Genomic DNA, 57,671 nt, shown 5'->3' with positions numbered 1-57,671 from the left:
GATTGACCGAAATCTCGTGCTTCAACTTCCACGAATCGGTATCCCAAATCCGGATTGTTCCCGCTTCGTCCGTCGTCGCGATGACTCGCCCATCTGGCGAAAAAACTGCCGCTCGGCAGAGCTTGCTGTCCGCGTGCCAATTCGCTTGCAGCCGGAAATCCGGTATCGAGTAAACCCTGCAAGTCCCATCGCCGACGCCAAGCGCGAGGCGGTCACCCTTCGGACTCCATCGCACACTCGCGATCCGCCCCGTCGTCACATCGATCTTGTACACGATTGACCATGCCTTGGTCTCATAGACGACCGCACTCCCGCCATCGGTGCTCGCCGCGAGGTAACGACCATCCGGACTGAACCGAACGCTCCTCACCGAGACTCCGGACTGAACCGTCAACCTCGGGGCGATCTCTTCGCCGCTTCGCAGGAGCACGATCTCGCCGGTCAAGCCTGCCGCGGCGGTCACGTCGAACTCTGGTGAATACGCAACCGTGTACACCCCTTTCGGATCAACCCGATCGATCGAAGGCGGACCCGGCGCGGTCGCCGACCAGGTTTCAATCGTGCCTTGGTTGAATGCGCACGTGATCGCCTCTCGCTTCGGATCGAGCGCCAAATCGTGTGCCCCGACGGGAGAATCCGGAAGACTTCGACGCCAGCCCGCATCGGGCCCGGCCCACAGCCTCATCACCCGGGCGTTGTCCACGCTCAGGATGTACCGCTCGTCGGGAGAAACAAAGACGCATGAAGTTCCCCCCGCATGGCCCGGCAGAGTCGCCTGTTCCTGCCAATCTTTCGTGCTCCAGACCTGGACCCGCGAGTCCTGATTGGACTGCATCAAAAGCCAGCGACCCGATTCTGTAAACACTCCTTCAACGAGGTTTCCGATCGTTGTCAGAATCGGCGGGCGCACCTGTCCGCTCAATGTGTTGACGAGCCAAACCCGACGCCTGCGTCCGACCGCCATCATTTCTCCGGAACCGATTCCGGTCACTCTCCACTGGTCGTCGGGTCCGTGCGGATCTTTCTTTATTTGCCCCTGCGATACGACGAGCAGCTCCTTCTCCAGCTTTCCCGAAGCCAAGCCGAAGATCATCAAGCGACCATCCTCTTTGACAACCGCAACGCGGTCGCCCTTCGCACCGATCCACGGGCGCTGGCGGATGCTGACATCGCGAACTTCGAGAAGTTCGTTGAAGTCCGGCAGCGAGAAAACCACGACGCCCCGCTCGCGAGAACAGACGGCCAATGAATCGCCCGTTGGAGCGAGCGTCATGCTCGTTCGAAGATCCGACTCGTAGCGCGTCTCACCAAGCACCGTCCCGGTTTTCGACTCGATGCACTGAATCTTGTCGGCGAAGCGCACGAGCAGCCGGTCCGTTCCGGGAGAACAGAGGAGATCCAACGCCGGACGATCGATCAATTTTCGCTCAGACAACAACCGCAAGTCCGGAAGCGACCGCTCCCGTTCGATACCATCGGCGGACACGACGCAGACGCGATCGTGCTCCCACCAGGCGTCCGTCGCCCATTCGGCGGGCAGCATGACCGTCGCGAGGCAAGGCTGTGAAGCCTGCAATTCGGCCCCGGTCCAGAGCACGCTCCGCTGCTCCGGAGTGCCCCGAAACATCAGCTCCTGGGGCCGCTCGATCGCGTCTCCGATTCGCAACAATTCAGATGCAAGCATCGCCTGCGCCGCCGGCCGGTTTCCAGCGGCGCCCATCGCACGAGCCTGTTCGTTATTGCTTTCGCGCAGTGCCGCCACGAGGCGAGTGTTCTGAGCCTGAATCCGCGCGCCCAGCGCAAGCAGCCCGACGAGCGCCAGCAACACTCCCGACGCGGCGTATCGGTGGCCCCAAATCGCCTTCCGCAACACATAGAAACGGCTGTCTTGCCGCGCTTCGATCGATTCGCCCCGCAAATACCTCCGCAAATCCGTCGCCATCGCCGCGCCCGACTGATACCGCCGCTCCGCGTCCTTGGAAAGAGCCTTATTGAGAATGACCCACAAATCCTCGTCCAATTTCGGCCGCGGCAACCGGGCGGGCGGGGCGTTCGTGATGTTCCGTATCACCGTTTCGAGCGAACCGCGAACCTGGTACGGCAGCTTCCCGACGCAAGCCTGATACAGAATCACACCGAGTGCATACAGGTCGCTCCGCAAGTCAGGAGGTCCGCGTTCGCCCGCCACCTGCTCCGGTGCCGCGTACGCCAGGGTTCCGGCAAACTCGCCCGTCAGCGTAACGCCCGAGCGATCGGTTGCGGATGCGCCGAACCAGCGCGCAACTCCAAAGTCGAGAATCCGCGGCGAGCCCGCGGCGTCCAGCAGGATGTTCAAGGGCTTGAGATCCCGGTGAATCACGCCGCGCTGATGGGCGTAGTGAACCGCGTCGCAAACCCGTGCCACCAATTCGACTTCTGCTCGGACGTCCAGCGGACCGTGCGAACGCGCATCAAAGTGACTCTCGAGCGAAATCCCGTTCACGAATTCCAGGACGAGTGCATGGCCGCCCGCCGGCAGCGCCATGCTGTCGTACACCGTCACGATGCCCGGGTGATGGAGAGCTGCGGCGATCTCGATCTCCCGTTCGAAACGCGCACGCTGTGCACGCCCGATTCCATGATCCCGGCGCAGGACTTTGATCGCCACCCGCCGCCGAGTACGAGACTGCACCGCTTCGTAGACAATCCCTTGCCCGCCCTTCGAGATTTCGCGGACGATTTCGTACCCCGGCATCTCCGGCCGAGAAAACTCGATTGAATCATCCTCGAGCGCCCGTGTACTTGCTGCCGCGCCGAATTCGCGCGCAAACCTGGCATTGCGCACCCACTCCGCGCACGCGCCGCAAGTCTCGATATGGGCAGCAATCGCTCGGTCGGGCTCCCCGTCGCATGATGCGGACTCGGCAATCGCGAAAGCGTCGAGCTCGGATGCAGCCGGGCAAGGTTCGGACGCCTTGCTCATAGCCCGTCCTCATACGCCTTGGTCATCTCTTCCACAATCTCGCGAAGCTTCCCCGACACGCGATTCTTCGCCAAATAGACCTGGTCAACAGTTAATCCGCACTCCTGCGCGACCGCTTGCGTCGGCACGCCGCGGATCACCGCGAGCTCGAACGCCTTGATCGTCGCCGGATTCTGCCCGCTTTCGGCCTGGAGACGCTCCCAGGAGCGGCGAAAGAGGTCGTCGCGCAGTGCCTCATTCCAGGCGGCGGATACCGCGTCTACCGCCGGCAGAGCCACCAGAGACGTGTCGCCCACATCCTGGTTCGCACGCTGCTTTCGACGCAGGACATCGGATATTCGATTGTGTGCGATCGCGATGATCCACCCGCTGAGCCTGCCACGGGCCCGATCGTAACCCCCGGCCCGGAAATCCCGAAGGCACTGAACCATGGTTTCCTGTGCGACGTCCGCGGCATCGGCTTCATCTAGCCCGACCCTTCGAGCGGCACCAAAAACGATTCCCCTGAATCGTTCGTCTACCCGCTGCCACGCCTCCTGATTGCCCTCCGATTTCAGCTGCTCCAGGAGCAACGTGGTCGTCGTTTGACCGGTTCTTTCGCCCAGAAAGCACCCCCTTGTTGACCCCGCCTTTTTTCGCCAAAAAGTCTCGGTTCGGTGAAAGATTTACCCCCTTGCTCCGCAAACTTCTTGGAAAAAGGCAGCGCGCTCTCACCTTCGAATAGCCGTCTCAGTCACCCTGGACCGGCTGGTTCATGAGTCTATTCGAAACCGGTGGAAGGGCGAAGAAAAATGGTCCGGTGGGGCGGTTCGCACAGCTCGCCGATGGCTCCCTCAATCGAGCCGTCGAGCGAAACTGAGCGAATGTTGATCCTGACATCGCGACGGCACCGGGGTGGGTGTCGTCGCGATGTCAGGGTTTTTTTTACGTCAGCGTCGGGCGTCCCTTTGAGCTTGCACGACGCATGGGGTAAACGCCCTACTTCGCGGTTCCGAAATGGGCAAGGTTCGCCCGTCGCCCGATTTGGCTGCGGACTACAAGAAGCAATGTCCAGGTCCCGCGGCAGGCCCTCGCGCTTGCGTCGATAATGAGTGGCGCGGGCTCGGAACGACTCCCGGCCCAAGTCTGTTGTGCCGCCCAGACAGCAATCAAACTGGCCGGTGGCCACGGCGAGACCCCTTCTACGTCACTCTCTCACAGTTCGGCGCGAACTTGCTCGCTTGATCGGTGCCGCACTCGACAAGAGTTCATCCCCAACCGGCGGTATTCGCCCGAATCAGTCCGTCTCACAAAACAACCGGCGGCCCTTTCGGGGCCGCCGGCGCTACGTTCTGTTTTACGTAGGAGTAGGGCCGCGCATTGCGCGACTCCGTCGAGTCCGCGCTTAGCCGCGCAGCCCCTGCGTACATGAATCAATCACTGGATCACCTCCTTTTGAGAAAGCCCTTGCAGCCGACACGCGCTGTACAGCACGCCGCCGCACTTTCCCTCCGCGGGCCGTCACCCGCGGCACATCGCCCGACAAGCGTCCGCTCGGCGGTCGTCGGAACCCGCACTCGTTCGATGCGCCAGTGGCGTCCGTTGCGAGAGCGAGCACTCCAATACAACGATTATCGCCGATTTCCGGTTCGGATGCAACAAATTTTGTTTGAAGCAGATCTTGCTCCTGAACCACCCGCCGTCTTGACGAGCACAGATACTCCCGAGTGGGACCGCCCGAGAACGCTGGTCAGTTCATAAGCTGGCAACACTGTCCATAGATCTCTTGGGCGATCTCCATCCTCTGCGCGTAAATAGCCCAAGCCTCCAGTATGCACCAGGGATCATTCCCGCAGGCCGTGGCACTCCGTTCGTATTCCTCTAAAGCGTATTGAGCCAGCGAATTAAAAAGATCCATGCAAATCTCGGGACACGGAAGCGTCGTGTCATCGGCGCGCGCCGGCGTGCCCGAACACAACAACACCGCGGCACACAATACCCCCGTTGCCTTCATCAGTTTCTTCATGTCCAGCGCTCCTTCACGATTGCAGCGATACACCAAATCCGATGAGCAACCACTTTGCTCGTCACAACCTCGGCCGCTCGCGGCAAACGAGATCCGCGAACAGATTCTCGGTGGCCCTGAGTCTCGCCGAAATCCCGCCGGCACGCAACCCGCTTTCGAGTGACCCGCGCTAATTCCACCCGCTCTCAAGAGTTACATCTCATCACAAGTGGAGCAAATGGGGGTCATTGATGCATAGTTGCATCGATCCCACATCCCACATCTCGATTCACCCCTCATACTCACGAAACGCCCCCGCCTTGTCCTGCTCTTCCACGTACTTCTGAAACTCGCTCATCTTGTAACTGATGAAGCAGAACGCGTGATGCACCGCGAGCCACTCGAGGTCGCTCTTGTCTTCCCCGATGTCTTTGCGAAGCCGGTTGAGTTCCGCCAGAAGATTTTCCGCCTTCATTCTTGCCTCCAGTGCCGCGCTCTCACGCCGCGATCCGGCTCTTTCCCCAGCCGATTCCGAACAGCGCCGCAAGCACCAGCACGATACTCGCCCCGGTCGGCCAATCAAACTCAAAGCTCAACACCATCCCGCAAGCCACCGCGCAAAGGGCAAACAGAACGCTCAGAACCGTCACCGTCCCCGCGCGCTGGCTGAACTGCACCGCCGCCGCCGCGGGCAAAACCAGCATCGCCGTCGCCAGCACAACACCCGCAAGTTTCATCGCGGTCACCGTCGCGAGCGCGAGCATCACGAGCAGCACAAAGCGCATGAGTCCGGCGTTCACCCCGAACGCCGCCGCCGCCGGCTCATCAAACGTCCAGAAAGTCAGCGGCCGGCGCACCAGGAAAAGCCCGCCGACGATCAGCAGCGCAACCACCCCCGCCGCCCACGCATCCGCTTCGCTCACGCTCACGATCGAACCAAAGAGCAAACTCTCCCACGAAACCGTCGCCACGCGCTGCTGCTTCTCCGCGATGTGCAGCAAAAGCGAACCAAGCCCCATCGAGGCAACCAGCACGATGCCGATCGCGGTGTCCGCCTGCGCTCGCCCGCGTCCTCCGCGCCTTCCCGAATCTCCGCTCGTCAAGAACCCGATCTGCAGCGCCGCGAACAGGCAAAACAAAAACACAATCCCGAGTTGCGCGCTGAACGCGGCCCCACTCCCGCCCGCACCGCCCACCGCGGCAGCCCCAAACCCCAGCACATACGCGACGCCGATCCCGCCAAACGCCGCGTGGCTGATCCCCTGCCCGATGAACGCGAGCCTCTTCATCACGACAAACACACTCAGCAAGCCGCCGAAGAGCGCGATCGCGAGACCGGCCAGAACCCCGGGAAGAAAAATCGACCGCAGCGCCGGATCCGAGAGGTATTCGAGCGTCTTCACGCCCCACCTCCTGTGCGTTCTTCATGGGACCTATGAGTCCCTTGGGACCCATAGGTCCCATGTCCCTCGTGTCCATGATCATCCGAGTGATCGTGCCCGCACTCCGACGCCCGATGTGCATCGACGTGCAGATCCCCAAAGATCGCCGCGGCATCGTGCCGGAACACTTCCGCCAACACGTGGGGCGTCAACCCCTCCGGTGAATCGTGGTAATGCAAAGTCCGGGCAAGGCACGCGACCCGATCGCTCGTCGCCGCCACCGTCCGCAGATCATGGCTCACGACGATCGTCGTCAACTTCAATTCATCGTGCAAGCGCTGGATGAGCTCCGAGAACTGCTTCTGCCCCGCCGGGTCGATGCCGACGGTCGGCTCATCGAGCAGCAGGATCTTCGCCTCGCTGGCGAGAGCGCGCGCGATCATCACCCGCTGGAGTTGCCCGCCGGACAGCGTCCCCACCGGTTTTTCGGCAAACGAAGAAGCGCCCACCATCGAAAGCGCGCGATCCGCCTTCTCCCGCGCCCCCCGTCCGCTCGCGAAAAACCCGAGCCCGGCGCTCGCCGCCATCGATGCCGCGTGGCGCGCCGTAATCGGGAAAGCCAGTTCCGCTTCCACTCTCTGCGGCACATACCCAATGAGCCGCCTCTTCGCGGATTCTGACGGGGCCAAACCCTCGATCTCGATCGTTCCCGAATAGCCCCGCAAGATCCCGAGCGTGAGTTTCAGCAGCGTCGATTTTCCGCCTCCGTTTGGCCCGAGGATTCCCAGCCGCTCGCCTCTCCGCACATCGAGCGAGACGCGATCGAGCGCCGGCGCTTCGCCGGCGCCGTCGTACGAAAACGTCACGCCGCTGTAGCGGATGGCGATTTCGCTCGTTCTTGCCACTTGATGATTCATCCGGTGGATCGCCCGCAAGACTCGATGAGTCTATTTGTTCTTTGCTTTGGAAAGCCCGGCCACGAGCCCGTTCAGGTTCTCTTGCATCATCGCGATCCAGTCGCCGTTGCCCAGCGGATCGAGCTTCACAACCCGCACACCCGCGGCACTGGCAATGCGCTCGGCCGTCGCGCTGCTGAACTGCGGTTCGACGTAGATTGCTGTCACGCCTTCCTTCCGAACTGCCTGCACGATCGCCGCGATGCGCCCGGGGGTCGGCTCCTCGCCCTCGTTCACTCGAATAACCTCCGCAACCACCAGCCCGTACCGGTTCGCGAGCCGTCCGAACGCCGCGTGATGCGTGACGATCTTGTCGCCCTTGAACTTTGCCAGCGCTTCCTGAAACGCGAGGTTGAGTTTCGCGACTTCAGCCTGCTCCGATGCAAGAGCGTCTTCGAGATGCTTCTTCGCATCGTCGTTCCAGATTCCGGTCGCTTTCATCGCGTCGCGCACGCCATCCGCAAGCCGCGGCAGCGCCGCCTCGACCAGAACCGGATCGAGCCACACGTGCGGATCGACCGCGCCGTGATGATGCTCCGATTCGCCTTCGCTTGCTTGGTCGTCCGAATCAGCCGCTTGCTCGACGCCGGCGGCCGCGCCGAGGCTGAGATCGACTCGTTTCGGGGAAGTGTGAGACTCAAGAAACTGTTGCAGCTGTTGCTCCAGACCCAAGCCGACACAAACGACCAGATTCGCCCCTCCCACTCTCGCCATGTCGGACGGCGTGAATTCATAATTGTGCTCGCTCCGGCCCGGCGTCATCAGAACCGCGACCGATGATCCTTCGGGCAAGAGCGGTTCGATGATTCCCTTGAGGGGCGGAATGGTGACCACGACGCGCAGACCCGCGCCATCGCAAGGAGCAGCCAGGCACCACACGCAAAGCGCCAGCGCACGCAACACCCAATTCAACCGCGTCTGATTCATCCTGTTTTCTCATCGACCGCCAACGGAGCGGGCGTCATCCAATTTGAGAATTGATTCTCAATAGAATAGCCCTCCGAGGCCCGGAATGTTCGCGCCGAATTGGGCCGGGTTCAGCGTGCGGGATTGAGGCCTGTGCCCGATCCGAGCCCCCTTGTCGGGCACCGATGCGCCCGACCCGTCGGCGCGGCTGGAAGATTCTCGTCTCCGCGCTACACTCCCCACCCCGCGGAGTTTGTGGTCTTCGTGGGCACAATCCGGGGCGGTAGCTCAGTTGGTAGAGCGCATCGTTCGCAATGATGAGGTCGGGAGTTCGACTCTCCTCCGCTCCATTCCCCAGTGTCCTCTTCGTCCCTTTCCCTTTCCGTCAATCCCTCTCCCCGATTCCCCAAGCTCTTCAACGACACAAACTCCGACGTCTCAACCAGTTGCCACACCCCACGCCGATCCCACGCGAGCCGCTGATCCCTCAGGGTCAGGTTCGAGCCGAGGTTTCTGGTAAAATCGGCCTTCGGCCGTAACTCTTTGGCTCTTGCGATCGAACTCGCGTCACGTGAGGCATTTACGAATCTCCGCATGGGTTCGAGCCAAAGCGAGCCGTTCCCGGCTTCGAGCTTGGCTAGTTCCTCGCTTCTTGCTTTGTTTTCCAGAAGCAGGCGATTCTTTAGAGCCCGGAACTCCTGCAGGCTGAGGTCGCTGGACGCGAAGGCCAGGGTCAGGCGAGCTATCTGCTCATCGGCCAACCGGATCTCTTCTCGCAGTTTGATTCGCTCAGCTTTCCCGGCCTCGTGCTCGGAAGCCTGGATTCCGTCCAGCTTGGCGAGCAGCCGCTCCGCGGTCCGCGGGTGCATCGAGCATGCCTCCAGCAAGGCGTCGAGCTGGCGCGTCGCCTCTTCCTCCCGCAGGAACCGCTGGCGACACCGGCCTTTCTTCTTGGTGCACCGCAGATACTGGTGGCCCTTCTGAACCTCCATCGAAATCGTGCATCCGCACTCGCCGCAGCGGAACAGCCGCCGGTAGGCGAACCCCCTGTAGCGGCGCCCGCAAGCCATCTTTGCCCAGCTGCCGCCGCATTTTTTGGCACCGCTCGAACAATTCCTGCGAAATCAGTGGCTGGTGGGCCCCATCGACTGGTGGGCCCCATCGAACAGCTCTCCGCCATACCGCATGACCCCGCAATAGAACGGGTTCTGAAGGGCGTAATGGACCTTGGCCAAGGCGATGGGCTTGCCTCGAAGCCCCGTAGTCAAGCCCATGTCCTTGATCTTCTGGTGCAGGAATCGCACCGAATACTCGCCTGCCATCGCGTCTGCAACAGCACCGTGGTATGCGGTACCACTCAGCAGCGTTACGCCACTCGCATTCGGATCCTGCTGGAGCCATCTGCCAGTGTCGATGTCGAACGTGCGGTTCCGCGCGTACGCGATCAGCTTCGCGCCGGGAACCAGTCTTCGGGTTTCAAAGATCGAGCCAACTCCATTGTCCCACGACAGCGCCGGCGCGTCAAGACGATCGATCGCCAGCGTCTTGTGCCCGAAGACCATCGATGGGTGCGGATAGAACTGCTCGTACCAGTCTCCCGACACCGTCGTACGTGAAGTGCTTGACCAGTTCGCCGATATCCGAGCCAAGGCAGCCGGCAGGCAGGTTTGCGCCCGCCGCGGCAGAGAAGTACGCAAATCGGTCGGTCGGTGGCGTATCGGTTTGCGGGTTGGTGTCGAAGCTCTACTGTTCGTCACCCTCTTGCGGATCAGTGAGCATGGAGAGAAAAACTCCGAACGAAGGCGCGACCGGGAAGATGTCGTCTTCAGCTCTGTCCACGCCGGTCTCGTGAAGAGTTTCGTACGTCTTCAGGCTGACACGCCCGAAGAACAAGCCTGGCCTCAATTCGAGAAGCAGTGTCTCGTCGTCCCAGCACGATCCGAGGGGTAGATAAAAGGGCGGCAGCAATCCACATCCTTCGAATCGCTCGGCGTAAATGTCAACATAACTGAGAATCTCCGGTCCCGTTCCTGGTGGCCGTGGCGGAAGCCGATTCAAGGTGCGAATTCCGATGCGAACGCTCCCGCGCACGGAGTGCTTGAACCAGAACCATTTTCGAAAAGGATCTGAAAGCGGCTCGCTCAGTAGAAATTGCACATACTCGATCGGCAACCGAGTTCCGATCCTTGCTTCTAGTGCGTGAATTATTTCAAGCAATCGGCCTCCTCCTTACCAATCCGCTCGGCCGAGATGGCCGACTTTCTCGTGCAATTTCTCGGGAACAAGTTGCATTATGCCTCTCTTGGTGGAGTGATGATGCCATACCCAACCAGTGGGTGCTTTGGAAAGCCCTGCCGCTTTGTTTGCATCGATCCGCTCCTGTGCTCGTGTGGTGACATTGACTCTCACATTAGCACGAACCGCCTTGTCGTCGAAGAGCACGTAACTGCGTCCGCCTCCCGGTCTTGAATAAACACTGGCGTGGAACCCGTTTACAGACACCGTCCTTGCGTACCCAGCGACCCCGCGCGGCGAGTGGATTCTGCTCTTGGGGGTACGAGCACCTCCTCCTCCGACACTCGCCATGTCAAACCCATCGAGCAGATTGATCTTGTAGTCACCAAATCCAATCTCGAAGCAGTCTCGCAACCCTCGCATCAGCGCGACGGTCACCCAGAGATTCTCGGTCCGACTGTGTTCGTTGTCTCCAAGGTTGAAATCGCTCGCCCATTCGACGTCCCATGTCTGCCTCGATGCATACTCGCTGACCATTCCAGAGAGAGCGCCCCGAATGAAATCTCCGGGAGTCGGAAGGCTGAAACTCGCACCAAATAAATCTTCTACAAATTCGTCGCCGGAGTACAAGCCCAACGGATCCCGTCGTTGTATTACTTCAGAGCCGCCGTACTCAAACAGGCTTAGCCCGTCCGCGATCCGTTCTTCCAACTGGACCAAGATCGCGGAAACGATTGGTGCTGCGCCATGCATCGCAGACCTAAGCGTGCTAATTCCACTCGCATTCGGATCCTGCTGGAGCCAACGGCCGTTGGCGATGTCGAGCGTGCGGTTCCGCGCGTACGCGATCAGCTTCGCGCCGGGAACCAGTCTTCGGGTTTCAAAGATCGAGCCAACTCCATTGTCCCACGACAGCGCCGGCGCGTCAAGACGATCGATCGCCAGCGTCTTGTGCCCGAAGACCATCGATGGGTGCGGATAGAACTGCTCGTACGGGAACCGGTACCACTCCACCGTCCCCCTCTTGTTCACCTGCACCAGCCGGTTCCACGCGTCGTACTGATAGAAGTACTCGTCGTCGTACACCAGATTCCCGTTCGGGTCGCTCCGGTAGTGGCTGTGCGTCTCGATCGGGGCCGGTGTTGCGTACGGATCGGTGGACTGGATTCCCCGTAGAGCGCTCCCGTGCAGGTTCGTCATCCACTCGCTCGGAAGCTGGTTTTTCGACTGCGTCACCGTCGGCGCGTCGGCCGCGTGATGCCGCTCGAACACTTCGCTCACTCCACTCGGGGGCGTCCCGTCGAACGACACCTCGTGCCCGTAGTCCGTCGTGTACCACGTGCTCAGGCCGAAGCACAAGCCGAACAAGTAGCCCAAAATCCGCATCAGTCTGCTCAGCTTTTCCGGACCCCTCAGCCCTTGAACCGAAGCGGAACAACCAACGCATCCTCTCCCACCTTGTCGAACATGTGCAGCGCGATCTCGCGGCACACCACCGGCCCCTGCGGTGCATATCGCTTGTGATCATCCGCGAAGATGTACGACGCTGTCCAGCATTCCCATGTCATACACACCGGAGGAAGTTTATCGACAGCGCGATCCATGTCTTCATACCAAAGGTCCTTGAACTCCTTCGCGAACCACCAGTCGCCGCGATCGCAGACCTGGCAGGGGTCGTCGCGCCGCTCGATCCCTTGGCCGCTCAAGCGCGGCATGGTGTAGTCGCTGATGAGTTCATACCAGGGAAGTTGCTCGCCGCCCTTCCGCGCCTCCACGGGGCGTATGCACTTCTCGAAGCCCTTAATCTCGCGAAGAGGCGCGATAAAGCTCTCGTGGTAGAGCATTCCCTGGTAGGTCCGCACCCAGGGTTGTTTCTTCGGCAACTCCTTCGGCTTGACCTTGAGAAGGCCGATCTGCCGCGCACCGGCTCCGCAAGCGCGGCAGGCGTGCGACATGTCGTACTTGGTGCCGAAGTCGGCGCCGGCCTCGATCGATTTTCTGGTCGCCCACGCAAGTCCACCGAGAAAGGAATATGGAGCCGCGGCAATGTCTTTCCGGTCAAAGCGAGTGTCTGGAAATTCCCAGAGATCGATGTTGGAATTCTCTCTCGCAAGTCTCCTCACTGTGGAAAGCCGTGGATCGTCATCGGCGAGTGCAAACCAAGTCCTGGCGACAGTGACATCAAGATCATCAGATTTCACAATACCGGCATGCTGTATGAATGTGTGCCGAACAGAATCGTTGGTATCAACAGTTCCAACACCGATCTTCCAGTACTTCTTCATTTGATTCCAGTCAAGAACGGAATGACTTGAGGGCAAATCCTGCTGTAGACCTCTCGAAGCGTGTTGAGCACCTGCTCTTTCGATGCGCCGTCAGGAAGCCCTTTTAGAATTTTATCAACTTGCGGTCCGATTCTGGCATGCTGCCGACGCGACAAGACCACGGCGGGAATATCGTCGTGCTTGATAAGGAAACCAAACTGCCTTGCCCCCCACTTTGGAAGTATGTGGTGCGCCTGAAGAGCGCGACCGGCTCCCTCCGTAGCTGTCTGCGCTACAGAAAATTTGCTGAAGACTCCTCCTCGAAGCGCGGCCATAGCCCTGGCTTGCTTGGCTGATTTGCGAATTACGTCTATCGACGACTTGGTGCGCGAAATCCGGCTGTACCCCATCGGGCCGTCGTAGCCGCCCTCGTCGTCGAAGCCGATGTCCTCAAGATCGAGTTCGCTGTCCGCCGGTTCAACCCACGGCTCGTCATCTTTCGCCGTCCAGTCCAAAGCCCAGTCACCCGGACCAGCCGCCCCACACCGTCGTACGTGAAGTGTTTGACAAGCTCCCCGATGTCCGACCCCGGGCACGCCGGCGGGTAGCTCGCCCCTTCCAGCGTGAAGTACCGGAAGCTCCCGATCGCATCCGGCGCGTACGGGAACCGGTACCACTCCACCGTCCCCCTCTTGTTCACCTGGGCTCGGCGGCTTCTTCCGGGCCATCCTGATCCACGAGTGAACCTAGCTATGACACTCGAATCTGCTGGGCGCAACGACGACGCGATGGCAACCTATCGCACGGCTCTTGAAATCTACCCGGACTATGTCGCGGCGGCACAGGGTCTCGCGCGATTGCAGATCAAGCAGGGGAAGACCGACGAACGCACGCCCGCGCTCTTGAAAGTGATCGCCATGCAGGGTGAGACACGCGAATGGCGAGAGTGGGCGAAGGGTGAATTGACGCGGGTTCGGTGATGCGCAACGTTTTCGCTGAAGTTATCTATAATAGCCGTTTTCACATTGTCTCGGCAACCTCCGCGGAAGACATTTCGCAGCGTCAACCCTTTCGCCGGCATGGGTAGGAGACATCCTCGACAAACATAGGCACCAGGCAGGCGTTCTGCCATGCTCGCACCTTTCTAGCAGGCTGTTGAAGAATCCCGCAAAGCCCGCGCAACCGGAAGTTTCCGGCGTGCGAAGATGAGGGCATGAAGGGCACACCCGGTCGGCAGGCGGCGATCTACCACACGTTCAACGTCGAAGATTTGATCGAGACTGGCCATCCGCTGCGGCCGATCAAGCGGATGGTGGACGCGGCGCTCGCGGAGATGACCCGCACGTTTGCCGCGGCGTACAGCAGCCTCGGGCGGCCGGGCATCCCGCCCGAGACGCTGCTCAAGGCGCTCCTGCTGCAGTGTCTCTACACCATCCGGTCCGAACGCGAGCTGTGCAGGCGTCTGAAGACCGACCTCCTCTTCCGCTGGTTCCTGGATTTGCAGCCATCGGACGAAGTGTTCGACCACTCGGTCTTCACGCACAACCGCGACCGGCTGGCCGAGCACGGCATCACGAGGAAGTTCTTCGAGCATGTGGTGAAGCAGGCGATCGATGCGGGATTGACCAGCGACGAGCACTTCACGGTGGACGGCTCGCTCATCCAGAGCCACGCCTCGCTCAAGAGCCTGAAGAGGATCGAACGCGAGGCGTCGGACAAAGACGACGATGGACCATCGGGACGCAACCCATCGGGGGACTTCAAGGGCGAGCGGCGGACCAACGCGACGCACGCCAGCACGACCGACCCGGAGGCGAAGCTCTACAAGAAGGGGAATGGGGTGGGAGCGTTCCTCTGTCACTCGGGCCATGCGCTCACCGAGAACCGGCACGGGCTGGTGATGAGCGTGCGGGTGGATGAAGCCAACGGCACGGCCGAGCGTGCCGGCGCGCTGGCGATGCTCGATCATGTCGAGTGCCGGCACGGGGTGCGTCCATCCACGCTGGGTGCGGACAAGGGGTACGACGCGGGGGCGTTCCTGCTGGCGCTCGAGGAGCGCTGGATCCGGCCGCACGTGGCGATCAAGGAGGGGAAGATCGACTGGGCGAGCACGCGTGCGGACGAGGGAACCTGGGCGAGATGGTTCGTCCGCGGCGAACGACGGAGCGCCGCGTTCAAGAAGAGCCAGCGACGAAGAAAACTGGTGGAGGAGTTCTTCGGATGGGTCAAGACGGTGGCGGGGATGAGACGGGCCAGGCACGTGGGACGCGAGAAGATCGGGCAGTGCTTCGAGCTCGCCGCCGCGGCGTACAACCTGGTGCGGATGCGGAAGCTGCTGGCGGCGTGAGCAGCACGAACAATCCGAACAGCACCGGCCATACCGTCCGGGGCATGCTTCAGATCGCCGACAGACAGCCCTTGTTCAACAGCCTGCTAGCGGTCAGCACATACACTTACGACGCTGCACGGTCACGCTGCCGCACGCAACACCTCCTTCAACAGCTCTTGCACAGTCTTACTTTTTCCAAGCTCTGCTAAGCGTGTGTGGAGATCTGTTCGCTTGCCCTCAAGCTGCAGGTCTGTCACTGTTTCCCCGAGGCCTCCGCGGCGAGGATTGTTCGAGCCGTGGAGAGTAACCTCCACTTGAAATAGCCCCTGCGTCAGCAGGGGTTTTTTCTTGCCGCCTTTTCGGCGGTCGGATTCACACCCCCTGCCCGGGACAAACCATGTTCAAAGCACTCGATTTTCTGAAATCGACTCTCGTCGGGGGCATGCTCGTCGTGCTGCCGCGTGGCTCGCCATCCTGCTCCTGCTCAAAGCGCTCGTTCACCTCGAGATCCTCGTCAAACCCGTGAGCGCGGGCCTCCCCGAATCGATCCGGTACCCGATGGTCATGGGCGCGCTGCTGATCCTGCTGATCTGCTTTGCCGTCGGAATCCTGACTCGACGGCCGTCGGGCGCCATGCCCGCCGCGCGTTCGAATCCACCGTGCTCGAGCGTCTCCCGGGCTATTCCACGCTTCGCAGCGTGGCCGAGCAACTAGGCCAGATCGAGAACAGCCGCGGATTCCAGCCCGCCCTCGTCGAGATCGAGGACGCGCTCGCCCCCTGCTTCATCATCGAAGAGCACGCCGACGGCAGGCGAACCGTCTTTGTGCCTTCCTCACCCACGCCCGCGGCGGGAACGGTCTACATCATCGCCGGCTCGCGCGTGCACCCGCTCGATATTCCGGTGACCAAAGCGCTCAAGTGCATCACCAAGTGGGGCGCCGGCTCGGGCGAATTGCTCGCGGCGATGAAAACCCCCGCGTAGTTCAGCCCGCGTTTGATTCTCCGCTCTTGGCCATTTGATCAAATGGCCGAGTATTTCGGCTGTCCCCCGTCCGTTGATTCGCGGCAAAGCCGTTGGCGTGCGGGTCCGGCTCGCCCAAAGGATTTGCCACCATCGCAGCCACCTTGTCGCTTGCCTGGCGCATCGTGGTCGCGACGGACTCATCGGCCGCTCGACCCAGCCGTGCCCGAACGCTCTCCATGTCGATGGCGTCGTCCCACAGACCCACGACCACGCGATGCTTCGGCGCCCGCTGACGCAGTTGCTGCCAGATGACCTTGGTGTGCAGAAGCGCGCCCGGCGGGAGCGCACAGATGCACAGCACGGCCGGGGGCAACTCCTCGATGTCTTTGAGCAGGGCGCGAACCGAACCTCGAAGCAAAAGAGATTCCGCCGCCACGCCCCGCTCGTTCAGAAGAATCGCGAGCATCCGCGCGGAAAGCTCGTCCGCCAGGTCGTGCACCGGAACGCAGAACACCGGCGTGGCTTCCGAGCGAAGTTCGGAGGCAGCGTCTTCCGCGCTCAATGACTCCGCCCCGAGATCGTCAACGATCGCGCCGAGCACGTCGCGCACCGCCTGCACCTGGCGTTCGTCGAGTTCTCCGCGGTGCCGATCGATTTCCGCGAGTCGAAGAGCCGGGATCACCAGTTCATCGCATACCTCGGCCGGCTCTTTACCCTTCGCGAACTCTTCCACGATTCTCGAGGCCTCATCCTGATCTCCCGCCAGCAATCGCTGGTAGAACCGGGTCTCGGGCTGCAGGACCGGATCGTCTCCAAGGAGTATGTTGAGAAAAGACAGCCGCGGCACGTGCCGTCCGAGTACCGACAGGCAGACCGCAATCGGCGTTGAAAGAATCAGCCCGATCGGACCCCAGAGCCACGCCCAGAACACGGCCGAAACAAGGACCGCGAGCGGTGAAAGCCCCGTACCCGAGCCGACAACCAATGGCTCGATGAAACTCCCCCCGATCACTTCGGCCGTGATGACAAGACCGGCGACCATGAGCGGCTCTCGCCACCCCTCCGACACCGCGAATGAGATGGCGATCGGGAACGCCGACCCGATCCACGTTCCGACGTACGGCACGAATCGAAGAACCGCGACCGTGAACCCCCACAACGGTGCGTTCTGCATTCCCAGCAGGAAGAGGCCCACGCCCACAACCAGCCCGACTCCCGCGTTCACGAGCGACTGCGTGAGCAGGTAACGACTGAGCCGGTGCGCGACATCATCGATTGCCGGCGTTGTCAGATGGATTTCCCGCTCACCGATCAGCCTGATCAGCCGGTTGCGAAGGTCTTCGCGCCTCTGGAGCATGAAGACCGCGAAGACGATAACCATCGCCGCGGTCGCCAGCCGCGCCAGGACCGGGCCGAGGTAATCGCGGGCATACGTCACCGGCGGTGTCGGATCCTCCACCACTCGGACTTCCAATGGAGTCTGCTCGAGCGGCACGCGCAGCTTTTCGACCGCGGCCTGATCCTCCGCCGGCTTGGTGATCTCTTTTCCGAGTTCTTCAATCGCGGTCCCCGCCTTTGCCAGCGGGCTGTGCTTGGACGGGCGCACGGCGGTGAGCTTGCGCGCGATGTTATCTCTGTAGTCATGCAGATTGCCCGCGACCTCGACCGCCTGCTGCTCGATCAGCCATCCGAGCGCGCCGATGGAGATCGTCGCGACACCGACCGTCAAGGCCACCGCGAGCATCCTCGGGAGGTGAATTCGCTCCAGGGCTCGGACGATCGGGGCGAGCACGAAGGCGACGAAGACCGCGAGGGCGATCGGCACGAGCACCTTACGCCCGAGATAGAGCGCCAAAACAACCGCGACGCAGCCGACGATGAGCGGGACTCGATTCCGGCTTTGATTCGATCGTGCCATGCTTCTCGGTGCGCGATCCCCCTCCCCCCCGGGAAGAGCGGCGGAGCGTCCGTTGCCCCGCCGCTCACGACACCTTGACTGTCGGTGAGCCGAATGATCCATCCGTGAGCCGTCGCTGAATCGGCGCTCACGGCAGACGAACCCGCGGACGCTGCCGCGCGGGATCACCGACCAGAGAATCTCCCTCTTGCGCCAAAAAACCAACGCGTTCACCGGTAACGATCGAGCTCGGTCCGGGCCGGCGCTGGAACGATTCGCCCCACCAAATAAATCGCGTCCCGGCCCGCACCACATCGGGCGTCCTCTCGGGGCAGCTTCGGCTCGCACAGGCGGCGTTCGAGCCCGTCGAGGCGAAAGCAAGACCCGGATTCGCGCCGGTATCGGGCCTTGAGCGCACGGCCCGGATTCAGGACCGACCCCGATGCGCGTCGAGAGGCCCCGATCCTCTTGCAGGGGCTCGGGCGTGCACGACGCAAAACTTTCGATTTTTGGAGTTCAACCGGCAATCCGCCGGGGATCGCTCCGTAGAGACCCACGTGCGGATTGCTATGTTGATGGCGGAATATCCGCCGCATCTTCAATCGTCCGGAGCGCATCATGTCTAAAGCAGTTGTCGATCCCGCCGAACTCCGACGCTTTGCTCTCGATCTGAAAAGGTTCAACACCAATCTTGTCCAGCAGATGCAGGCGCTGCAGGGGCGCCTGAGCACGCTCGGACAGACCTGGCGCGACCAGGAACAGGTCAAGTTCGTCGAGCAGTTTGAAGCGACCATGAAGACGCTCAATCGGTTCACCGATCTTTCCGAGCAGCACGTCCCGTTCCTCCTGCGCAAAGCCGAGAAGATCGAGGAATACTTGAATCAACGGTAACTTCCCGGCTGCTTTCTCCGGCGCTCTCTCCTTCTGGCCCTTTCTCATGTCCGAGTCCGCAAGAATCTCGTCCGTCACGGCGCTCCGCGATCTGAAGGTCGCGCTCTCACAATTCATCGAGCAGATCAACATCGCGTTCGCCTCGGTCGATGCCGAGATCGGGCGCATGGGGCAGTGGCTTCAGCAGGAGCGCCCCGCGTACTACAAGCACGCCGTCCGGCGCGCCGAAGACGCCGTCACCCGCGCCAAGAGCGACATCAGCCGCAAGCAGTACATGCGCGCCCCCGAGCCCGTGAGCGTCGTCGAAGAACGCAAGGTCCTCGAGAAACTCAAGAGACGGCTCGAGGAATTGCAGCGCAAGCAGGAAGCCGTCAGAAAATGGGCGCCTCGCTGGGAGCGTGAAGCGATGATGTACAAATCCACCTGCCGCCCGCTGACCGAATACGTGCAAGCCACCCTTCCTCGCGCGATCGAGCGGCTCGAGAAAATGGCGGTCGCCATCGAGGACTATCTGCGATTGCAGGCCTCTTCGCCGGATCTCGCGCCCGTCGATGCGTCCGCGTTCGGTGAATCCTGGACCGATCAGCCCGAAACCGTCGTCCTGCGCTCCACGGTCGAGAAGTACGCTCACCTTCGGGCCATGATCATTTCGCTTGAGGCCGCCTCGGAACTCAAGCCCGCGCCGCTCGAAACTCCGTGGCAGGCCGGAACCGTCAGCCCATCCGACGCCGAATCGATTGCGAAGCTGTCCGGCGCCGATGCGCCCCCCGGCGACGACGACCTGATCTTCATCGCCTGGCGCGCGGTTGCGTGCGAAGCGGTGTTCCTGGCCCGCCGGGCCGAATCGGCGCCGCCCCGCGCCGACGGTTGCACCGACAGCGGCTGGTTTGTCGCCCCGCTCGACAGACCCGAACAGCCCGGCGGGTACGCATGCACCACGATCGCCGCTTTTGCAAAGCTCGTTCCGAACATCCGCGCCGTTCTCGGTCTTCGACCCGGAAGCCTGGCGGTTCTCGCCAGCGGCACCGTCCGGAGCATTCTCGATGAGGGCGATCGGGAATTGTGGCATTCCGAAGCTTCCTAGTGCGTTCATTCCTTCGTCCGTGCCGCCCCGACCTCAATCGCCCGCCGCCCATCAAGCCTCATGAGCACCAAAGTCGCCCAAGCCAACATCACCGACGCGGTCAAGGAACTCCGGTTTCGCTGGGAGCGCGCCCGCTCCGAGTGGGACGACAGTGCCAGCCGCCGCTTTGAAAAAGAAGTGCTCGCACCGCTCGAACCGATGGTTGTTGCCGCGATCAAGGCGCTCGAGCACGTGAGCGAGCTGGTGATCCAGGTTCGCCGGGAGTGCGAGGACACGGGCAAGGATTGAGTGGGGTAGCGACCAAGAGCCGCGTCGAAACGAATAAACTGAAAGCCGCATGACCGAACCGAATCGCCTCCAGCCCGAACGAATCCTGCTGCGTTCGCTCGTGCCGCTCGTTGCGCACCGCGCCGAGGTCGAGCAGCAGATCGCTTCCGGCCTGCGTCAGACCGTTGGAGAGGCCGAAGCCGAGGCCAGGCGGATTCATGCCAAGGCAGTGGAAGACGCGGACCGCGAATTGGCGGAGATCGATCGGACCCACGCCGCGGGCATGGACCAGCTCCGCGCGCGGCTCGATCAGCTCGTCGCGGACACCAGCGATCTGCGCGAGAAAGAGCTTTCGAAGTTTTCCATCGGCCTCACCGAACTCGAGCACAAGGCCGAGCAGCAGGCAGAAGAAGCGCTGTGGCTCTCGGAGACCGTCGGCGAATCGACGCTCCGCAAGGCGAGACTCCAGCACGAAACGACGACCAAGTCTCTGAAGTCGCGGCGCGAGGACCTGGAACTGGCCACCGAGCGGGCCAAGCAAATACTCGCGAGGAAGGGCCGCACGCTTCCGGACCCGACTCCGGAGAGCGCGGAATCGCGCCCCGCCCCGTCTTCGACCGCCGACCTTGACGCCTCGGCCGTGGATGTTGCGAACCACGTCTACTGGCTCCAGAGCGCTCTCAGCCCGTTTCTGCTCCGAGGCGAGGGCATTGCGCTCCTGATGCTCGTGATGATGGGTGCGGGCGGAGGCGTCGCAACGCTGAAGGGCTGGCCGCCGGTGGCGCAGGACGTCGCCATCGGTATGGGCTCGGGCTTCCTGCTCGCGATGGCGATTCTGTTCGGCGTGCGCACGTGGGCCCATCGGCAGGTCACTCCCGCGATTCACGCTTTCGTGCGCGCCGTCGAGAACGCGAAGCGCCGCCTCGATTCCGCTCAGATCGAAGCCGACGTCGCCCGGGATCGCGTTGTCGGTGAAGTGCAGGCGATCAAGAGGCGTGAGAACCGCGCCGCGGAAACACGGCTGCTCGAAGCGCGCGAGCTGTACGAGCAGCGGCGCACCGTCAAGGAGCCCAAGCTGCGGACCGAGCTCGACTATCGCGTTCGAAAAGCCGAGGAGCGCCGGACCGGAAAACTCGATCGCGCCGAGCAGGACTATCAGGCCAAGCGAAAGCGTCGCGAAGCAAGCAGGGACGAACAAGTCGCCGCGAGCGCCGCCAGGCGCGACCAGGTGATCGCCGAGGCGAAGGAAGTCGCCGCCAAACGCGAAGCCGATCTCCAATCGCGCTGGCTGGAAGAAGGCAACCGGCTGCTCGCGGAGGCACGCGACATCGGTTCTTCGAGCGCGACCGACCAGCCGGACTGGACGCAACTGCTCGAGCGCCCCGCGCGCGAGAGCAGCAACGACCTCATCCGGATCGGGTGGATCGATGTCAACCTGGCCGAGATGCCCGGAGGCCTGCCGACTTCCGAGGGTCTCAAGCTCACGGGCGAAACCGCTTTGCGCCTGCCGCTGAACCTCGACCTGCAGGGCGTTGGGTCGCTGGTGATGCACACCACACCCGAATCGCGCACCCGAGCGCTGAGCACAATCCAGGCAACGATGCTGCGCCTGCTCAGCCAATTGCCCCCGGGCAAAGTCCGTTTCACGATGTTCGATCCCGTCGGACTCGGACAGAGTTTCGCCGGCTTCATGCAGCTCGCGGACTTTGAGCCGCTGATCGTGGGCGACCGGATCTGGACCGAGCCCCGCCACCTCGAACAGAAACTCACCGACTTGACCGAGCACATGGAGCAGGTGATCCAGAAATACCTGCGCAACCAGTTCGGCAGCATCCAGGAATACAACGTTCAGGCCGGCGAGATCGCCGAGCCGTTCCGCTTTCTCGTCATCGCCGATCTGCCCGCCAATTTCAGCGAGGCCGCGGCAAAGCGCCTCGCCGCGATCGTCGCGAGCGGGCCGCGCTGCGGCGTCTTCACCCTCATCATGGCCGACTCGCGCGCCCGGCCGCCGGCGTGGCTGCCCATGGCGGATATCGAACGCGGCGCGATCACGCTCACCTGGAAGAGCGACCGGTTCGTGGTCAAGGACGATGACTACGCGCGCTGGAACATCCAGCCGGAACAAGCGCCGCCGGACGACGTCTTCAACGTGCTCATCAAGCACCTCGGCTCGCTCGCCAAAGACTCCGGACGCGTGCAGGTTCCGTTCGACACCGTCGCGCCCAAGCCCGCCGAACTCTGGACGCGCAGCTCGGCGAAGGAACTCGATGCGCCGATCGGACGCGCCGGCGCAACCAAAATTCAGAGCCTCGTGCTCGGCAAGGGAACCGCGCAGCACGGCCTCATCGCGGGCCGCACCGGTTCGGGCAAATCGACGCTGCTCCACGCGATCATCACGAGCCTCGCGATGTGGTACAGCCCCGAGGAAATCGAGCTCTATCTCGTGGACTTCAAAAAGGGCGTCGAATTCAAGACCTACGCGACCAATCAACTCCCCCACGCCCGGGTCATCGCCGTCGAGAGCGAGCGCGAATTCGGCATCAGCGTATTGAGGCGGCTCGACGCGGAATTGACTAAGCGCGGCACGATCATGCGCGATCTCGGCGTGCAGGATCTCGCCGGCTATCGCCAGGCAACGAAAGACGATGCCGATCGCGATCCGATGCCGCGCGTCCTGCTCATCGTCGATGAATTCCAGGAATTCTTCGTTGAAGACGACAAGATGGCGCAGGAGGCGATGCTGCTGCTCGATCGACTCGTGCGTCAGGGCCGCGCGTTCGGAATGCACGTGGTGCTCGGGAGCCAGACCATCGGCGGCGCCTACAGCCTGGCGCGAAGCACGATCGGCCAAATGGCCGTGCGCATCGCGCTTCAGTGCAGCGAATCCGATTCCTACCTGATCCTGAGCGAAGACAACCCGGCGGCACGCCTTTTGACGCGTCCCGGCGAAGCGATCTACAACGACGCGAGCGGATTGCTCGAAGGCAACAGCCCCTTCCAGGTTGTCTGGCTGCCCGACGACGCACGCGATGAGAAGCTCCGCCAGGTGCGCGAAAAGGTCTCCACGCTGCGCCGTAAACCGCCGCCCGCGCTGGTCTTTGAAGGCAATCTCCCCTCGAACATGGAGCGCAACGCCCCGCTCCTCGCGCTGCTCTCAGGCGAAGGACGCTCCGCGCGCGTGGCGCCCAAAGTCTGGCTGGGCGATGCGGTTTCGATCAAGGATCCGACTTCCGTGACGTTCCGGCCTCAGAGCGGCGCCAACCTGCTCATCGTCGGCCAGAGCGAGCGAGCCGCATTCGGCCTGCTCGCCGGTGCAACCATCGCGCTGGCGGCACGTCTGCCTCAGCCTCCACGCGAGGGAGCCGCACCCCGCATCACCATCATCGAAGGCCCGAGCCCCGAATGGGACGGCGCAACGCCTCTGCTCGAGACCGCGACGCGTCTTTCGCCGGCCACGCGCCACGCCGCGGCACGCGGAGCCGACGAGGCGATCGCAACCGTTTACGGCGAACTCGAACGCCGCCGCGCCATCGAGCACGCGGAGTTCGAGCCGATATTCCTCGTAGTGCACGGTGTTCATCGCTTCCGGTCGTTGCGCAAAGCCGAAGACGACTACGGGTTTTCCGGTTCCGCCGAGGAAGCCGTCACCAAGCCCGACAAGCAGTTCATGTCGATCCTGCGCGAAGGGCCGACGATCGGGATTCACACCATCGCGTGGTGCGACAACGTGGCGAATCTCGAGCGCGCGATCGACCGTCGCGGCGTGAAAGAGTTCGACCTGCGCGTCCTCTTCCAGATGAGCGGCGCCGACTCGAGTTCGCTGATCGATTCGCCCCACGCGCAGGCGCTCGGCCAGAACCGCGCGCTCCTCTACAGCGAAGAAACGGGTACGTTCGAGAAGTTCAGGCCGTACGCGCCTCCCGACAACCAGGCGCTGACCCGGCTGCTGACGCCCCTCGAACAGGCGCCTCAGCGCGTCTGAAAGTCTCCGTCGATTTCGAACCTCCGGGTCGTGAGTTCTTCAAGCCCCATCGGGCCGTACGCGTGAAGCTTGCTCGTGCTGATGCCGATCTCCGCGCCGAGCCCGAGTTGGAACCCGTCGTTGAATCGCGTCGAGGCGTTCACGACGACGCAAGACGCATCGACGCCTTCGCGGAATGCACGCGCCGACTCGGCGGACGAAGTCAAAATGGCCTCTGTGTGATGCGAGCCGAATCGCGCGATGTGATCGATCGCTCCTTGCACACTCTCTACGACCGCGACCGCGACGATCGTATCGAGAAACTCTTTCCCGAAGTCGTCGGGAGCCGCCGCGACGGCGCCCGGCATCAGCGCGAAAGCTCCGGCATCGGCGCGCACTTCGACGCCGGCATCGACGAATGCCCGCGCGAGTTTCGGAAGGAATTCACCGGCGATCTTCCGGTGCACGAGTACGCACTCCGCCGCGTTGCACGTCGCGGGCGCCGAAGTCTTCGCCGCGACGCACACCTCGATCGCGCGGGACTGATCCGCCGACTCATCCACAAAGATGTGGCAGACTCCCTTGTAATGCTGAATCGTGGGGATGCGTGAGTTTTCCGAGACGAAGCGGATGAGTTCTTCGCCGCCACGCGGAAGAACAAGATCAATGAACCGATCGAGTTGCAGGAGTTCTCGCAATTCCTCGCGCGACGCGGCATCAACGCTCGTGAGCGCTTCTCTCGGAATGCCGCGCCGCTCGAGCACTTCGTGAACGATCGAAGCCAGCGCCGCATTCGATCGCGCCGCCTCACGACCGCCTTTCAGGATGCACGCGTTTCCTGCTTTGAAACACAGCGCAAATGCATCGACCGTGACGCCTGGCCGGGCTTCGTAGATCATGCACACCACACCCAGCGGCACGCGCACGCGCCGCACCCGGAGTCCCGAAGGCCGAGTGCCTGCATCGGTCTCTGCTCCGACCGGATCGGGCAGCGCCGCGACCTGCAGAACTCCAGCCGCGAGCTGTTCGATCGATTTCGCCGTCAACTCGAGGCGCTTGAGCTTTGCGGGCGCAAGGCCCGATGCCGTAGCGGCGCGAACATCCTCGGCGTTCGCGTTCAGGATTTCCGAGCTCCCGGCACGCAGCGCACCCGCGATGTCTTCGAGCACGCGATTCTTCTCGGAAGTGCTCAGCGTCCTGAGCCGCCGCGAAGCAATCTGAGCGCTCCGTGCCGCGGCAACGAGATTCACAGTTCACCGTCCTTCTCGAATAGAACAAGATCGTCGCGATGAATGACCTCGTCGCACTGAGCGTACCCCAGCACGCGAACAATCTCAGAAGCCCTTTTTCCCCTGATCCGTTCGATCTCATCCGATGAATACGCGACCGTGCCGCGCGCGAGTGACGAGCCGGTTGGATCACGCACCTCGACCACATCTCCGCGTGCGAAATTGCCGCGGATTCCCGTGATTCCTGATGGCAAGAGGCTCGCGCCGCGAGAAGCAAGGGCACGCGCCGCGCCGGCATCCACTTCGACAACGCCCTTGGATTTCGCGGCGAGCCCGATCCATCTCCTTCGCCCATCAACCCTTGCGCGCTGGGGGCGGAAGAAGGTTCCGATCTCGGCACCGGCGAGGATCTTGGGTACCGCGTTGGCGAGATTGCCCGGCGCGATGATAGCGGCGATTCCAACGCGCGTGACGATCGCCGCGGCGTCGAGCTTGGTGCTCATGCCGCCGATGCCGACGGAGGACTTGTCGCTGCGCACGTGCTTGCGCGCATCATCCACGCGATCGAAGCACGAGATGATCTTCCGTGTCCCGCCCGAGACGACGCCCGGTGCGCTGCTCAGCATGATGAGCAGATCGGCGCGCAGCATGACGGCGGTCAGTGCGGAGAGACGATCGTTATCACCGAGCTTGATTTCGTCGAACGAAACGCTGTCGTTTTCGTTGATGATCGGTACGACACTGCGCTCGAGAAGCGCTTCCAGCGTGTGGCGCGCGTTCAGAAATCGTGCCCGCTGCTCGAAGTCTTCCGCGGTGAGCAGCACCTGGGCGATGGTCATTCCCGATTTGCCGAGCGTGCTCGCGTACTTCGCCATCAGCCGTTGCTGGCCGACCGCCGCGGCGGCTTGTTTCAGGCGGATCGTGCGGGGAGGCGAAGAGAGCTTGAGCGCGCGAAACCCCGAGGCGACGGCGCCCGACGACACGACGATGACCTGTTTTCCGGTCGACGCGAGCGAGGCGATCTGGGCGCAGAGGCGGCGAACCGAACTCGCGGACAACTCGCCATCGGGCGCGAGCACCGCGCTACCGACCTTGATGACGATTCGTCGCGCATGTTGGAGTTGAGTTCGCGGAGAGGAATTCACGGGGCACAGGCTATGCGTGGAGCGCTGATGGGCGCTTGTGTCACGGAATCACCGCAACTTTCCGAGGAGAATTGGTCGAGTTTGCAGAGGAACGGACTTCGACCGCGAACGCGCGGGCTCGCTCAGCGACCGCGGCGTTGCGATCGGTGCCGACGAAATCGAGGAACAGGCCGATTTCAATCGTCCGCGTCTCCTGATCTCGGGCAATATTCGCCAGGAGCGACATCGCGCCGATGCGAGCGGAGGAATTGGAATACAGCGCGAGCCTCTCGAGATAGGCGATAAGTTCAGACGAAGCGCCGTCCTGTGGGTCCCGGGCGACGCACCAGTAGATCGGCAGCAAATCGGGAGAACCGATCTCGGTTTGTCGCTCGAGTGCCGCGATCAGCAGGTCGGCTCCCTCGCACCGAGTCTGTGAATCTCCGAGAAGAGCGACCGATCCCGAGACTTCAAGAAAAGGTTCCCCGCACGTGGCGAGCACGCGAAACGATTCTTCCTGATCCGGCGCGAGTCGGACATACCGCGTGATCGCGGTCAAAACCCGCGGCTGCTCAAACGGCGCCAGAAAAACGAACGATCGGATCGCGGCTTCTGATGCATCGGGGAATCCCTGAGAAAGCATGGCGAGGGCGGCGGCGGAGAAGGCCCGCCCCGCATCCGATTCCTCCGTCAGCATCCTGTCCGCGAGCAGCGGCACAACCGGCGAAGCCGCGTCGCCCGCCAGAGCAAGAAGACGAAGCGCACTCCACCACTCGCGGCTGCGAACAGTCGCGTGCGAGAGGTAGCCGAGCAAGGCCGGAACTAAGTCCCCGAGTTCGCTCTTGCACTTAGCCGGATCCTTCGCAAACATGAAGCGCCCGACCGAGTCCTCCCCTCCCCGCGCGCGGAAGTAGCACTCTGCGAGATACACGAACGCCTCGTCGGTGGTGCCCGACGCGGACCGGCAGAGCTGGCGTACGGATGATTTCCACGCCGCGAGCGGAATCTCTCCGTCGAATTCGCACCGATTCAGAATTGTGGACGCGCGGGCGATCGACTCGGGCTCGTCGGCGCGTTCGATGGCCGCCCGCGCCTTGGCAATCGCCCAGGACTTCTGCCAATCGGCCGCCTTGCTGTTCGCGAGCCGGCCCGACAGCGTGCTGTCATCGAACGGGCTCGGCGGTCCAATGACCGCATCCGCGGGGAGAGAAAACATCCCCGCGACCAGCACGGTCGTCGGAACGAAGCTCTGCATTCCTCCGTGATCGGCGCGGAGAGTCTGGTACCAGAACTGGCCGGCGAGTTGAAGGGTCACCGCGACCGCAATGAATAAAGGCCAGTTCTTTCGGCGAGCAAGATCGGCGAACGACCTGAAATCCGTGCCGCATTCGGGGCAGACGGCGCCGCCCTCCGCGTGTGGTTCGGCTCCGCTCATGTCGTACCAGCAGCGCGGGCAGTGCAACTGACCCCGCATGGATCTGCCGATCGTCGCGAAGAGCCCGACGACGATCCCGAGCGAGACGATCGCGCCGGCGCTGGAAATCATGAACACGACGACGGCGCCGGACTCGACCCCAAGCCAGCCGCGAACGCGCTCGCGGCAGAAGAACAGGATCGCGGCACAGACACCCAGCCAGAGCGCCGTCGCGAGAAACGATCGGCGCAGACGCACAGTCTCCGTCTTCCATGCCCGGATGAGGAACATGAGCGTCGCGGCCGTGACGATCAGCGGCAACGGAAGGAGGATGGCAAAGAACACCTGATCGATCACGGTTCGCCCTCGGTTCCTGCGAAAGAACTGTACCGGAAGCAAGCGGGATCAGTTCCGGATCCGCCCGGGGAGTGGGCCGAATGTCATCCGGAGGTCAAGAAGCGCCTCGAGCAACCGCCCGATATGCGTCCGGAGAGCCTCGGAATCTCCCGGATTCGCTCCCGCGGCTCGCCCCAGCGACTTGGCCTCTTCGACAAGTTCCGACACCCGGTCGAGTGCGGCGCCGACGGACTTGGGATCTACCCGTCCCTTCGCGGCAGACTTCCCGATCGAATCGAGTTCTTGCGCACGCGCCGCGACGGACGCGGTTCGCGACCTGAGGCCATCGACGGCGCCTTCGAATGCACGCCGGCAGAGCGCGTTCGCACCATCCGCCGCCATTCGATCGAGACTGTCGATCTCCGGCGAATTCGGGGTCGACCGCGCCACAAACTCTTCGAGCCGGCGTGCCGCGGACATGCGTGCATCGTCGTCGGTCGCATCGCGGGCCGCGGCGAGAATCTCCGCGAGTTTGGTTGACCAATCTGAGAATGTCGAGAGCGTGTCGAATTCTGAAGGCATGTTCGATCTCCAAATGAAAGTGACTGGAAGGGACTTCTGCTATCTCTGAATCCCGCGCAACCGGGCGATGAGAGTCGTCAGTTCGGCGATGGCGCTCGTCAGCGCTTCGAGATCGGGCTCGCGGTTCTCGCGCACCGCTTTCGCGAGAGACGCATTCGACTCGGCCCAGGCGATAAGCGCCGAGCGCGTTTCCGCGATCGCGGCAATTGCATCGGCTTCGCGCGTGTCGATCGTTTGGCGCCGAGCTCTATACGGCGCGAGTTCCGCCGCGGTCGCGGCGGCCAACGCATCGGCGCGGACGAGTTCATCTGCTTGCGAAACGGTCAATTCCGCATAGGAAACACGCCGGATTTCGACTCGCCTTTGCTCGATCGATTCCGAAAAGGAAAGCAGCGCGTTGAATTGCGCATTCAGCTCAACGCGGGCGAGCACGGCGGCGGCACGGACGATCCGCTCCAGGTCGGCGGTGTCCGCAACGATCAGTGCCGCGAGGCGATCAATCACAGGCTGCGCCGTTGTCAGCGCATCTTCGAGCGATTTGGATGCCTCGACGAGGGCGATCTGCGCGGCAACGAATGCGAGTGTGTCCGCCGTGGTCGCCAACACCCCCACCCCCACTCCAACCCCCACGCCAACTTCGCCCGACGCGCCAACGCCGACCGCACGGGCGAAGGTTTGGAGGCTGCGCGAGAGTGCCGCGGGCTGTGAGGATTGAGCGCGTGCGAAGATCGTAACGAGTTGCGTGCTGTACCCGACGGCGCCAGTCATCGCGCGGTCTCGCACGGACCAGTGTGCAGCGAAATCATTTGCAAGATCGCGCGTCGATTCGCTCCGGGCGAGTTGGTCGCGTGTTTCATTGCCGACCGCACGCACGGATGTCGCGAGGGCTCGCGTCGAATCGGCAAACGCACCGGGATCCGGGGGCACTGCGCAACCCGCCAGCCGCGCGAAGAGCCACACGCCGATCGCTGCCCGCAAGAAAAAACTCAGCTCATTCTTGTTTCGGATGCGACGAGGAGCGGCGACTGAGAATCGGGAAGACAACGAGCGCAAAGCAAGACGCGACATGGAGAACCCTTTCGAGAAGAGAGATGCAGAAGCGATTGGATCAGGCGGCGAACGCCGCACGCGAGACGGGCGCGAGAAGGCGTCACCCCTCGGCGTATACCCGACAATATACTAACACAAATCGCTGCTGTTTGATAGCGTTTTGTTTGGTTTTCCAAGATTTTTGGCAATATCTCTGTAAGCGAAGCCTCAGAACGGACTTACGTGACGATCTCCACGTGGCACCTGCGTGCCTCGTCGAGGCTTCCGGTACCCCGGACCATGTCTGTCGGCTTCCCGAAAGGACGTGCAGCGGCAGGCGGATATTCGGGGCCTGCGGCCAACAGAGCCTCAGCTGGGCGGCTTCACCCCTCGCGAGGCTCCTGGATGAGTCCGATCTGTCTGTTTCGTTCGGCTGCGCCATCAACCGAAGAGCGAGGGCGGCTCGACCGGCAGCTCATCGCGACGGATGCATTCGGGATCGTCGAAACGCACGGAGTTGACCTTGGTGCCGACGCGATAGGCCTCGAGAAGCGAGGGGTCGCTGGGCGCGAGGAGCGGAGCAAGATCGTCGGGTTTTGAACCCGCATCGAGCCACTGGCTCTGCTGCGGCTTTGTCAGCACGACGGGCATGCGCGTGTGCAACGGACGCATGAGCTCGTTTGGCCGGTTGTAGAATGGAGAATGTGCGGAGCGGCTCGCTCGCGTCCGGCGGCGTCCACTCATCGAAGACGCCGGCGAAGAACAGAATCCCGTCTTCGGGCGCGCGTGGATGTACCAAGGCTGCTTGCGCGTCGAGCCCTCGACGTGCTGCCATTCCATAGAAGCCGCTCGCGGGAACGAGGCAGCGGTGTTTCTTGAACGCTTCGCGAAACGCGGGACTCGACGCGATGGTTTCTGAGCGCGCGTTGATCGTGCGATTGGCGATCGAGGCGTCCTTCGACCAGAACGGGATGAGGCCCCAGCGAAAGAACTCGAGCCGGTGCAGCGGGCCATCGGTGATGATCACGGGCGCCTGCTGCTGCGGCGCGACGTTGTAGCGCTTCTTGAGCGCCTTCTCGATTTCCTGCTGCTCCTGCGGCGTGAGATTGCCGAGGCTCATCAGGCGATGGAGCTCTGCCCAGGTGAAGAGATGGGTGTATCTGCCGCACACGGGGGATTGTTCGACGCCAATCCTCCGCGACGAAAGTGAGAAACTCGGACGCGCTCACCCCATCTCCGACATCGCTCGCCCACCCCCAAGCCCCCTCCCTCCGGGAGGGGGTTTCTGCACAATCAGAAATGCACGGCGGTGCTGCTCTCCCGGATCAGCAGCTTCGTGGGCAACTTGGTGCAATGCACCTCGGCGTGCGGGTGCTCGATGCGGCGGACCAATGTGCGCACGGCGAGCGCACCCATCTCGGCCATCGGGAGCGCGACCGTTGAAAGCCTCGGGCGAACCAGTCGCGAGATCTGCGAATCGTTGAAGCCGATCACGCGGAGCTGATCGGGGACCGAGACTTTCAGGTCTCCCGCGGCGTGCATGATGCCGCAGGCGATCTTGTCGTTCGCCGCGAGCACGGCACCGGAGAGCTTGCCCCGGCGCGACATTCGGATGGCCCATTCCTTGCCCCACTCGAGCGAGTAATCGCCCATCTCGATCTGTTCTGGAGTGACCTGCCAGCCGCGCGCCTCGAGCGCCGCAGTGAATCCTTTGGCTCGCTGCTGCGTGTCGTAGTTCTGGGGCGGACCGCCGACGAAGTAGAGCGATGCGGGCTCGACCCAGCGCAGCAAGTGATCGACGGCCTCGCGCGTTCCCCGCTCGTTGTCGAGGATGACGCTGTCGAGCCCCTGCTTGGACATGTCGGTATCGAGCACGACGGTGGGCACGCCGGACGCGAGCACATCTTCCGCGAGCGGATCGTCCTGTTCGGTGATGACGACGAGGAGCGCATCGATGAGCAAGGACCCGACGATGTGGCTGCGCGCCGTCCCGTCTTCGCTCTTGGCGATCGTGGTCATCATCAGGTGGTAACCGAGCTGCGTCGCTTCTTCATCGGCACCGTGCAGGAGCCACGTCATGAATTCGCCGTGGAAGCGCGGCAGCGCGAGGCCGATGATGTGGCTTTCGCGCGAGGAAAAGACTTTCGCCATCGGATTGGGCACGTAGCCGAGGCGCGTAATCACCTCGCGCACTTTCGCGGCGGTTGCCGCGGCAACGGCGGGCGAGTCGTTGATCACGCGGCTGACGGTGGCGATGGAAACGCCGGCGGTTGCGGCGACGTCACGGATCGAGATGGGGTCTGGGCCCGCGCTCGGAGTTGTTTCGTGGAGAGGCACGGGGGTGATGGTAGATAGGGCGGAGGAAAAGGGCCAAAGAACAAAGGGCCAAATGGCAAATAGCAAATGCCGAATGCCGAATGCCGAATGCCGATTTTCCGAACGTGAAACGACCGTGGAACGTTTCAGTTGGGTTTGCAGGGGTTGGAGCATCGCTCGGAGAGCGATGATGAGCGAGAAGAGTTCCGCGCGGATTCTCGGAGCCGCCTTTCGCAAGGTTCTTCAGCGGCGGATCATTTTCTTGATGAGCTGAGCCTGCCCGGCGTGATAGACATCGTGAGCAGCGATGCCGCTGATGAGTTGGCGCGCAGTCCATGATTTGCCGCCGGGGGGAATCCGATCGAGTTGCGATTCGGCGAGTGTGCTGAGGGCGCGTTTGAGTCGGGCGTGCATCTCGCGCGCGAGCTTGAGATCGGCTTTCCACACGCGCGCGAGTTCACGCGCCGGCAGCGCTCGATCGGGTGTCTTGGGCCAATTGCTCGGCGAGCGCGGGAAAGTGTTGGGCTCGGCGACGCCGAGGCGAACGAGGATCGTGTATTTCCAATAGGTCGTGTGAAGGAGAAGATCCCAGAGACTGTGCGCGCAGTTTTTGGGTTGTTGGAGCGCTTCGGCAGGTGAAACGCCCCGAAGAGAGCCGAGAAACGTGGGCCCGTGCCAGCCCTTGCCGAGAAAGGCGCTGTCGAGGTTCGCGGCGAGTGCCTCGGTGGGTTTCATGCGAGCAGAATACCGGCGACAAGTCGGTCGCACTCCGAGGGGGTGCGTATGGAATCTCAATCCTGTGAAATTGCTCCGGGCCCGCCGGTGGCTACGGAGTGAGAACGAGCACCGAAGTGTCCGGATCGGCACCGAAAGCCATGATCGCGTTTCTGCTGCGCAGAAGGAGAGCTGCGACTTCTCCTGTCGTGCAGTTGCCGAGCAACACAAGAATCACCTTCGGGGGCGCACCCCAAACCAAAGCGAGTTGCCGAAAGTCGGCGTCCTTCGTCACAATCGCGAAACCGGACTCTCGCGCGAATTCCCAAATCTCACTATCCCCGGACCGGTCGAGATCATGCAGCCTGATATGGCTCGATCCCGGCCACACCGGCTCGATCGAGTTCAAGAGGCGCGTTGACAGATTCTGGTCAAGGAGCAGCTTCAAGCGGGAATACCCGAGATCCGACGTTCACGATCCGCGGCGAAAGCCAGGCTGGCGCGGATGTCTTCGATCGTCAGTTCGGGAAAATCCTGAACGATCTGCTCGGGCGTCATTCCGCCTGCGAGATAGTCGAGCACGTCCTGCACTGCGATCCGCATGCCGCGGATGCAGGGCTTTCCGGATCGGATCGCCGGGTTCACTGTAATGATCTTGGAATAGTCCACGCCTAAATGTTAGCGGCGACGACGATGGGTAGCGGGGAAGAACAATTGATGGGGTTGCGATGCAATCGGCTCTCTTCAGTCGCTGCGCCGCCTCACCCTTGGCTCGATTCTCGGCACGGCGTTGCCGTGCCAAAACCCCGAAAAACTGTGGAAAAGTAGACCTATTTCCTCCGCAGCCTTCCCATGAAACCCGACTCAGCCCCGCCCTTGAACGTCACAACGTTGCCAGAAGGCTTTCCAGCGGCTGAACTTGGCCCTGCGATGGACTGGTGCGATTGGAATGCGCTCCACGCCAACTCCTTGTTGTTCAAGTAATCCCGAAGTCCTGAAAGAGACCGCCAAGGAATTCCTTGCTTGCGAAGTGGCTCAGCCAGAGCATCGCTAATCGTTTCACGGACAATTACCATCGTGATGTTGCGATCTGAAATGGCTTTGAGCGTGTGGAGCTTGTCGCTCAAATCGGGCCTGTTCCGGCCGCGATCTTGGCACTCGAGAAGAACGAGAAGCTCCTCGCCCGGGGACCGCAAAGTTAGCTCGAAGTCAGGCTCTCGCGACTGCCCGTCGTGCTGAACGATCTTTGGCTTTCGTCGAAAACCAAACCACTGCGGATTGCGCGACTTGTACTCCTCTAACAGGGCTAGAACATCCAGTTCCAGATCATTCCCTTTTCCGTAATTGCTTTGAACCACATTTACCCCCTCGCCGGCCCCAGCAACTGTTCCGCATCCTGCAGGAGCTTGACGATCTCGGCGAGCGCGAGGGCGGCGGTGGCGCCGTCCACAACGCGATGATCGCACGCGAGGCTGAGCGGCAGGAGTTTGCCGACGCCGATCATGCCGCGGTTGACGACGACGCCGTCCTTCGCGCGGCCGACGGCGAGAATCCCGACTTCTGGGTAGTTGATCACGGGAGTCGCGAAGCGGCCGGCGTGGCTGCCGACGTTGCTGATCGTGAACGTGCTGCCCATCAACTGCTCGCGCGGGATCGAGCGGTTGCGCGCCATCTCGGCGGTCATGGCAATGGCGCGGCTGACTTCAAGCACGCCGAGGCGATCCGCATCGCGGATGACGGGGACCATGAGACCGGTTTCGGTGTCGGTCGCGATGCCGAGATGGACCGAGCGGTGCTGGATGATGAAGGCGTCAGCGGATGGGTTGGCGGCGTCTTCCTCGACGGTGGCGTTCAAGGCGCGGAACTGCGACTGGTTAAGCACGCGCGCAACGGCGGAGGCGACAAATGGGAGGAAAGAGACCTTTTCGCCGCTGGCGGCGGCGAGTTTCTTGCGGAGCGTCTCGAGCGCTGTCACATCGGCCTCGTCCATCACGGTGAAGTGGACGGCCTGATTGATGGATTGGCGGAGGCGATTCGCGATCGTGCGCCGCACGCCCCGGAACGGGATGCGGAGATCGCCTTCCTGCTGAGCGAACGACACGGGCTGACGCGCGGGTGCGCTCGGCTGCGGCGCAAACTTGGACGCGACCTCTTCGCGCCCGAGCGCGGGGCGGGAAGGCGCGGGAGCGCTCGGACGCGAAACCGGCGCCTCGACCGGGCGCGAAGCGCGCGCGGGTGCCGCTTGCGCACCGTGGCCGCTCGAACCCTTCCCCAAACCCCTCCCCTCAGGGGAGGGGCTTCCGGAGGATGCGCTTCGGACATCTTTTTCGGTCACGCGGCCACCGATGCCGGTGCCGCTGATGCTGTCGATATCGACGCCGAGGTCGCGCGCGAGGCGGCGGACCGCGGGCGTCGCCAGAGCTTTGCCCGGCGCTGCAGACATGCCGGCGAGTTCGCCACCCATTTTTCCGACAACCGTGCCCGCATCCTCGGTGCGCTCGGCGATCTCGATGTCGTCATCGTGAGCGCCGTTTCGCTGAGCGGCCCCATGCGAGGACTTTGGCGCTTCGATCCCCCACTCCTTTTTCGCTTCCGCGCCGTGTGCGTCCTGCGTCTTTGCGGACGGCGCTCCACCGCCACCTCCTGCAGACTGATACGTCACGAGGATGTTGCCGACTTTCAGGATCTCGCCCTCTTTGCCGTTGAGCGAAGCGATCACGCCTTCGCGCGGCGAGGGAACTTCGACGAGCGCTTTGTCCGTCTCCATCTCGGCAAGGATGTCGTGCTCGGCAACGTGATCGCCGACTTTGACGCGCCATTTGATCAGTTCGGCCTCGTGCACGCCTTCGCCGAGATCGGGAAGGATGAATTCGTCGGGATTGGCGGATTTTTGGAGGGACATGTACAAAGTTCCAAATGGCCAAAGGGCCAAAGGGCCAAATTTCAGGAAACGCTTGCCGCAGGCGATTTCTTGCGGGCACGCGACAAGATGCTACCGACGATCAACTTTAGTTCTTTGGCTTCCGCGAGCAATGCATCCAATTTCGCGATCGAGATCCACGCTCGCTCGCCCGAAAATTCCAACCAGAACCGGCATTCTCGCAGTTCCTTGTTGACGATTCCCATCGACTTCAGGAAATCGGCACGACTGACGCCTTCATCGGCTTCGAACAAGTTTGCCGAAACCGACGTGCCGCATGCGATCAACTGATCGACCACGCGCCGTGATTTGCGTGCAGTTTCCAGAGCTTCGGCGACGTCAACCACGCGATGGCTGAACTTCTTCGCGCGACTGAGGAACTCTGGACGCAATCGACCCAAGGACTCTCCTTCCGAAATTTGGCCCTTTGAAACTTTGGCCCTTTGGCAATTTTCAGTACGCCAGCGTCTGTGTCACGCTCTCGGCGATCCGCTTGGAATCGGGCAGGTAGTCGAGTTCGAGCTTGTAGTACGGCATGACGGTGTCGAAGCCGGCGACGCGCTGGACGGGGGCCTTCAGATTCAGGAAGCAGTGTTCCTGGATGAGGCTCGAGATCTCGGCGCCGAAGCCGCTGGTCTTGGGCGCTTCGTGCACGATCACGCAGCGGCCGGTTTTCTGGACGCTCTGCACGATGGTGTCGAGATCGATCGGATAGATCGTGCGGAGGTCGATGAGTTCGACCGAGACATCTTCGGGGAGTTTGTCGATTGCCGCGAGACACTCGAAGACGCTCGCGCCCCAGGTGATGACCGTGAGATCGGTGCCTTCGGAAACCACTTTGGCCTGGCCGATCGGGATGGTGTATTCCTCTTCGGGCACTTCCTCGCGGAAGGAGCGATAGACGCGCTTGGGCTCGAAGAAGACGACGGGGTCGGGGTCACGGATCGCGGAAGTGAGCAGGCCCTTCGCATCGACGGGCGTGCAGGGCATGACGACCTTGAGACCGGGCGTGTGCGCGTAGATCGCTTCGGGCGAATCGCTGTGGAGTTCGGGGGCGTGGATGCCGCCTCCGACGGGGACGCGGACGGTGAGCGGGATGGTGATCGCGCCGCGGGTGCGTGTGCGGTAGCGCGCGGCGTGGTTGGTCAACTGGTCGTACGCCGGGCCGAGAAAGCCATCGAACTGGATCTCGGGGATCGGGCGCATGCCGGCCATCGCAAGGCCGATCGCCGTGCCCATGATGCCGGACTCGGCGAGCGGCGTATCGATCACGCGGTCCTTGCCGAAGATTTTCTGCAAACCCTCGGTGACGCGGAAGACGCCTCCGTTGGCGCCGACATCTTCGCCGAGCAGGACGACGCGCGAGTCGCGGTGCATTTCCTGCTCCAAAGCCTCGTTGATGGCGTCGACGAGGGTCAGGCCTTTTTGTTTCATTACGTCGGTACGGGGCATGCGGGCTCACTCTCTCGGTTCGTGAAGTTGGAGATTCTTTGCGAGCAGACGACCTCAACCCGCCTTGCGGCGTCGATTCGATTTCTTTGCCAGTTGAATTGTGCTGATCAACGCGGTGTTGACATGAACCGTGCGACCATCTTGCAGAGCAACGACCACCCAGGAACTCCTCGCGGGGGGAACGAGAATGAAGTCGCGGTGCGGAACATGGAATTGGCGACCATCCACCATCGAAATGACGAACGGCTCGAATGGGACTCGGTCTCGGTAATCACGGATGCCGTCGAGTGTCATGCCTCTTCCTGTTCATGAATGGATCGGTTCACCGGCGGCAAGCCCCACCTGACTCGGATCCTGCCCCAGGCTGCTCGTCCGCGCGGTGCGCTTCTGCTTCTCGAGTTCCGGGTTGAGCGCCGCGAACGTGAAGTCGAAGATGTCATCGAACGACGGCTTCTCGATTCCTTCCGCCGTCTTCACGACTTCCGCGACGATCGCCTTGTTGCGTTCTTCCGCCGCCTTCTGCTTTGTCTCGTCCCACAGGTCCTTGGTCTCGAGATATTTCCGCAGGCGGATCAGCGGATCGCGCCCGAGCCACGCATCCACTTCCTTCGGATCGCGATAGCGCCGCGCATCGTCGGCGGTTGTGTGATCCGCGAGCCGATAGGTGACCGCCTCGATGAAGGATGGGCCGCCGCCGCCGCGGGCGCGGTCGATGCATTCCTTGGCGATCTTGTACACGCCAAGCAGGTCGTTCCCATCGACCTGATACGTCGGCATGTCGTACGCGAGCGCCTTCTGCGCCACCGTCTTCGACCGCATCTGCGTTTCGCGGGGCACGGAAATCGCCCACTGATTGTTCTGGCAGATGAAGACCAGCGGCACCTGGTACACGCTCGCGAAATTCATCGCCTCGTGGAAGTCGCCTTCGCTCGTCGCGCCGTCGCCGAAATAGGTCAGGGCAACCTTCTGCTCTTTCCGCATCTTGAACGCCCACGCGATGCCGGTTGCGTGGAGCATCTGCGTGCCGATCGGGATGCACAACGGCAGCTGCTGGACGCCTTCGGGAATCTGATTGCCGCGTTCATCGCCCATCCAGTGGAGCAGGACGTAGTGCATCGGAAGCCCGTGCATGAAGAGCGCGGCGTTCTCGCGGTAGCACGGCACGAGGAAATCCTGTCCCTTCTTCGCGGCATATGCGGTGCCGATCGCCGCGGCTTCCTGTCCCTTGTTCTGCGGGTACGTGCCCATGCGCCCCGAGCGCTGGAGCTTGAAGGCGATCTCGTCGAGCTGGCGGCACTGCTGCATGAACTTGAAGAGTTCCAGAATCTCTTCGTCGCTCAGCGTGTTGCGCGACTGTGCCGCGTCGATCACGCCGTGCTCGTCCATGACCTGCAGGTACTCGATCTCGGCTTTGTACACGGATTTTCGGGGCATGCTTTTCTCCGTCCCCAGGCCCAAATTCCTGAATCTTCAAGAATAGACGTTGGCGCGGTTTTTCGCTCTTGAAAGCCTGAGTTCCCCAAGAAAAAAGCCGCCTCGTTCGGCGGCTTTTTCTGCGTGCATTTCATCATCGCGAACCGGCGTGCATGCCCTCGACGGGCCCGCCGACGGTCGGCGTCCCGGGGAATTGCTTGATCCCGTCCTGCTTGAGCGCGCGCCCCGTTCCTTTCGCCACAGGCGACTTCTCCGGAATCGAGAACTCGTTGTTGGGCATCGCGTCGCTGTGCTTGATCGCCGCGGCGGCCGCCTTGAGCATCGTGTCGTCCGCGTTCTCGGAAAGCTCGCGGATGTTCGCGTAGAAGAACGTTTCCGCGAGATCGAAGAAGTGGAGCGCCGCGGCACGATCGCGCTCGAACTCCGCGCCGTCGCCGCCGCGCCGCAGATCCTGATCGAGCTTGCTGAGCGTGCACGCGAAACCGTGCAGCCACATCGCGTTGTCCGCGAGGCGTGCCTGCACGCACTGGCGCGTGATGATTGCTTCCTCATACTTCTTGCTTGCGCGTTTGAACTGATGGCTGTGCTCGCGGATGAGCCACGCGAGGCGCTGCGCCTGCGTGCGGAGCGATTCGTGCACGCGCGGGGCTGTCGGCAGCCCGCGCCGGATGCCAAGGAAGATTTCGATGCCCAGCGGGACGGCGGCGCGGATGAGCTTGAAGTTGGTCGAGTTCTTCAGGATGCGCCCGATGTTCGCGCCGAATCCCTCGTCTCTGCTCCAGCCGAGCGCGTTCTTGACGGTGAGCATGCTCTCCGCGAGCTGCTTGCCGCCGTACGCGAAGATGAACGACTGCATCACCTCGTTCGCGCCCTCGACGATGAGGTTGATGCGCGAGTCGCGGAAGACGCGCTCGACCTCGTTCTCGGTCATGTAGCTCTCGCCGCCCATGATCTGAACGCCGTCGTTGACCACACGCCAACCCATTTCCGAGCAGAAGACCTTGCAGATCGCGGTCTCGAGCATGATGTCTTCGTCGTGGCGGTCAAGCATCCCGGTGGTCATGTAGAGCACCGAGTCCATCGCATAGTCGTACGCCGCCATGCGCGCCAGCTTCTGCTGCACGAGCTCGAAATCCGAGAGCGGGCGCTGGAACTGATAGCGCGTGCGGCTCCACTTGGTCGCCTGATCGCGCACCTTGCGCGCGCCGCCGATCATTCCCGCGCTCAGCGTGCAGCGGCCGTAGTTGAGGCATGTGAGCGCGATGTTGAGCCCGCGCCCTTCCTGCCCGAGCAGGTTTGCCTTGGGCACGCGGACGTTGTGGAAGCGGATGCGCGCCTGCCACGTGCCGCGGATGCCGCACTTGCTCCGGTTCTTCTGATAGATCTCGACGCCGGGCATGTCCGGGTGGCACACCAGCGCCGAAACCTTCTCTTCTTCTTTCCCCGTCTTGGGATTGATGATCTTCTGCTTGGCCATCACCGTGAACAGCCCGCTGATCGCGCCGCTCGTGGCCCACTTTTTCTCACCGTTCAAGACATAGAACTCGCCGTCGGGCGTCTTCTCGCAGCGCGTTTCCTGTCCGCCGGCATCACACCCGACGTTCGGTTCGCTCAAGCAAAAAGCGCTCACCCAATCTTTCGCCAGGTGAGGCAGCCAGCGCTTCTTCTGCTCGTCGTTTCCGAACAGCATCACCGCCTTGCAACCGATCGACTGGTGCGCCGAAACGAGCACCGCCGTGCTGCCGCACGAATACCCGATGCGCTCGAGAACGCGGTTATAGCTCGTAATCCCAAGCCCGAGCCCGCCGAACTCTTTCGGGATGGTCATGCCCATCACGCCGAGTTCGAAGAGCCGATCGATCACCCAGCGCGGGATTTCCTGCTCCTGATCGATCTGAATCGCGGGGTGTTCATTGTGCAGGTAGTCATCGAGCCGAGCGAGCAACTGATCGCACGCGGCGGTCTCTTTCGCTTCCGGAATCGGGTACGGAAAGACGAGATCGGTCCTCAGATTACCCCAGAACATGTTTTTGACGAAGCCCATCTTCGTCGGTTCCGGCCCCAGCAATGCCTCCGCGTCCTCGATGAGTTTGCGGTCCTTGTCGGACATCTTCATCGATTTCAGGTCGGCCATGAAACTGCTCCGTGGGTGCTTGGGAAAGGGGCGGGGTGAATTAGCGTGAGGCCAGAATCCGGGTCGGGGGCGATGAAACCGTTCCATCCCATTCTTTCCGCGCTTTGTGGGCACGGAAAGTGCTAGCGATTGCCAATCTTCGGTCTTCCACCGAGGTCCGGACGCGGGGGTATCGCCGGCTCACCCATGCGTCCCGCGGCACTATTTCCCCCGGGCAAAGAACGCCGCCAGCGCCTGCTTGGCTTTCGGCGTGTGCCGGAGTCGCACAAGGTGCTTGCGTTCCGCCGCCAGCGCCGCCAGATAGCCCTTCGTCAGTCCCGTGTTGAGGCACTCGAGCACAACCTTTGACTCCTCACTCGGCGGCAGTTCCCCTCGCATTCGATCGATCGACAGCAGCGTCTTGGTCGCCTGTGCCGGCGACCGCTTCCACGGGTCCACTTCCGAGTAGTTCACCACTGCCGCGTTCGCCGCGGCCGACTTCAGCCACGTCTTCGCGGTTTCGAGCAATTCGCCCTGAGAACTCGCGATTTCCGCGAACAATCCCGACGCCTTCGCCTCCTCGAACAGCATCGGCTTTCCCTCGATGCAAAGCCGGATGGCGTCTGCAGGGTTGTCGAGGCTGAGCGGGTACAGGTTCGTTCCGCCCCATCCCGGGCACAGCCCGAGCGAACACTCCGGCAAGCCCACCGGATAGGGCTTCCCCGGCTGGCCGTCTCTCCCGGCCGGAGGTGCGGCGACAAGCGCATCGCAGTGCATCGCCAGCTCCAAACCCCCTCCCAAGGCGGCACCGTTGATCGCCGCCACGGTCGGGAACGGGAGCGTCGCCAATGTGCAGAAAACGCGCTGCCCGAACTCGAGATACCGGTCGAGCTGGTCATCATCCCACTCTGAAATCGTTTTCAAGTCCGCCCCGGCCACAAAGACCCTATCCGAAGCCGACCGGACAATTAAGCCCCGAATGTCGCGCCCCCCGGCGCCCGCCAAGGTTTTGAGAGCCGCATCGAGCCTTTGGAGCAGCTCCAGGTCCAGCACCACGACCGGCTTTCCCGGTTGTTCGAGGGTGAGCGTGGCGAACCCGTCGGCGGCGCGGTCGATCGGAAGGGGAGTGGCGTTGCTCAATTCGGTTCTCCGCTGAAAGTGTGAGGAGCGTAGGAAATATGACTGAACGAAGCCCGGTGATTCGCGTACCGAAAGGCAGAGAACCGATTGACCAACAAGTGCGCTGAAGTTGGTAGACTATTAGCAACACATTTGGGGGCGAGGACAGCACGTGGTCGACGACAAAGTCTGCGTCATTTGCGGGATCGATGTTTCCAAGAAGCGCCGAGTCAAGGACAAGACCGGGCGCTACGCGTGCATGGAGTGCGCCACGCGCGAAGGCATCGACGTCAAAACGGGCAGCCGCTCGGGGAGTCAGGCCGGCGCCAATGCGATGTCCGAGACCGCGACCCACGCCGGGATCGACTACTTCTCCACGATGCACCAGGAGTTCTGCCCGCAGTGCGGCACGCTCCTAGGCAAAGACTCCACCATCTGCGTTTCGTGCAAGTACAACACCGCGCCCGCTTCCGAGCAACTCCCTCAAGGAATGCAGGCGGACACGCTCGGCCCGATCGCGCGCCGCATCACGGATGAAGTCTCCGCCTATATCCCCAATTTCTACTTCGGCCCGCGCAACCAGTTCATCGCCTGGTGCACGCTCTTCATCGCGATGTGGGCCATCGGATCAAGCAACCTGAAAACGATGTATCTCTACATCGCGGCATGGGCGTTCTTCCTCGCCGTGACCTACGTCATCACCATCGCCGTCACGCTCAACGACAAGAAGCCGATCTGGGCCGCGATCGGAATCTTCGGAGCAGTCTTCCTGCCGCTCGGGATCTCAATGCCGGTTTATGGCTTTATGAAGAGCCATCGTTCATGGCTCAAGGTGCTTTGGGTCGTCGCGATCCTCGCCCTTTTCGGCGGCTCAAGCCTGTACTTCTCGATGCACCACGCGGAGTGGGAAATCGTGCAGGGCAAGCTTGCAGCGCTCCCCGGCGTGCGCTCCATCATCAAATAGCCGCGAAGCCGCCACTCCGTCTCTTTATCTCTCCTTCTCTTCTTCTCTTTGCGCTACCCCCCCAGCTTTGCCCGCAACCTCGCCTGCGCATCCGGCGTCGCGAGCACCGAGGCCGAAAGCTGCGCCCCCTTCATCACGATCGCCTCATCAAGCGAACCGTCGAGTTCGTTCAGCAGCTTCTTTGTCGCCGCGAGGGCGTTCGGCCCGCCCGACGCCAGCCTCTTCACAACCGAGTCGGTCGCCGCGTCCAGTTCCGCCGCCGATTCACACAGCACATCGATCATGCCGCAAGCGTGCGCCTTGCGCCCCGACATCAGACCGCCGCTGAGCAGAATCTTGCGAGCCCGCCCCGCCCCCACTTTCCGAACCAGCCACGGCGCGACCACCGCCGGGCAGACACCGAGGTCCACCTCCGGGTAGCCCATCTTCGAGTCCGCGTGCGTGACCGCGAGATCGCAAACGCACGCAAGCCCGCACCCGCCTCCGATCGCGGCGCCGTTCACTTTCGCGACCACGACCATCGGCAGCGCTCGAATCTTCACGGTCAGCTTCGCGAGCGACGTGAGCAATTCGAGCGCGAGATCGTTGTGCCCGAGCACCGCCTTCAAATCCATTCCGGCGCAGAAGGCTTTGCCGGCGCCGGTGACAACGAGCACGTGCGGCCCGCCCGCCACCTGCATCGAATCCACCGCGCTGTGCAGATCGCGCAGAAGATCGAGCGAGAGCGCGTTGCGCGCATCGGATCGATTCAGCGTGAGCGTCGTGACCGGACCTTCGACTGAAAGCGTTACAAAGTTCATGAATTGCCCATATCTATCTGGTAGAACTCCACGCCAGCGGAAGCAGCCGCTGCTCCTCTTCACCCCCGACCAGCGAAAGCGATGCCCGCAGCCCATCTTCTCCGCTCCGCACCGGAACGATCGTTCTCAGCCATTGCTTCGTTGCCGCCATCGCACCGCGGGGCTTTGCCGCCAGAACTTGCGCGATCGCACTCGCCCGCTCTTGCACTTCTTCGGCCCGGTCCGTGCACTCATGCGCAAGCCCGCACGCCATTGCCGCCCGTCCGTCGATCAGGCCATTCTCCAGTTCACGCGCTCGCGTTGGGCCGTCACCGACAAGATTGCGAAGGAACGGAGCCGAGACCGCGGGGGAAACGCCCAACCGCGCGACCGGATAGCCCAGTTTCGCATCCGCGTTCGTCACGATCACGTCGCCGCCACCCAGGAGTGCGCACCCGCCGGCAATTGCCGCTCCATGCGCCGCGATGATGACCGGACTGTCGAGTGCCGCGAGCGCACCGATGCACAGGTGCAGCCCGTTCAAAAGCGCTCGCATCACCGCGCCGTCCGGAGAATCCTTGCAACGCGAAAGGTCGAAGCCGGCGCAGAACGCCGCGCCTTCGCCACTCAGCAAGAACGCCCCGGCTTCTTTCGGTGCCGTGGCGATTGCGGCTCGCAGATCCGTCAGCATTTCGGGCGTGAGCGCGTTCCGCTTTTCCGGGCGCGAAAGCGCGATCTCGAACACGTCGCCTTGGAGCGCCGACTTGATCATGCGCTTCCCTTTCCATCGCCCGCACGCGACTTGGCGACGATCTCACGTGCAAATGCCGCGGCAGCGCTCAACGCCTCCAGATCCACATTCGTTTTGTAACCCGCTTCGTGAACCGTGCGCACGAGAAGTTCCGTCGAAATATTCCCCGGCGCACGCTGGATCGTCCCGTCGGGGAGCGTCTTGCTCGCATAGGGACACCCGCCCAAGCCGGCAACCGAACCATCGAAGGACCGCACGCCCACATCGAGCGCGGCACGCACACACTCCGCCGCGCGGCCGAAGGTGTCGTGGAGGTGGAGAGTACTGAGCACGCGCCCGCCAGCAATCGGAACGACGTTCCGCACTTCTTTCAGAAGCGCTCGCGTTGTCTCCGCCGATCCCGCGCCGATGGTGTCACCGTAGTCGACTTCATCCACTCCCAAGTCCATCAACCGCTTGGCAACGTCGGCAACCGCGGCAGCCGGGATCGGCCCCTCGAATGGGCACGCGATCACGCACGAAATGTACGCCCGAACCTCAATCCCATTCTGATGCGCCGCCGAAACAACCGGCCGAAACCGATCGATGGATTCCGCGATCGAGCAGTTGATGTTTTTCTGGCAGAACGTCTCTGATGCAGCGGTGAAGACGGAGACTTTTTCTATCAAGTGTCTGTGCGCGAGACGATTGGTATCGAGAGCACCCTGCAACCCGCGCTCATTCGGCACCAAAGCCGAGAACACGGGATGCAGGAGCCCCCTCCCCGAGGGAGGGGGTTGGGGGGTGGGCGCGTGACGCGAGGGAAACAAGCGTCGTTCCTTCTCATCAGGAATCGCCTGCGCAACTCTTCGAATGTACTTTGCAACAGCTAAGCCATCAGCGATGACACGATCATTCCTCACTCGCAAGACGGAAAGCCCGCAGGATTCCAAGTAATCGCTTCGCTCTGCGTCACGTCGCTTGGAATCGGGATCGTCATGCGACCTTCCGTCCAACTCGACGACCAACAATCGATCCTGGCAAAAATAATCGAGAATGAACGGCCCGAACGGGTGCTGACGCCGAAACTTCAACCCCATCAACTCGCGTTTGCGAAGGTGCGTCCAGAGGATCCACTCTGGACCAGTCATTCTCGCGCGCAGTTCGCGAGCTCGCCGCATGGTGAGCGCATTGCGGGCCGGAGGCTGCCAAAATGGTGTCGCTGTTGGCAATTCCTCGCCCACCCCCTGCCCCCTCCCTCGGGGAGGGGGTTTCAGAAGCCGCGCAAACACCTCTTGCGCATCCCCCAACTGCGGCACCCACTTCGGACTCACAAAGCTCGTCACCTCGATCTCGTCCACGCCCGTCTTGCAGAGCAACTCGACGAGTTCGGCCTTGTCGGCCGTGGGGATCACGCCGGGCTCGTTCTGAAGCCCGTCGCGCGGGGAAACATCGGTGATGCGGACAAGTTCGCTCACATTCGCATCGTAGCGAAACGGCCTCTCGGCACGCGTATCTCGCCGCGGCAACGAAAACGGGCGGGAGCACGCGCTCCCGCCCGGATCAATCTGATCATTTCGTCGATGCGGGGCCGCCTCACCGACGGCGACGACCGGCGAGCAGCAGACCGAATCCGCCTAGAGCCAAAGCGCCCGGCGCCGGGATGTTCCCGCTGAAGTTCGGCAGGTGCACTTCGCCGTTCTGGTTGAACGTGTCAGTGAAGACGCTGCCCTCGATCGCCGTTGAATTCGACATCGTGGCCTTCGGGGCGAGGATCGCACCGAAGAAGTGGCGGTCGATGTTCAGGGTCGTGGCCTCGTAGAAGTTCCAGATGATCTTGGAGGCGTTGGGGATGTTGAACCCGCCGAGCATGTTGCCGCCGTTGTAGGTGATGTTCGTGCCGGCGACATTGATGATGACGGTCGAGGCGCCGTTCATCGCGATGTCCATCTGCTGGACAAGGCTGTTCTGGAAGAGCGAATTGCCGTTGACGTTGAAGACCGCCACGCCGCCGACGCCCGCGATCGCATTGAACATCACACCCGCTGGCTGGCTGTTGGGGATGGTGACCGTGTTCGTCGCGCTCAGGCTCGAGCAGTACGAAGACGCATTGGTCACATCCGCCCAGGCGCTCGAGATCATCGAACCGACATTGCTGTCGTTCTGGATCAGCGCGCCGCCGCCGTTCATGTTGAAGTTCGCCGCGCCCTTGCTGCCGAACAGGCGGGCGCGCCCGGAGTTCACCTGGTAATTGCTCGAGCCCGAACCGCCCGAACCGACCACCAGCGAATCGATATTCAGATAGCTCGATGTCGGCAGCAGCTTCGTCCCGTAGTTCGACGTGCCCGAAAGCTGCCCCACCATCGTCCTTCCTTCGACTTCCGAAGACGACGTGAGCTTGTTCTTGACAATGAGATTCCAGTCGTTGATGGCCGAAGCGCCAGCAACCTGGACCATGACGCCCGCCGCGAGCGCGGCAGCGCCGAACACAAACTTCTGCATGTCTTGCCTCTCTCAAAAACCCACGAAAACGCAGTGCGCCCACGCCTCCTACAGCATGAACGTCAAGACACTATAGCGAACGACTGCCCTATCGGGCGCGCCCGAAAGCCATTTCCGTGCGATCTTCACAATTCAGTTATTGGTCCAGCATGCTGCACCGGCGCTACGTCTGCAACACGCCCGTCTTGAACGGCTTGCTGTAATCCCACCCCTGCTCCGCGATCGCGAGCGCCTCGATCAGTTCATCCCGGGTTTTATGCGGCTCGATGATCCGGTCGAGCCAGCCTCGCGCGGCGCCGTGGCGGATATCGGCCTGCTCTGTGTACCCCGCGTGGATCGCACTGTAGATCTGCTTGTGGGTTTCGGGGTCGATCGTTTCGCCCTTGCGCTTGCGGCTGGCTTCTTCAATCGTCGTGAGCACGCCGGTCGCCTGGTTCGCGCCCATCACGGCGCATTTGGCGCTCGGCCACGCGAACGACAGGAACGGATCGAATGCACGCCCGCACATCGCGTAGTTGCCCGCGCCATAACTGCCCCCGGTGATGACGACGATCTTGGGCACGATGCAGTTGCTCATCGCGTTCACCATCTTCGCGCCGGCGCGGATGATGCCGCCCTGCTCGCTGTCGCGTCCGACCATGAAACCGGTCGTGTCGTGAAGGAACACGATCGGGATCTTGCGCTGGTTGCAATCCATGATGAAGCGGGCGGCCTTGTCGGCGCTGTCGTCATAGATCACGCCGGGCATCTGCACCGCCTTGGTCGGCCCGGTCTTGCCACCGGCGACGGTGCGCTGCACCAGTTTCTTCTGGTTGGCGACGATGCCGCAGGGGCGGGTGCCGATGTGGGCGTAGCCACAGACGATGGATTGGCCGTAATCGGCTTTGTATTCGTCAAAGTCAGGGGCGAGGGACTCGTGGCCTTCGGCGTTCTTTTCTGCGCGAACGTCAACGATGCACGCCAGCACTTCTTTCACGTCGTACTGGGCGCCCGATTTGTCCGTGAACGCGTCGTAGATTTCGCTCGTCGCCCTGAACGGACGGCCGTGCATCTGGCCCTCGATGATGTCGCATGTTGCCTCGTAGTGAACGACGTTCGGATCGTCTTTCATCCGCTCGGCCATCACCTGCATGTACTTCGAGTACTTCTCCATCGCCTCCGGCGAACCCATCACTTCGGCAAACCGATCGGGATGAAAGCGATGAGCGCCGGTCTTTGCGACCAGTTCGCGCAGCCGCGCCAAACACGCATCATCATCCTTCTCTTTGAAATCGATCGTTCCGCTCACGCTCGCGTGCATCGCTGCGCCGCCGAGTTCCTCGTCGGTGACTTCCTGCCCGATCGCCGCCTTCACGAGCGCCGGCCCGGCGAGATAAAGTCCCGAACCCTCCGTCATCAGGAGCGTGTCGCAGAGCACGGGCAGGTATCCCCCCCCCGCGACGCAGTAGCCCATGATCGCCGCGATCTGCGGGATTCCCTCGGCGCTGATCACCGCGTTGTTTCGGAAGATGCGTCCGAAATCATCGGTATCAGGAAACACATCTTCCTGCAAAGGCAGATACACGCCCGCGCTGTCAACGAGGTAGATCAGGGGCAGACTCGCCATCATCGCGATCGCCTGCGCCCGGATGATCTTCTTGCACGTCATCGGGAAGAACGCGCCCGCCTTCACCGTCGCGTCGTTCGCGACGATCATGCAGCGCCGTCCCTGCACCGTGCCCACACCCGTGACGACACCCGCCGCCGGCGCGCCGCCATGCTCTTTGTACATCTCGTACGCGCACCAGAGCCCGTACTCCTGGAAGAAACTCCCCTTGTCGATGAGCTTCTCGACGCGCTCACGCGCGGTCAATCGCCCCTTCTCGTGCTGGCGCTCGATCGCCTTCGCGCCGCCGCCCTGCTTGAGCTGCGATTCGATCTTCAGGTACGAATCCGTCAACTCGCGAAGCGATTGAACCTTTGCGTCGGGCTGGGTCGTCGTCTGTGTCGCCATCGTGACTCCGTACGGGGGGGACGGGGTCGGTCAGGATAGCCGAGAACGCCCTTGCGAACCGCGGCACGGATCACCCGATCAACCGCCACTCGGCCTCGCTTCGTTCCACTCTCGGACCGCGCGGCGAGCCGCCTCTTCCCAGTTCAGCGCAACATCCCGGATCCCGCGCAGGTCGATCACCACCGGCGCCATTGCCGCGGCAATCGACGCCGAGGCGACCACAGACCGCACGTCCAGGCGTCCCTTTCCGACCGGCACCCGCGCCGCGCCATCCCAATCGCAAAGCCGGATCGCCGAAATGCCGCGCGCGATCAGCGCTGCCGGGTCTTGCCCCGCGGCGAGAACCTGCGCGCAATCGACACCGCGCGCGATGGACGCTGGGACATTCGCCGCGACCGACAGCGAGAAGTCCGCGATCGTCACGCCGCGCTCGAGCGCGGCGCCGGAAATCGCCTGCACCGCGTGCGCGAGCGGCTTGGGCGGCAGCGAAAGACAGAGCACTTTCGACTCGATCGCATCGAGTGCCGCGAGTTCCGATATCAATTCGATCGCGCCCAAGATGGCGCCGATCGCGCGATCGACGTGCGCCGATTCCGCCAGATGCGCCGGCGGCAGAAACAGATCGATGCCCATCGCACGCACGCCCGCGCGTTTGAGGATCGAAGCAAGATCCCGCCGCGCCGAGCGATCCAAATCCCGCGACCGCAGACCCGCGAGCGTCGCGTCGAACTGGATCCGCGGCTCACCGAGCGACGCCATCAGCGATGACGCCAGCGCGAGCGACCCGCGCGGATCGGGCGAGATGTTCGAAATGGAAAGCGAGAGCGGCACAGGCTATTGAATGCGGGAAAGTCGAAGAGAACGCGGAGTTGGCGGAGAAAGCGGAGTTTCGCGGAGAGAGGAGACATGAGATGGACGAGCAGATTGAGTGAACGTCTGGCCGACTCAAGGACTTCCGAAACCCTCTCCGTTATCGCTCCGCCGAGTCTGCGCGATGCCACCCCCTTTGGGAAAGGGGAAGACAAATGCAATGCAAGCAAAGCAAGCGAGAACGCGAATCAGATTGATACTCCCCTTCCCTTGCATTCACTCCGCGACCTCCGCGGGCTCCGCGTTCTTTCCCGCCTTATCCGTGCTTCTTCTCGAACTCGCGCATGAACTCCGCGAGCGCGACGGCCCCCTCGCGCGGGAAGGCGTTGTACATGCTCGCGCGCATGCCCCCGGTGTTGCGGTGGCCCTTGATCTGGTCCATCCCCGCCTTGAACGCTTCTTCGCAGAACAGGTCGTCCAGCTCGGCGCTCGGGGTGTGGAAGGTCAGATTCATCAGGCTGCGGCTGTCGGGGCGGGCGTGGCCCTTATAAAACTTCGACTTGTCCAGTACGTCGTAAACAATCTGCGCTTTCTCGCGATTGCGCTCGAGCAGCGGAGCGACGCCGCCCTGCTTCAAGATCCAGTTGAAAACCAGGTTGCACATGTAGATCGGGAAGACCGGGGGCGTGTTGTGGCGGCTCTCGTCTCTGGCGAGCACCTCGTAACTCATCATGCGCGGCAGTTTGCGGACGGGCTTGAGCAGGTCTTCGCGCACGATCACGACCGAGATGCCCGCGATGCCGACGTTCTTCTGCGCGCCGGCGTAGACGATCCCGAACTTGTTCCAGTCGACGGGGCGGCTGAAGATGTCGCTGCACATGTCCGCGACAAGAAAAGAACCATCGGGGATTCTCGGCAGGCGGATCGAGCCGTCGGCCTCGCGCCACTGCGTGCCGTAGAGCGTGTTGTTCGTGCACATGTGCACGTAGACGGGCTTGTCCTTGTACTTGATCTCGTCGTCGGTCGGGCAGTGCGCGTAGCCGGCCTTCTTGCCGCTGAAGGCTTCGTACGCGCGATCGGTGTAGACGCCGATTTCTTCCCACGTGCGCTCGGACCAGTAGCCGGTCGTGAGAAACGCGGCGACTCCGTGATCGGGCAGGACGTTGGCCGGCACCTGGTGATTCTGCGTGGTCGCGCCGCCGGTGAGGAAGAGAACCTGGTAGTTGGACGGGATGTTGCCGACCTTGCGCGCCGACGCTTCGGTTTCGTGGAGGATCTCGTCAAAGAGCTTGCCCCGGTGGCTCAGCTCCATGATGCCGATGCCGCTGTCGCGGACGTTCCAGACCTCTTCCTGCGCCTGGCGGAGCACTTCCTCCGGGAGCATGCTCGGCCCGGCGCAGAAGTTGTACAGGCGTCCGAGGCCGGCGCCGGGCATGCCAACACCAAGCCCCGACACGAATTCCGCTTTGTGCTTCGATGCAACACTCATGGTCGAACTCCGCGAGTTGCTGCAAGAGTACGACGGTCGAACACCGAGGAACCGAACGGTGCACAGGCCAAGCCGGAATGCCTAGTACTCGTTTGTCTTGCTCGTATCGAGTTCGTTCTCGACGGTTGAATCCATCGTGCCGTCGCCTTTGATTTTGGCACGTGGTTCACCGCGCGGCACGTCCCAGCCGCGCGCGCCGCCACGGGTCATCTGGTACCAGCCGGCGGAGGCACGGAAGCCGAGCTTGCCGCCTTCGGTCTTGGTGTTCGCCATGCGCGGGCCGTAGTCGCTTTGTTCTTCAAACCAAGAAAAGCGCTTGCCCATCTGCTGGCGCGATGATTCCTTGGATGGGTCCCAACCCGGGTTGGTGTCGGCGGTCAGGTAGACGCGCACCGAGCTGTCGTAAAAGGGCAAGGGCTGACGGCACTGCGGATCGGCGAAGAAGAACGCCTGCCGGCCGAAGTGACGGCCGAAATTGTCGGAAGCCCAGGTCTTCTGCTGCGGAAAGCGGATGTCGGTAATTCGCTTGTTTCCGAGCGAGCCTGTGGGAAGAGACGAAGGCGAGCCGACCGCATCGGAGAAATACACATAACCGTTGTTTGCATAGATGATCGCGGCGCGCTTATTCGCCACGCCGCCGCCGCCGATTCCTTCCATGACGTTGTACACCTTGTCCGGGCTGTAGTGCGCAGAGTGGATCGTGTACGACATCCGGAACGGGAGGCGCCAGCGCGCATCCTTGTCGCCGGAAACCGACGGCACTGGGACGCCGGCCTCATCGACGCTCTTGTACGATTTCTGGAGCATCTGAAGATCACGGTCTTCAGGGCAAGCCGCAATCGGCATCGGCATCTGTCCGCTCATGTAATCCATGAGGGGGATGTGGCTGTAGTACACATACGGGAACCAGCCTTCGGGCATCGCGAACTTGTCGGGGTCGGTGAACTTGAGCCGCTTCTGCATGATGTACGTGAACTGCATGGCGGCGCCGTGCATGTCGTTGTCCGCGTACTGCGTGGCAACGGGGATGAAGCGTGAGAAGTCGCCGGGGATCGGCGTGCCGCGGAACCACGAGTAGTTGAAGAGCTTGTCCTTGTTCTCTCCGCTGTAACTCGCGGAAGCGGTCGCGAAGCTGCGCAGGTTTGCCATGCAGACGGCCATGCGCGCCGACCTGCGTGCGTTGCCGAGTGCGGGGAGCAGGATGCCGATGAGCAGCGCGATGATTGCAATGACGATCAGCAGTTCGATCAGCGTGAAAGCCGATCGCCCCCGCCGGAAAAGGCGAATTGACATAGGCCGAGTTACCTCCTCAAAACCGAGACAGAAGACGAAAGCTTAACAGAAACCTCGCAGATCCGCAAGTATGGGGTGGCCCTGTTTTGCTGATAACTATCCATTCCGCATCTCTCCCGATTCACCTCCGACTCGCCACCGATTCACCCCGTCATGTACCCCCCGACCTACCAAGTGCCGGTCGTGGTGTCCAGCTCGCTTTCAGCGATCGCCGAAAGGCTTTGCTCAGGCCCCGGCTTGATGATCGTCGCGCGCCTCCCGCCCGCACCGACGCCTCGCGGCACATCCCAACCGAGCAGCCCGCCCCTCGTGTAGCGGAACCAGCCCGCGGCGACTTTGTATTGCTTCAATCCCTCAGCGTTCACGCCGGTGAAAGTGCTGATGTCGGGGTCGTATGCCTGCTGCTGCTTGGTGTATTGCAGGCGAAGCTGCATCGATCGCGTGCTGCCGCCACGGGTGCTGGTGTTCGAAGGATCCCACCCGGGATTGGTCTCGCCGGTCTGGTAGACGCGCACCGAGCCGTCGTAGAACGCGAGGGGCTGAACGGATTCGGGCGCGGCGAAAAAGGTCGTCTTCTTGCCGAAGTGACGACCGAACTCGTCGGACATGATCACTTTCTGACTGGGGAAGCGCACGTCGGTCAGGCGGTTGAAGCCGAACTGGCCGGGCATGGCGGAATCGGCGCTGCCCTCTTTGGTGTAGAAACTGCCGCCGCCGTTGGTTGTGGGATACCAGATCGCGGTGAGGAAATTCCCGGGGACGGAAGCGGTCGGGTTGAAGCGGCGCTCGGCGCGCGAGGGGCCCCAGTGCGCCTGGTGGATGTTGTACGAGGTGCTGAAGGGCCAGCGCCAGGTTGAGAGCGTGTTGTCGCCGCCGTTTTCCGGATAAGGCAGACCTGTCAGGCGAGGCTGATCCCACTGACGCTGGATCGCGATGCGCCACGCGTCTTCGGGGCACGCGGCAACAGGCGAGGGCATGACGCCCCCGATGTAGTCGGTGAGCGGGACGTGCGTGTAGAGAATGAACGGGATCCAGTTTTCCGGCACGGGCGCGAATTCATCCGAAAGGCCCGTCTTGTGCCGGATGATGCTGACGACCTGAAAAGACGCGGCGACGAGATCGCTCGGAAAATACAGGCTCTTGAACTTTTCCCAGCCGGGAAGATCGACCGGATACGGATCGGAACTGCGCCAATCCATCGCGGGGAGGCGATCCTTTTTTTCGGCGGCGTAGGAACCGGTGGCGATGGCGTAGGTGCGCTCGTTGGCGGTGCACTTGACGAGTTTGCCCTGGCGACGCGCGAGCCCGAGCGCGGGAAGCAGGATGCCGATGAGCAGCGCGATGATCGCGATGACGACAAGCAATTCGATGAGCGTAAAGCCGCGGGCGCACCGGCGCGTTCGCATAGTCACTCCAGGTTGATCAACCCACGAGAGACGTTGAGCGCGAATAGAAAAGAAAAACGCCCGGGAGAACCCCGGGCGCTTCAATCTCAACACAAATTACCACTTGCCGACAGAGGTATCCAACTCGTTTTCCCAGACGTTGGTCATCTTCTGGCTGGGGCCCGGATTCTGGAGAACAGCCTGCTTGCCGTTTTGGGCGCCGCCCGAAGCAACACCGCGCGGCGTATCCCAGCCAAACAGACCGCCACGGGTGTACTTGAACCAGCCTGCGGCAACCTTGTATTTGCGATGCCCACTCGAGTCGGTGTCGGTATAGGTCGACATCTGCGGGTCCCAATCGGATTGGGTGACTGTGTATTCAAGCCGCAGGCCCATCGCGTTGGCGCTGCCGCCACGCCGGCTTGAAGAGCTTTGGTCCCACCCCGGATTGGTGTCGCTCGTTTGATAGATACGGACCGAGCCATCGTAGAAGGCGAGAGGCTGTCGCGACTCCGGTGCGGCGAAGTACGTCGTCTTGCGTCCGAAGTGGCGGCCATATTCATCCGACATCATCGTTTTCTGCGAAGGGAAACGGATGTCGCCGGTTTTGTTGTAGCCAAAGACACCCTTAATCGAAGGTTCGCCGTCGTACTTCCAGGTATTTCCGCTGCCGTTCGGATCGGGAAACGGAAAGGCGGTTAACGCCGATTGACCATCCGGACGCAGTCGGCGTTCCTGACGTGAGGGTCCGAAGTGCGACTGGTGGAACTGATAGGAAGCGCTGAACGGCCAACGCCACGGACGACCCGTCGAGCCATCGCCGTTTTCGCCTGAGGGCGGATACGGAAGTCCCGTGGACGCCGGATCTCTCCAATTGCGCTGGATTGCGTTGCGCCACGAATCTTCCGGGCACGCGGCGGTGGTGTTGGGCAATTGGCCACCCGTGTAATTCACCCCGGCGATATGCGTGTAAAGGATGAATGGAATCCAGTTTGACGGAACAGGCGCGTCCACGTCGGACATGCCGGTCTTCACGCGGATGTTGTACACCACCTCGAACGCGAAGGCCTCTTGATCGTCCTGATAATACAAGCCGGCATTCTTATCCCAACCCGGGAGCAAAGTGTTCTTCGGATCTCCGGACTTGTAGGTTGGCCCGAGCAAGCGATCTTTGTTTTCTCCGGCGAAGCTCGCATTCGCGATTCCGAACTGCTTGAGATTGCTCGAGCAGATCGTGAGCTTGCCGCTGCGGCGTGCTTCGCCCAGCGCCGGCAACAGGATGCCGATCAGAAGGGCAATGATCGCGATGACGATCAAAAGTTCGATGAGGGTGAAGCCTGCGGAGCCACGCGATTTGCGGGCGAACACGTCCTTCAGCATTTCCGATCTCCCAGCAGGGCGCGGAATCGCGCCCGTTTCTAAGAACGACCCGAGTTCGATACGCAGATCCGGAAACCCCGGCTGCGGCGAATCGGAGATTTTTTCCCGCCGCGCGAGCCGGGTCAACCGATGACCAAGCCCTCCACGGAGGCGACCGTCACTCCAACACCCTCACAAGTCGTTCAAAAACCATTCGAAAAACAGAGCAAAACCACACGTTTCCATGCTCCGCCGCAGGACGCGGCCGCCAGAATTGGCTCTGAGAGCATACCACAATTTCGAGCGAAAAAGGTCCGGGGATGCAGGATTTTGGAGTGAGCGCGAAAAAACCGGGAAGACGGGGGAAATTCGGATTTGGGATGGCGAATGGCGGAATCGAGCGAATGCCCGACGTTCTCGCTGGTTTAGGCATTCACCCACCCCCCTCCCCCTCGCTCCGGGAGAGGGTTTCGGAAGTGCGCGATGGGAGATTTGAGGCATCGCTAAGGCCAGCGTGTCGAGCGAAGCCGGTCGAGTTCCTGACCGGGAGTGGCTTGCGGCATGGGCTGGCTCTGCGGCATGGGCTGGCTCTGCGGGCTCATCGGGTCGGGTTGCGCGGGCGGCTCGCTCGGTTTCGGGGTTTCTTCCGGGGGCGGTGCGCTTGGTGCCTGCTTCGGGGGCTCGTCCTTTTCGGATACTTCGGCGGGTGGCCGAACGGTCGGAGGCGGGCTGCTCGGCGCAGCGTTCGGCGGAGCCGACTCGATCGACGCGGGCGTCGCGGCAGTTCTCGAGCCGCCGGAGTTTTCCGCGGCACCGGAAACCAGCACCCAGATCGCGCCGAGCGCGACGATCGCCCAGATCGCCGCGACGCCCATGAGCACCCAGAAGCGCACGCGGAGCGAGGCGATCTCGGATTCGAGCCGCGCACCGGAAACCGCGGCACGCGGGGGTGCAGCATTCCGGAAGACAACAGGTTGAACCGGCGGCGCCTGCCCAAAATGAGACTGCTCAAGTTGAGATTGCTCAAGATGAAGCTGCTCGCTGCGGGGCGGCTCGTGAACCGGGTGGCCGCTGCCGGGGAGCGCACGGACGGGCATCAGCCCCAGAAACTGGCGATCGGGATCCGCGTGGAAGACCGCGCCGCAATTCGGGCATTCCGATTCTCCGGCAATCGGGTGCTGGCAGGAATGGCAGACCCCGCCGGCGGTGAGCTTGTGCGCAACGCCGGGCACGCGCCGGGCCGGATACCAGAATTGCGAAGTGCTGGGCCCGCGCAGGATGGTGTCGGCGACGATCTTGCCTCGCGCGACCATCGCGAGGATCGTCTCGTAGGAACAGCCGGGGCGGAAGGGATGCTGCTCGTCGCGGATGAACCAGGGACCCATGGCGTTCTGCGTTGCCTGGCGCGAGAGCGGATCGAGCGGGCCGGAGCACTCGGCGCAGCGCGGCTGATCAGGGGTTGCGCCGCCGCAAAACGGGCAGACGAAGGCGGCGATTGGATTCGGCGAAGACTCGGTCATGCGGAACCGTCCGCGGGGCGGGGTCGGGCGGTTCGTTCAGAATACCAAGACGCGGATACGAGAAAAGGCATTCAACTCAAAGGGCTCGAAGGACTCAAAGGGTTGAGAGGCGGGAGAGAACGCCGAGGGACATTCACTCAAATGAACGACGGAGACAGACGCCGGAACAGGCAGGATGGAGAGAACGCGGAGTCGCGGGAGTTGCGCGGAGAGGAAGAAGGGATATCGCGAGACGGAAAGGCCAACCGAAGGAAGATCGAAGCGACGAACAGCAGAAGAGACGAAGAAACAGAACAAAAAGAAGAACAGTCGATTCGAGGCGCCCAACAAATGCGACCGTTGAAGAAATTGAGAGTAAGCGCACCGACACCCAGTCCCCATTCTGCAAAAACCACAAAGATGTGGAATGCTGTCAACTCTGTGCGCCACATTGGTTTGCGCGATCACAAATCGTACGAATCGGAAAAATTGGACTATTCACAATCTGCAAATGAAACTATCCCGTAGCTTGTCTCGCGGCGAAGAGCGCGCGATCGACGCCGCTCAGACGAGCAGGTTGCTTGTCTGAATACAACCTTTGCGCGGCGGGAGTCTTTCATGCGGACTGAAAAGTTGCGGCGCGGGCAGAATGAATCGGCGCAGTTTTTTAGGCGAATCGGATTGAGCGCGGTGGCCGCATTTGCGTGCGTTGCGGGGTTACCGAGCTCTTCGTTGGCGGTTCCATGCGGAGGAACAGCAAATCACTGGAGTGTTCCGGCCTACGACGTTGACGATTTTCCATACATTCACGCCGTCACGATGTGGAACGGATACCTTGTTGTCGGGGGGCATTTCTACGTGATTGGAGGAATCGAGGCGAACAACATTGCTTTGTACGATCCGATCAACGATGAATGGTCGCCGTTTCTATGGGGTTTTGGAGATGCCGAGAACGGTCTCAACAACACGGTCAATGCGCTCGCGGTTTTCGAGGGGCGGTTGG

50 protein-coding genes, 1 tRNA gene and 1 pseudogene (2 of these 52 cut by a window edge) are annotated in these 57,671 nt (G+C 62.3%); 10 read left to right on the top strand and 42 right to left on the bottom strand.

All coding sequences use genetic code 11. The annotated features are described in order from the left end of the window. From KF691_06720 to KF691_06690, 7 genes are all read right to left on the bottom strand, one after another. Positions 1 to 2,734, bottom strand: the 5' portion of a protein-coding gene (locus KF691_06720) for a protein kinase (GenBank protein ID MBX3389133.1). Its footprint begins 200 nt before the window's first position; the window shows 2,734 of its 2,934 coding nt (coding positions 1–2,734); the start codon lies at positions 2,732 to 2,734; its stop codon lies off the left edge, out of view. A gap of 224 nt (positions 2,735 to 2,958) precedes the next feature. Further along, on the bottom strand, positions 2,959 to 3,534 hold the full coding sequence (locus tag KF691_06715; protein ID MBX3389132.1) for an RNA polymerase sigma factor: 576 nt from the start codon (positions 3,532 to 3,534) through the stop codon (positions 2,959 to 2,961). Positions 3,535 to 4,691: 1,157 nt separating this feature from the next. After that, positions 4,692 to 4,967, bottom strand: a complete 276-nt coding sequence (locus KF691_06710) for a hypothetical protein (protein ID MBX3389131.1) — start codon at positions 4,965 to 4,967, stop codon at positions 4,692 to 4,694. A gap of 268 nt (positions 4,968 to 5,235) precedes the next feature. After that, the gene (locus KF691_06705) at positions 5,236 to 5,421 is read right to left on the bottom strand and encodes a hypothetical protein (protein MBX3389130.1); all 186 of its coding nucleotides are present in this window, start codon (positions 5,419 to 5,421) and stop codon (positions 5,236 to 5,238) included. 22 nt (positions 5,422 to 5,443) lie between these two features. Next, entirely contained in the window at positions 5,444 to 6,349 is a 906-nt protein-coding gene (locus KF691_06700) for a metal ABC transporter permease (protein MBX3389129.1), read from the bottom strand. Next, positions 6,346 to 7,233, bottom strand: a complete 888-nt coding sequence (locus KF691_06695; protein MBX3389128.1) for a metal ABC transporter ATP-binding protein — start codon at positions 7,231 to 7,233, stop codon at positions 6,346 to 6,348. The genes KF691_06700 and KF691_06695 overlap by 4 nt, the downstream gene beginning before the upstream one ends. Positions 7,234 to 7,275: 42 nt before the next feature. Further along, positions 7,276 to 8,211 carry a zinc ABC transporter substrate-binding protein gene (locus KF691_06690; protein MBX3389127.1) on the bottom strand — a complete coding sequence of 312 codons (936 nt, stop codon included), beginning with the start codon at positions 8,209 to 8,211 and terminating at the stop codon, positions 7,276 to 7,278. 256 nt (positions 8,212 to 8,467) lie between these two features. Between KF691_06690 and KF691_06685 the strand changes: the two genes are divergently transcribed. Beyond that, positions 8,468 to 8,540: transfer RNA gene (locus KF691_06685), tRNA-Ala, on the top strand. Positions 8,541 to 9,314: 774 nt separating this feature from the next. Here KF691_06685 and KF691_06680 read toward each other — a convergent pair. The 5 genes from KF691_06680 to KF691_06660 all read right to left on the bottom strand — a co-directional run bounded on the left by KF691_06680 (position 9,315) and on the right by KF691_06660 (position 13,204). Continuing rightward, positions 9,315 to 9,839 carry a hypothetical protein gene (locus KF691_06680; protein MBX3389126.1) on the bottom strand — a complete coding sequence of 175 codons (525 nt, stop codon included), beginning with the start codon at positions 9,837 to 9,839 and terminating at the stop codon, positions 9,315 to 9,317. A 94-nt stretch (positions 9,840 to 9,933) separates the two neighbouring features. Continuing rightward, positions 9,934 to 10,158, bottom strand: coding sequence for a hypothetical protein (locus KF691_06675; protein ID MBX3389125.1), 225 nt, complete (start codon positions 10,156 to 10,158; stop codon positions 9,934 to 9,936). Between the two features lie 261 nt (positions 10,159 to 10,419). After that, on the bottom strand, positions 10,420 to 11,811 hold the full coding sequence (locus KF691_06670; protein ID MBX3389124.1) for an HNH endonuclease: 1,392 nt from the start codon (positions 11,809 to 11,811) through the stop codon (positions 10,420 to 10,422). Positions 11,812 to 11,837: 26 nt separating this feature from the next. Further along, positions 11,838 to 12,710, bottom strand: a complete 873-nt coding sequence (locus KF691_06665) for a hypothetical protein (GenBank protein MBX3389123.1) — start codon at positions 12,708 to 12,710, stop codon at positions 11,838 to 11,840. Then, a complete protein-coding gene (locus tag KF691_06660) occupies positions 12,707 to 13,204 on the bottom strand; it encodes a hypothetical protein (GenBank protein ID MBX3389122.1) in 498 nt (165 codons plus the stop codon). Before KF691_06660 ends, KF691_06665 begins: the two co-directional genes overlap by 4 nt. Before the next feature lie 108 nt (positions 13,205 to 13,312). Between KF691_06660 and KF691_06655 the strand changes: the two genes are divergently transcribed. From KF691_06655 to KF691_06645, 3 genes are all read left to right on the top strand, one after another. Then, positions 13,313 to 13,669, top strand: a complete 357-nt coding sequence (locus tag KF691_06655) for a tetratricopeptide repeat protein (GenBank protein MBX3389121.1) — start codon at positions 13,313 to 13,315, stop codon at positions 13,667 to 13,669. A 233-nt stretch (positions 13,670 to 13,902) separates the two neighbouring features. Further along, positions 13,903 to 15,036 carry an IS5 family transposase gene (locus KF691_06650; protein MBX3389120.1) on the top strand — a complete coding sequence of 378 codons (1,134 nt, stop codon included), beginning with the start codon at positions 13,903 to 13,905 and terminating at the stop codon, positions 15,034 to 15,036. A 641-nt stretch (positions 15,037 to 15,677) separates the two neighbouring features. After that, positions 15,678 to 16,001 carry a hypothetical protein gene (locus KF691_06645; GenBank protein ID MBX3389119.1) on the top strand — a complete coding sequence of 108 codons (324 nt, stop codon included), beginning with the start codon at positions 15,678 to 15,680 and terminating at the stop codon, positions 15,999 to 16,001. 1 nt (position 16,002) lies between these two features. Here KF691_06645 and KF691_06640 read toward each other — a convergent pair whose 3' ends face one another. Then, positions 16,003 to 17,901 (bottom strand): AI-2E family transporter, encoded by a 1,899-nt coding sequence (locus KF691_06640; protein MBX3389118.1) that lies wholly within the window; start codon positions 17,899 to 17,901, stop codon positions 16,003 to 16,005. Between the two features lie 597 nt (positions 17,902 to 18,498). On the opposite strand from KF691_06640, the gene KF691_06635 reads away from it, so the two are divergent. Genes KF691_06635 through KF691_06620 form a run of 4 tightly spaced genes read left to right on the top strand, consistent with a single transcriptional unit; the run spans position 18,499 to position 24,104 of the window. Continuing rightward, positions 18,499 to 18,771, top strand: a complete 273-nt coding sequence (locus KF691_06635; protein MBX3389117.1) for a WXG100 family type VII secretion target — start codon at positions 18,499 to 18,501, stop codon at positions 18,769 to 18,771. Positions 18,772 to 18,817: 46 nt separating this feature from the next. Continuing rightward, complete coding sequence (locus KF691_06630) at positions 18,818 to 19,855, top strand: hypothetical protein (protein MBX3389116.1); 1,038 nt, start codon at positions 18,818 to 18,820, stop codon at positions 19,853 to 19,855. A gap of 60 nt (positions 19,856 to 19,915) precedes the next feature. Continuing rightward, on the top strand, positions 19,916 to 20,143 hold the full coding sequence (locus tag KF691_06625) for a hypothetical protein (protein MBX3389115.1): 228 nt from the start codon (positions 19,916 to 19,918) through the stop codon (positions 20,141 to 20,143). Positions 20,144 to 20,192: 49 nt separating this feature from the next. Next, positions 20,193 to 24,104 carry an AAA family ATPase gene (locus KF691_06620; GenBank protein ID MBX3389114.1) on the top strand — a complete coding sequence of 1,304 codons (3,912 nt, stop codon included), beginning with the start codon at positions 20,193 to 20,195 and terminating at the stop codon, positions 24,102 to 24,104. Here KF691_06620 and KF691_06615 read toward each other — a convergent pair. The 18 genes from KF691_06615 to KF691_06530 form a co-directional block, all read right to left on the bottom strand. Next, a complete protein-coding gene (locus KF691_06615; protein ID MBX3389113.1) occupies positions 24,092 to 25,333 on the bottom strand; it encodes a glutamate-5-semialdehyde dehydrogenase in 1,242 nt (413 codons plus the stop codon). The two genes, KF691_06620 and KF691_06615, sit on opposite strands and share 13 nt — an antisense overlap. Then, a complete protein-coding gene (proB, locus tag KF691_06610; GenBank protein ID MBX3389112.1) occupies positions 25,330 to 26,457 on the bottom strand; it encodes a glutamate 5-kinase in 1,128 nt (375 codons plus the stop codon). Before proB ends, KF691_06615 begins: the two co-directional genes overlap by 4 nt. Before the next feature lie 40 nt (positions 26,458 to 26,497). Continuing rightward, a complete protein-coding gene (locus tag KF691_06605; GenBank protein ID MBX3389111.1) occupies positions 26,498 to 28,207 on the bottom strand; it encodes a DUF2304 domain-containing protein in 1,710 nt (569 codons plus the stop codon). Positions 28,208 to 28,255: 48 nt separating this feature from the next. After that, complete coding sequence (locus KF691_06600) at positions 28,256 to 28,768, bottom strand: hypothetical protein (protein MBX3389110.1); 513 nt, start codon at positions 28,766 to 28,768, stop codon at positions 28,256 to 28,258. Between the two features lie 39 nt (positions 28,769 to 28,807). Beyond that, entirely contained in the window at positions 28,808 to 29,536 is a 729-nt protein-coding gene (locus tag KF691_06595) for a hypothetical protein (GenBank protein ID MBX3389109.1), read from the bottom strand. 736 nt (positions 29,537 to 30,272) lie between these two features. Next, positions 30,273 to 30,968, bottom strand: coding sequence for an SOS response-associated peptidase (locus KF691_06590; GenBank protein MBX3389108.1), 696 nt, complete (start codon positions 30,966 to 30,968; stop codon positions 30,273 to 30,275). A gap of 122 nt (positions 30,969 to 31,090) precedes the next feature. Further along, entirely contained in the window at positions 31,091 to 32,134 is a 1,044-nt protein-coding gene (locus KF691_06585) for a LacI family DNA-binding transcriptional regulator (protein ID MBX3389107.1), read from the bottom strand. Positions 32,135 to 32,356: 222 nt separating this feature from the next. After that, positions 32,357 to 32,848, bottom strand: coding sequence for a DinB family protein (locus tag KF691_06580; GenBank protein MBX3389106.1), 492 nt, complete (start codon positions 32,846 to 32,848; stop codon positions 32,357 to 32,359). Positions 32,849 to 32,939: 91 nt separating this feature from the next. Next, positions 32,940 to 33,275, bottom strand: coding sequence for a DUF5615 family PIN-like protein (locus tag KF691_06575; protein MBX3389105.1), 336 nt, complete (start codon positions 33,273 to 33,275; stop codon positions 32,940 to 32,942). Further along, positions 33,272 to 33,496, bottom strand: a complete 225-nt coding sequence (locus KF691_06570; GenBank protein ID MBX3389104.1) for a DUF433 domain-containing protein — start codon at positions 33,494 to 33,496, stop codon at positions 33,272 to 33,274. Before KF691_06570 ends, KF691_06575 begins: the two co-directional genes overlap by 4 nt. Before the next feature lie 161 nt (positions 33,497 to 33,657). Beyond that, a complete protein-coding gene (locus KF691_06565; protein ID MBX3389103.1) occupies positions 33,658 to 34,185 on the bottom strand; it encodes a hypothetical protein in 528 nt (175 codons plus the stop codon). A 2-nt stretch (positions 34,186 to 34,187) separates the two neighbouring features. Then, positions 34,188 to 35,729 carry a 2-oxo acid dehydrogenase subunit E2 gene (locus KF691_06560; GenBank protein MBX3389102.1) on the bottom strand — a complete coding sequence of 514 codons (1,542 nt, stop codon included), beginning with the start codon at positions 35,727 to 35,729 and terminating at the stop codon, positions 34,188 to 34,190. Between the two features lie 41 nt (positions 35,730 to 35,770). Continuing rightward, positions 35,771 to 36,148 (bottom strand): four helix bundle protein, encoded by a 378-nt coding sequence (locus KF691_06555; GenBank protein ID MBX3389101.1) that lies wholly within the window; start codon positions 36,146 to 36,148, stop codon positions 35,771 to 35,773. Positions 36,149 to 36,200: 52 nt separating this feature from the next. Next, the gene (locus tag KF691_06550; GenBank protein MBX3389100.1) at positions 36,201 to 37,199 is read right to left on the bottom strand and encodes an alpha-ketoacid dehydrogenase subunit beta; all 999 of its coding nucleotides are present in this window, start codon (positions 37,197 to 37,199) and stop codon (positions 36,201 to 36,203) included. A gap of 54 nt (positions 37,200 to 37,253) precedes the next feature. Continuing rightward, positions 37,254 to 37,493, bottom strand: a complete 240-nt coding sequence (locus KF691_06545; protein MBX3389099.1) for a hypothetical protein — start codon at positions 37,491 to 37,493, stop codon at positions 37,254 to 37,256. Between the two features lie 12 nt (positions 37,494 to 37,505). Further along, complete coding sequence (pdhA, locus tag KF691_06540; GenBank protein MBX3389098.1) at positions 37,506 to 38,633, bottom strand: pyruvate dehydrogenase (acetyl-transferring) E1 component subunit alpha; 1,128 nt, start codon at positions 38,631 to 38,633, stop codon at positions 37,506 to 37,508. A 133-nt stretch (positions 38,634 to 38,766) separates the two neighbouring features. After that, the gene (locus KF691_06535; GenBank protein ID MBX3389097.1) at positions 38,767 to 40,767 is read right to left on the bottom strand and encodes an acyl-CoA dehydrogenase family protein; all 2,001 of its coding nucleotides are present in this window, start codon (positions 40,765 to 40,767) and stop codon (positions 38,767 to 38,769) included. Positions 40,768 to 40,968: 201 nt separating this feature from the next. After that, complete coding sequence (locus KF691_06530; GenBank protein ID MBX3389096.1) at positions 40,969 to 41,886, bottom strand: enoyl-CoA hydratase/isomerase family protein; 918 nt, start codon at positions 41,884 to 41,886, stop codon at positions 40,969 to 40,971. Between the two features lie 151 nt (positions 41,887 to 42,037). Here KF691_06530 and KF691_06525 point away from each other — a divergent pair, with 151 nt between their 5' ends. Then, complete coding sequence (locus tag KF691_06525) at positions 42,038 to 42,829, top strand: hypothetical protein (GenBank protein MBX3389095.1); 792 nt, start codon at positions 42,038 to 42,040, stop codon at positions 42,827 to 42,829. A 53-nt stretch (positions 42,830 to 42,882) separates the two neighbouring features. Here KF691_06525 and KF691_06520 read toward each other — a convergent pair whose 3' ends face one another. The 11 genes and pseudogenes from KF691_06520 to KF691_06470 all read right to left on the bottom strand — a co-directional run bounded on the left by KF691_06520 (position 42,883) and on the right by KF691_06470 (position 56,689). Continuing rightward, positions 42,883 to 43,629 (bottom strand): enoyl-CoA hydratase/isomerase family protein, encoded by a 747-nt coding sequence (locus tag KF691_06520; protein ID MBX3389094.1) that lies wholly within the window; start codon positions 43,627 to 43,629, stop codon positions 42,883 to 42,885. 13 nt (positions 43,630 to 43,642) lie between these two features. Further along, entirely contained in the window at positions 43,643 to 44,380 is a 738-nt protein-coding gene (locus KF691_06515) for an enoyl-CoA hydratase/isomerase family protein (protein ID MBX3389093.1), read from the bottom strand. Then, on the bottom strand, positions 44,377 to 45,816 hold the full coding sequence (locus KF691_06510; protein ID MBX3389092.1) for a DUF559 domain-containing protein: 1,440 nt from the start codon (positions 45,814 to 45,816) through the stop codon (positions 44,377 to 44,379). The genes KF691_06515 and KF691_06510 overlap by 4 nt, the downstream gene beginning before the upstream one ends. 118 nt (positions 45,817 to 45,934) lie before the next feature. Continuing rightward, positions 45,935 to 46,840 (bottom strand): choice-of-anchor A family protein, encoded by a 906-nt coding sequence (locus KF691_06505; GenBank protein ID MBX3389091.1) that lies wholly within the window; start codon positions 46,838 to 46,840, stop codon positions 45,935 to 45,937. Between the two features lie 163 nt (positions 46,841 to 47,003). Further along, complete coding sequence (locus tag KF691_06500) at positions 47,004 to 48,833, bottom strand: acyl-CoA carboxylase subunit beta (protein ID MBX3389090.1); 1,830 nt, start codon at positions 48,831 to 48,833, stop codon at positions 47,004 to 47,006. 78 nt (positions 48,834 to 48,911) lie between these two features. Beyond that, the gene (locus tag KF691_06495) at positions 48,912 to 49,664 is read right to left on the bottom strand and encodes a hypothetical protein (GenBank protein ID MBX3389089.1); all 753 of its coding nucleotides are present in this window, start codon (positions 49,662 to 49,664) and stop codon (positions 48,912 to 48,914) included. A gap of 295 nt (positions 49,665 to 49,959) precedes the next feature. Then, entirely contained in the window at positions 49,960 to 51,132 is a 1,173-nt protein-coding gene (gene serC, locus KF691_06490; GenBank protein ID MBX3389088.1) for a 3-phosphoserine/phosphohydroxythreonine transaminase, read from the bottom strand. A 1,161-nt stretch (positions 51,133 to 52,293) separates the two neighbouring features. Next, positions 52,294 to 52,425, bottom strand: a pseudogene (locus tag KF691_06485) (prepilin-type N-terminal cleavage/methylation domain-containing protein). A gap of 167 nt (positions 52,426 to 52,592) precedes the next feature. Further along, positions 52,593 to 53,831 (bottom strand): prepilin-type N-terminal cleavage/methylation domain-containing protein, encoded by a 1,239-nt coding sequence (locus KF691_06480; GenBank protein MBX3389087.1) that lies wholly within the window; start codon positions 53,829 to 53,831, stop codon positions 52,593 to 52,595. Positions 53,832 to 53,927: 96 nt separating this feature from the next. Beyond that, positions 53,928 to 55,190, bottom strand: coding sequence for a prepilin-type N-terminal cleavage/methylation domain-containing protein (locus KF691_06475; protein MBX3389086.1), 1,263 nt, complete (start codon positions 55,188 to 55,190; stop codon positions 53,928 to 53,930). Between the two features lie 482 nt (positions 55,191 to 55,672). After that, positions 55,673 to 56,689, bottom strand: coding sequence for a hypothetical protein (locus KF691_06470; GenBank protein ID MBX3389085.1), 1,017 nt, complete (start codon positions 56,687 to 56,689; stop codon positions 55,673 to 55,675). Between the two features lie 711 nt (positions 56,690 to 57,400). Between KF691_06470 and KF691_06465 the strand changes: the two genes are divergently transcribed. After that, on the top strand, positions 57,401 to 57,671 hold the start of the coding sequence (locus KF691_06465) for a hypothetical protein (protein ID MBX3389084.1). It continues 1,172 nt past the right edge of the window; only the first 271 of its 1,443 coding nucleotides appear in the window; the start codon lies at positions 57,401 to 57,403; its stop codon lies off the right edge, out of view.

The organism is Phycisphaeraceae bacterium, from assembly GCA_019636555.1.
Lineage (GTDB): Bacteria > Planctomycetota > Phycisphaerae > Phycisphaerales > UBA1924 > JAFEBO01.
The sequence above is the reverse complement of the archived record's forward strand: the minus strand, read 5'-3'. Positions and strand labels throughout refer to the sequence as shown.

What these genes read in the sequence shown, in the direction of transcription:
- KF691_06710 (MBX3389131.1), bottom strand. Translation starts at nt 4,967, where the DNA reads ATGAAGAAACTGATGAAGGCAACGGGGGTATTGTGTGCCGCGGTGTTG.
- KF691_06705 (MBX3389130.1), bottom strand. Translation starts at nt 5,421, where the DNA reads ATGAAGGCGGAAAATCTTCTGGCGGAACTCAACCGGCTTCGCAAAGAC.
- KF691_06690 (MBX3389127.1), bottom strand. Translation starts at nt 8,211, where the DNA reads ATGAATCAGACGCGGTTGAATTGGGTGTTGCGTGCGCTGGCGCTTTGC.
- KF691_06670 (MBX3389124.1), bottom strand. Translation starts at nt 11,811, where the DNA reads ATGCGGATTTTGGGCTACTTGTTCGGCTTGTGCTTCGGCCTGAGCACG.
- KF691_06665 (MBX3389123.1), bottom strand. Translation starts at nt 12,710, where the DNA reads ATGAAGAAGTACTGGAAGATCGGTGTTGGAACTGTTGATACCAACGAT.
- KF691_06650 (MBX3389120.1), top strand. Translation starts at nt 13,903, where the DNA reads ATGAAGGGCACACCCGGTCGGCAGGCGGCGATCTACCACACGTTCAAC.
- KF691_06640 (MBX3389118.1), bottom strand. Translation starts at nt 17,901, where the DNA reads ATGGCACGATCGAATCAAAGCCGGAATCGAGTCCCGCTCATCGTCGGC.
- KF691_06635 (MBX3389117.1), top strand. Translation starts at nt 18,499, where the DNA reads ATGTCTAAAGCAGTTGTCGATCCCGCCGAACTCCGACGCTTTGCTCTC.
- KF691_06630 (MBX3389116.1), top strand. Translation starts at nt 18,818, where the DNA reads ATGTCCGAGTCCGCAAGAATCTCGTCCGTCACGGCGCTCCGCGATCTG.
- KF691_06625 (MBX3389115.1), top strand. Translation starts at nt 19,916, where the DNA reads ATGAGCACCAAAGTCGCCCAAGCCAACATCACCGACGCGGTCAAGGAA.
- KF691_06620 (MBX3389114.1), top strand. Translation starts at nt 20,193, where the DNA reads ATGACCGAACCGAATCGCCTCCAGCCCGAACGAATCCTGCTGCGTTCG.
- KF691_06600 (MBX3389110.1), bottom strand. Translation starts at nt 28,768, where the DNA reads ATGCCTTCAGAATTCGACACGCTCTCGACATTCTCAGATTGGTCAACC.
- KF691_06595 (MBX3389109.1), bottom strand. Translation starts at nt 29,536, where the DNA reads ATGACTGGCGCCGTCGGGTACAGCACGCAACTCGTTACGATCTTCGCA.
- KF691_06580 (MBX3389106.1), bottom strand. Translation starts at nt 32,848, where the DNA reads ATGAAACCCACCGAGGCACTCGCCGCGAACCTCGACAGCGCCTTTCTC.
- KF691_06560 (MBX3389102.1), bottom strand. Translation starts at nt 35,729, where the DNA reads ATGTCCCTCCAAAAATCCGCCAATCCCGACGAATTCATCCTTCCCGAT.
- KF691_06550 (MBX3389100.1), bottom strand. Translation starts at nt 37,199, where the DNA reads ATGCCCCGTACCGACGTAATGAAACAAAAAGGCCTGACCCTCGTCGAC.
- KF691_06545 (MBX3389099.1), bottom strand. Translation starts at nt 37,493, where the DNA reads ATGACACTCGACGGCATCCGTGATTACCGAGACCGAGTCCCATTCGAG.
- pdhA (MBX3389098.1), bottom strand. Translation starts at nt 38,633, where the DNA reads ATGCCCCGAAAATCCGTGTACAAAGCCGAGATCGAGTACCTGCAGGTC.
- KF691_06535 (MBX3389097.1), bottom strand. Translation starts at nt 40,767, where the DNA reads ATGGCCGACCTGAAATCGATGAAGATGTCCGACAAGGACCGCAAACTC.
- KF691_06520 (MBX3389094.1), bottom strand. Translation starts at nt 43,629, where the DNA reads ATGAACTTTGTAACGCTTTCAGTCGAAGGTCCGGTCACGACGCTCACG.
- KF691_06515 (MBX3389093.1), bottom strand. Translation starts at nt 44,380, where the DNA reads ATGATCAAGTCGGCGCTCCAAGGCGACGTGTTCGAGATCGCGCTTTCG.
- KF691_06505 (MBX3389091.1), bottom strand. Translation starts at nt 46,840, where the DNA reads ATGCAGAAGTTTGTGTTCGGCGCTGCCGCGCTCGCGGCGGGCGTCATG.
- KF691_06500 (MBX3389090.1), bottom strand. Translation starts at nt 48,833, where the DNA reads ATGGCGACACAGACGACGACCCAGCCCGACGCAAAGGTTCAATCGCTT.
- serC (MBX3389088.1), bottom strand. Translation starts at nt 51,132, where the DNA reads ATGAGTGTTGCATCGAAGCACAAAGCGGAATTCGTGTCGGGGCTTGGT.
- KF691_06480 (MBX3389087.1), bottom strand. Translation starts at nt 53,831, where the DNA reads ATGCGAACGCGCCGGTGCGCCCGCGGCTTTACGCTCATCGAATTGCTT.
- KF691_06475 (MBX3389086.1), bottom strand. Translation starts at nt 55,190, where the DNA reads ATGCTGAAGGACGTGTTCGCCCGCAAATCGCGTGGCTCCGCAGGCTTC.
- KF691_06470 (MBX3389085.1), bottom strand. Translation starts at nt 56,689, where the DNA reads ATGACCGAGTCTTCGCCGAATCCAATCGCCGCCTTCGTCTGCCCGTTT.